The sequence below is a fragment of the Campylobacter suis genome, assembly GCF_905120475.1.
GTDB classification, from domain to species: domain Bacteria; phylum Campylobacterota; class Campylobacteria; order Campylobacterales; family Campylobacteraceae; genus Campylobacter_A; species Campylobacter_A suis.
On record NZ_CAJHOE010000003.1, the window covers coordinates 1 to 57,136 of the forward strand.

Below are 57,136 nucleotides of genomic sequence, written 5' to 3' on the forward strand. Positions count from 1 at the left end.
GAAGGTTTTATAAAGATAAATTAGCGGAGTTTAGCCTAGAGATAGGCTAAATTTGCGCTAGAATTTTTTGGGTTATTTCGCGTGGATTTTGCGCCTTGTATATCGGGCGACCAACCACGATGAAGTCGCTCTTTGCACTCTTTGCGTCATCAAGACTTGCCACTCTGCTTTGATCATTTGTACTCTCGCCAAATGGACGAATCCCGGGCGTTAGCGTTAAAAACTCATCACTCGTCACATCTTTTATAAGCGCACTTTCAAACACAGAGCAGACCATACCATCAAGCCCAGCCCTATGTGCCGATAGGCTAAATTTTCTCACCGCATTTTCGACACTATCGTTATAAACTGCGCTAAACTCATCGGCTTTAAAGCTAGTAAGAGCTGAGACTGCTAGCACGAGTGGTCGCTTGGATAGGGCATTTAGCCTAGACATTACCTCACACATCGCGCGCTCGCCAGCACTTGCGTGAAGCGTGATCATATCGACATCAAGAGCCGCTATGACCTCTGCCGCGTCAGCCATAGTGTTTGGTATGTCGTGTAGCTTTAAATCAAGAAAAATTTTAAACCCGCCAAGACCTTTTAGCTCACTTAAAATTCCAGCCCCATCGCGCAAAAATGAGCGAAGCCCTACCTTTAGCCACACATCAAGCCCAGATAGCTCGCGCACCAGGACTAAATTCTCGTTACGGCTTGGCAGATCAAGCGCTACGCAAAGCTTCACTTGCTAGCCTTTATCGCACCTAAAACACCATTAATAAACCTAGGAGATGTATCACTTGTTAGCTCTTTTGCAAGCTCAACAGCTTCGTTGATGATGACTGCCGTATCTGCTTCTCCCAGCGTCATCTCATAGACACCAAGTCTTAGTATGTTACGCTCAACAACACCTACTTTTTCGATATCGCCATCTTTTAGATACTCTTTTAGTTTGCGATCTATCGCATCTTTTTTGGCTAAAATTTCATTAAATGCGCGAACCACATCCTCTCGGCGTTCATTGCGTATCTTTCTTTCATTTAAAAATTCCTCTAAAAATTCCTCACTAACACCGCTCATTTCATGTGAGTATAGCAGTGATACAACGGCTTGGCGTGCTTGATGTCTTGTTGCCATTTTATGCCTTTAAATTTCTATAAAGACTTAGCATTTCTATAACGCCAGTCATCGCTTCAAAACCCTTGTTTCCAGCCTTACTGCCCGCACGCTCGATAGCTTGCTCGATACTATCGACCGTTAGCACGCCAAATGTTACTGGAAGGCCATATTTTAGCGTTACATTTGCTATGCCTTTTGTGGTTTCTGCTGAAACGTAGTCAAAGTGTGGAGTTGATCCGCGAATCACCGCACCCACACAGCAAACCGCGTCAAATTTACCGCTCTCAAGTGCCTTTTGTAACGCCATTGGTATCTCAAACGCACCAGGTACTAAAATAAGGCTTAAGTTTTTCTCATCGCCACCGTGGCGTAAAAACGCGTCTCTTGCGCCCTCTACCAAACGATCTGTGATGATGTGGTTAAACCTAGCGTTTATGATCGCCACTTTTTCCTTACCCGTTAGGGCTAAATTTCCCTCAATTATGTTCATTTTTTATCCTTTTATTAAATTTTCTATATCCATAGTCTGTTTGACTACTTTGTCAAGCTCATCAAGCGTGAGCATATTTGGCCCATCACATAGTGCCTCGCAAGGATTTATGTGCGTTTCATAAAAAAATCCATCCACGCCAACACTTGCAGCAGCTCTTGCAAGATAAGGCACAAATCTAGCATCCCCGCCACTTTTTTCGCCTAAAGCTGATGGCATTTGCACGCTATGCGTTGCGTCAAAAATGACCGGGGCAAACTCACGCATAAGCACTAAATTTCGCATATCTACGACTAAATTTCCATACCCAAACGTACTTCCTCTCTCACATAGCCAAACGCCGTTTTGCCTAGCCGCTTCATAGCCCTCGCCACTTACGCCACGCGTTTCAAGCACTTTTTTTACGCTGTGTTTCATCGCCGATGCTGCTAAAAACTGCCCTTTTTTGATATTTACAACCGCTTTTGTCTTTGCAGCTGCTACAAGCAAGTCAGTCTGACGGCACAAAAACGCAGGGATTTGCACCACATCAGCCACCTCGCCCACGGGCGTGGCTTGATAGCTTTCGTGAATGTCAGTAACTATCTTAAAGCCAAATTTTTCCTTCACACGGGCTAAAATTTCACAGCCTTTTTCTAACCCAGGGCCGCGAAATGAGCTAATGCTCGTGCGATTTGCCTTATCAAAACTGCTTTTAAAATAAAAATCTATTCTGCTATCTTCATTAAATTTCACTAACCGCTCAGCGACTGCCATCACAAGCTCTTCACTCTCTATCGCGCACGGTCCTGCTATTAGTATCATTATTTTTCCCTTACTACAATTATTCCACTTAAAATAACTAACATTATACCAAAAAATGCCGCTAAATTTGGCAAACTATCGCCCAATAAAACTCCAATTATTATCGTAAAAACGACATCCAGATAGCTTACAGTTGCTACTATGCCAGCCTTTTTTGCCACAGCATAAGACTTGGTAAGATAAATTTGAAAATAATACCCGGCAATGCCCATACAAGCTATCAAAATCCAGGATTTAAGGCTCGGAGCTATAAATTTTGAAAGCAAAAAATCAAGTGGCTCATACTGTACAAACTCAGCCATTATCATAAACAAAACAGGCAGTGCCGACCCCCACGCCATAAAGCTAAGCACGATGGTTTTTGCATCATAACTTCGGTTTAGCTCCCTTACGCTTGTGTAAGCAAGTGCTGCACCTACACCGCTCCAAATGCCTATGATGTCAGTTTTGCTGATACCTAAATTTGGCTGTATGATAAATAAAATTCCAACAAATCCAAGACATATCGCGCCCCATCCTTTTCGGCTTAAAGCCTCTTTAAACACAAGTGCTGAGATTATAGCTGTAAAAATAGGGCTAGTTTTTGAAAAAGTAAAAGCTGCACCAAGGCTTATGTGAGCGATATTATAAAAAAAGGCAAAAAGCGCCATAGTCCCAATAAACCCACGAAACATTAGCAGCCAAAATTTCCCACCCTTGTTATGTGGCTTGTGTTTTGCAAGTAGGTAAAGAACTAAAAAAAGTCCAATCAAATTTCTAAAAAACACCACCTCAATACTTGGCATATAGGCACTTAAAACCTTCGCAAATGCCCCAGTTGTCGCAAATAAAATCGAAGCGATAACCATATAGTAAATACCCAAGTGGCGTAAAATAAATCGTCGAAGTTGCAAATTTAACCTTTGTTTTAAAGGGTAATTTTACTAAAAAAAGTCTTAATAAAAGTGAAATTTGAAAAAGCGGGGCAGGGCGCCCCACATTTTATAGTGTTATAGTGTGTGTAAAGTTACCATGCAAGTTACAGCGAGCGATGGCTTTTAGTGTTTTTACATCTTTTAGATTAACTCTTGCACTTAAGAAGCCACGAGAAATTTCAGGCTCAAGTGAAGCTTTGCTGATAAGCTTGTCATCTGCAAAAAGCTCGATCTCATAGATCCAGTGCTTTGCTTCGCTTGGGTGGATAATCTCTTTTTGTCCGACTGTCACTTCAACAAGAGTAAAGCCCTTTGCGTCAGCATCTTTTACCATTATGTCAGGTAGGTGCTTTGCTTCAAATTCTGTTAAATTTTGTGGGTCTTTTGGTGTTATGTCGTTTTTGTTTGTAATGAGCTTCTCATCATACGCACTAACTGAACTAACCGCTACACCAGCAGCAACTATAGCTTTTAACGCATCTCTTCTTTTCATGTTATTCTCCTTTGTGAAAAGTTCGGTATTATTATATTCTAACTTTTTTGATAACTGGCTGAATAAATTTTTGTTTTTGAAAATTTATAAAATTTTGATCCTTTATAAATAAAATAAGCCTTTTAAATGTATAATACGCATAATAACATAAGGAAAAAATGTGCAAAAAGTTATATTAGTTGGAAAACCAAATGTGGGGAAAAGCTCGCTTTTTAACCGCTTGGCTCGTCAGCGTATCGCCATCACAAGCGACATAGCAGGAACTACTCGTGACACAAATAAAGCCGTTGTAAATTTGGACGGACGAGAGTTTTTGCTTATTGATAGTGGCGGGCTTGATGATAGTAGTGAACTTTTTCGTAATGTCAAGGCTAAGACATTAAATGAAGTTAAAAACTCAGACATCATCATCTATATGGTTGATGGCAAGATGTTGCCAGATGATGAGGATAGAGCGCTGTTTTACAAGCTTTTGAAGCTTAAAAAGCCAACCGCTCTTGTTATAAATAAAGTTGATAGCAAAAAAGATGAGCAGCGAGCGTGGGAATTTGCTCAGTTTGGTGCAAAAGTCGTGTTTTCAATCTCTGTAAGTCATGCTACAGGGGTTGATGAGCTGACGCAGTGGATTGAAAAATTTTTACAAGCTCCTAAGATCGTAGCCGATGAGAGTGAGGATTTTGATGAGTTTTTGCAGGAATTTAACGATGAGGGTGAGCTAGATCTTGACAAAAAAGAGATAGATTACGAAAATAAAAATATAAAAGTTGGTATCATCGGACGAGTAAATGTCGGAAAATCAAGCCTTTTAAATGCTCTTGTAAAAGACGCTAGAGCCGTCGTGAGCGATATAGCTGGCACCACGATAGACCCAGTAAATGAAATTTACGAACACGAAGGACGCGTGTATGAGTTTGTCGATACCGCGGGCATTCGCCGTCGTGGCAAGATAGAAGGTATCGAGCGATACGCACTAAATCGGACTGAGAAAATTTTAGAAAATACAGATGTTGCATTGCTTGTGCTTGATAGTTCTGAGCCACTAAACGAGCTTGATGAGCGTATCGGCGGGCTTGCGAGTAAATTTGAGCTGGCTACGATAATCGTGCTAAATAAGTGGGATAAAAGTGAGTGGGAGTTTGACAAGCTAGTTTTTGAGATAAGGGATAGGTTTAAATTCCTAGCTTATGCACCAGTTATAAGTGTGAGCGCACTTGGTGGTAAAAGGGTGCATAAAATTTATAGTCTTATTAATGAAGTCTATGCAAATTTTACTCAAAAGCTACAAACTTCAAAACTAAATGATGTCATTGGCGAAGCGACTAAAATCCACCCGATACCGCGTGACAAGGGCAAGAGCGTTAAAATTTACTACGCCGTGCAGTTTGGCTTTGCACCACCTAAAATCGCCCTTGTGATGAATAAACCAAAGTGCTTGCATTTTAGCTACAAGCGCTACTTAAATAACAAACTTCGCGAAGCATTTAAGCTAGATGGAAGCCCTGTGGTGCTAATCCCTCGCGGGCGAAATTCACAACAGGAGAGCGAAAATGAAGAGTAGCCACAATATCGTACTTATAGGATTTATGGGTGCTGGCAAGGGTAGCGTAGCGCGTGAGCTAGCGCAAAATTTGGATAGGTTTAATGTTGATACTGATGATATGATAGAAAGCTCGCTAAATATGAAGATTAGGGAAATTTTCAGTGAGTTTGGTGAGACGCATTTTAGGGCATTGGAGAAGAATTTGGCCAAATTTTTAGCTAAAAATTTAAAAAATGCTATCATTTCAACTGGCGGTGGCTTTGCGATGGTTAAGGGGTTAAATAAGATCGGTAAAGTCATATATTTAAAGGCGAGCTTTGACTGCATTATAGAGCGCATGAGAAACAGCGAAAATGCTGAGAAAAAATTTGCCAAAAGGCCACTTTTAAACGACTTAGACAAGGCTAGAGAGCTACATAAAAGTCGTGAAAAAATTTATGAAAAAAAGGCCGACATCATCATAAATGTCGAAAATAAAACGATAAAACAAATCGCAAAAGAGATCAAAAAAATATTAAACAAGGAAAAAGATTGAGAGTATTAACAGGGCTTCAGCCAAGCGGGAAATTGCACTTAGGAAACTATTTTGCTTCGATTAAACAGATGGTGGATGCACAAAATGATAGCGAGATGTTTATCTTTATCGCAAACTACCACGCGATGACCTCGGTGAGCGAGGCGAAAATTTTACGCCAAAATACGCTTGAAGCAGCAGCTGCGTTTTTAGCACTAGGAATTGATCCCGAAAAATCGACATTTTGGGTGCAAAGCGATGTCAAAGAGGTGCTTGAGCTTTACTGGGTGCTAAGCCAATACACCCCGATGGGACTACTTGAGCGCGCCCACAGCTACAAGGATAAAACCGCAAAAGGCATAAATGCAAATCACGGGCTTTTTAGCTATCCAGTGCTGATGGCGGCTGATATTTTGCTATTTGGCGCTGATGTTGTGCCTGTCGGCAAGGATCAGATCCAGCACGTTGAGATCGCTCGCGACATTGCGATAAAGTTTAACAACGAGCATGGAGAAATTTTAAACCTACCATCTCACAAGGTCGCTGAAAATGTCGCTACAGTACCCGGAACTGATGGTGCAAAAATGAGTAAAAGCTATGGCAATACGATAGAAATTTTTAGCGATGCAAAGAGCTTAAAAAAGCAAATCTCATCTATCGTAACTGATGCGACACCGCTTGAAGAGCCAAAACAGTGGCAAAACTGCAACGTCTATAACATCGCAAAGCTGTTTTTGGATGAGAGCGGACAAAGGGCGTTGCAAGAGCGATACGAGCGAGGCGGCGAGGGGCATGGACATTTTAAAATGTATCTAAACGAGCTTGTTTGGGAGCATTTTAAGGACGCAAGAGAGAAATTTGAATACTACTGCAATAATCCAAAAGAGGTCGAGCAAATTTTAAGCCAAGGAGCCAAGAAAGCCCAAAAAATCGCCATGCCTATAATTCAAAATGTAAGAACTGCAACTGGGATATACTAAAAAGGAGTAAGGATGATAAACTTAAAACTACTTGAAAGCAATTATGATGAATTTGTCGCAAAACTGCGTGGCAAGAAGATAAATGAAGAAATTTTAGCAAATTTACTAGACACTTTTAACACCTTAAAAAAGGAGCGCCAGGAGCTTGAAACCTTGCAATCAGTGCAAAATGCAAAAAGCAAGGAGCTTGGAATTTTAGCTAGAAGTGGCGGTGATGTAAGCGCGCTAAAAGATGAGCTAAGTGCGAACAAAGAACTTGTAGCAAAGGCTAGCGAGGTGGTGCGAAAGCTAGAAACTAAGCTTGATAACATCGCTTCAAATGTGCCAAATATCACCGATGATGATGTTCCGTTTGGGGCTGATGAAGATGATAATGTCTGCCTTAAAACCGTGCTAGAGCCAGCAAAATTTGACTTTACGCCAAAGGAGCATTTTGAGCTTGGTGAGGCGCTTGGATGGCTTGACTTTGAGCGAGGGGCGAAAATTTCAGGATCGAGATTTACGATTTTACGAGGAGATGGTGCAAGGCTTAGCAGAGCACTTGTGAATTACATGATCGACTTTAACAGTGCGCGTGGCTTTGAGCTTGTGAATGTGCCATTTTTAGTTAGCTCAAACACTCTCTATGGCACTGGACAGCTACCAAAATTTGAAGAGGATCTTTACAAGGTGCGAGATGAAGATCTATATCTCATACCAACAAGCGAAGTGCCAGTAACAAACATCTATAATAACGAGATAATCCCAGCCGAAAACCTACCTATCAAGATGACTTGCTACTCTGCGTGCTTTCGCCAAGAAGCAGGATCTGCAGGACGTGACACGCGCGGTATGATACGCCAGCACCAGTTTGAAAAGGTCGAGCTTGTAAGTATAACAAAGCCAGAGCAAAGCGAGCAAGTTTTAGACGAGATGATAGCGTGCGCGAGCGACTTACTCACATCGCTTGGCTTACCGCACCGCCATATGCTACTTTGTAGTGGCGATCTTGGATTTAGTGCGGCAAAGACGGTCGATCTTGAAGTTTGGCTACCAGGACAGGGCAAATACCGCGAGATAAGCTCTATCTCAAACACGAGAGATTTTCAAGCAAGACGGGCTAAAATTCGCTTCAAAGAGGATAAAAAAAATGCCTTAGTGCATACTCTAAATGGCTCAAGTCTAGCTGTTGGAAGAACCCTTATCGCTATTATGGAAAACTACCAGCAAAAAGATGGCTCTATAGCAATCCCAGAAGTGCTTAAAAGGTATATGTAGTGGCTGAAAATAACGAAGAAGAGGTCTTAGTTCTTCGTCCTCCTGGTGAGGCGCTAGATGATGATGGTGCAAAGTCTGAAGAGATAGTATCGTTAGATGAGCTTACTGCACAACAAGAAGAGCAACCTGAAGATCAGGTCGTTATCGAGCCACCCAAAAAGGGACTTGATAAGAAAAAAATTATGATTTTTGGCGGCATAGGCTTGCTTGTGCTTTTGATTATCGTCATTTTACTTGTGGTTTTACTAAAAAAAGATAAGTCAAAAGATGGCGTTGGTGAGCTTATACAGCGCATTGAAGAGCGTCCAAAAACACAAGACTTTGGAGCTTCAAAGATAGATGATATGATAAATAAGGCAAATTTGCTTTATGAAAAGGGCGATAAATTTGAAGCACTAAAAATTTATGAAAGTATCGCAGCTTATAATCAAGCTCTTTCAAACTACAATCTTGGCGTATCTCAGATGAAGCAAGAAAATTTCAAAGATGCTGTAGGCTCGTTTGCCAAAGCAATAGCTAATCGCGAAAATACAAGTGTTAGCGCTATAAATGCCGCTGTTTGCTCGCTAGAGCTAGGCGATGAACAGCAGTTTGACTACTACATAGACCTTGCGCACTCATTTTTGCAAAACGAGACATCATCCCCGCTTTATCACTACTATTACGCGCTTATTCACTACTATAAAGGCAACTATATAGAGGCTTTGCATGCTTTAGAGCACCCTAGTAGTGAGTATTACAAAGATAGATATGACTATCTTGCAGCAAAAATTTTAACCGCTCTTGGTAGAAATGAAGATGCGATAAAGCGTCTTGAAAAGCAAGATAGCCTAAACTCAAATATCACTCTAGCACAGCTTTATGCAAATGAGGCGAAATTTGACAAGGCTAGGGATTATCTGGCAAAGGCTGTTAAAAACACAACTCAGCCAGATCTTATCAAGATGACAGCAGCGATAATAGACCTAAAAACCGGCTTTTACGCTGATGCTGCAAATTTTATAGGAGAGGTTAAGGATGTAAATGCAAGCCTGCCAAGCTCGATTTATAAGATAAAAGCCAGACTAAGCCCAGAGCTTTTTGATGTAAATATGGCACAAGCACACTTTAAAGATGATATGTTTTTTAATAAAACTCGCCGATACGAGACGCTGTTTTATTTTGCGCCTTATAAGGTTTTTGACGCTAAACAGACTATGAATCAGATACGAAAGGGTGGAGTGAGTCTCTTTTTAGATGATACAAATGGAGCGAGCGGATATTTACAAAACAGCCTAAATGTCTCAGAAGTAAATTCAAAACTTTCAAGTGCTATAGCAAAAGCCCTAAATTACGAGCTAAAAGCAGCAAATGCTGAGTTTAGTATCTTGGCTCAAACCTACCCAGAGCACTCTATACTTCAGTATAATCTAGCTCTTACTTATGCCCAGCTTGGAAACTTTAGTCTTGCCGCAAAGCACTTTTTAACAAGCTATCATCTGGATCAAAACAACTACTTAGCAGGCATCTTTCATATCATCTCAACCGATGTAACTAACTCGCTAAATCCAAAATTTATAGAAGCCATAAGTGAAAATTTAGAGTCTCAAAATAATATCCCGAATGAAAATTTGTATGCCGCGCTTTTAGCTTTAGTAAATTCAAACCAAGCTTCGATGATACGATATTTAGAGGAGCAAAAAGAGGACACTACGCTAAATTTAGCTTTTGATATTATCATTGCTAAGATAGCTGGATTTGATGATATAATGCAGCAAAAAACGGCAAAGCTCACTCAAATTTTACCAAAAGATATGGTTGCTCATATTTTAAATTTTATCGCAAACAACAAAGATAATGGCGACATAAAGTCCTATGCACAGGCTATACAGCTATATTTTAAGGGTAGAGAGCTTGATGAGAGCGCGTTTTATCATGGGGTTAGTATTATTAAAAAGCAATACATAAACTTACTGCAAATTTCAGGCTTGCTTTTTTATGAGCGCGATAAGATAAAAGAGCGATTAAAAAGTGCTCCTATGAATGCAAATTTGCTCACAACGCTTGCTTATTTACAAATTTTTACTAACGAATTTGATGAGAGTTTTAAAATTTATAATAGACTGATTGATGAATTTAAGCAAGATGACGCGGCAACTTTATTTCTAGCTTCGGTCGCGGCAACTGGTGCAAATAGCCCAAATAACGCTATTGCACTATTAGAACTTACAAATTTAACCGATCCAAGCGCGATAGAAAACCGTGTAGCACTTGGCTTTTTATATCAGCAGATAAACAACTTAGATGCTGCTATCATACAGTATAAAAAGGTCGGTAACACAAGCCATAAGAACGAATTTTATGATTTTGAGATTATAAATGAGCCTAGATGATGTTTCTAGGCTCATATGTTTTAGCTTGCTAGGCTTTGTGCTTTGGCGATAAAGTCATCATTTACGATAAAATTTGTATCATAGATGTATGTTTGCTCGCTCTTTTTTATCTTTATGACAAGGCGTTTGGTGTTTTGTTCATTGCTTTCTTTTTGACTTAGTAAATAAAGTTGTGTGATGATGTCACGACTAAGTGTTTCAAGGTTTAAAACAAGCTCTAAGACCGTATATTCACTAATAGCTTTTTTGGCTACTTCTTGCTGTTTTTTCTCAAATTTTGAGTAGTTTCTTTGTTTTATCTCTTTTGCTTTAAAGTCAGCGCCTGCTGCCTCTTCAAGGCTCATAAATGAACGCAGGCTAATGTTTGAAAACTGATCATCTCGGCGTAAATTTACGATAAAAGCATAAGGAAGTTCGCGTTTTGCACTATCTTTAAAGATTTCTTCAACTCCGTCTAGTTCGTTTGAAAAGACCGCTATCTCGATATTGCCATGAAAGTCAAGCAAATTTATAGTCCCCATCTTTTTGCCGCTTTTTGTAATGCGAGTACTAAAATCCTCTATCTTACCAACAACCATGATTTCAGAGCTTTGAGCAAGATTTTCAAACTCTGAACTTTGTGTGTAGTTTATCTTTGAAATTTGCTCTTTATAATCATCAAGTGGATGCCCAGAAAGATAGATACCAACGCTCTCTTGCTCAAATTTTAGTATCTCTTTTTTGCTAAACTCAGCAGTGGTTGGTATCAGATTTACCTTTACATCGCTCATGTTTTCATCTTCGCCAAATAGGCTTTCCTTTGCATTTTTGCGAAGCGTGGATGCGTTTTTGCAAGCCTCTAAGATATTTTCTATGTTGTTTATCAGGCTCATTCTAGTAAGTTCAAAAACATCAAAGGCGCCTGATTTTATAAGGCTTTCAACCACTTTTTTGTTTACTTTAAATGGATCAACTCTTGATACAAAGTCATCTAAATTTTTAAATGCTCCAGCTGTTTCTCGTTCGCTTCTTATGTTCTCTATCGCAGCGCCACCAACTCCTTTTATAGCTCCAAATCCAAAGACTATCTTGGCTTTGTTATCTATATTAACAACGCTAAATTCTTTTGCTGAGTGATTTATATGAGGGGCTAAAACATCTATTTTAAGGCGCTTGCTTTCATCTATGTAGCGTACGATTTTATCGGTGTTATTTTCTTCGCTAGTTAAAAGAGCTGCCATAAACTCAGCCGGATAGTAAGCTTTTAAAAAAGCTGTTTGAAATGTCACATATGCGTATGCGGCGGAGTGAGATTTGTTAAAGCCATATCCTGCAAATTTTAAGATAAGGTCAAAAAGATCGCCCGCCTTTTGTGCATTAAAGCCCATTTTTACTGAACCTTGGACAAATAAATCCTTTTGTTGTTTAAGCAACTCAGGGTCTTTTTTACCCATGGCACGGCGCACAAGATCCGCACCACCAAGGCTAAAACCGCCTATCTTTTGCACTATCTGCATGACTTGCTCTTGATACACTATGACGCCGTAAGTTGGACTAAGGATGGGCTCAAGCTCCGCAAATGCGTATGTTATCGGCGCTCGTCCATGTTTTCTGGCGACAAAGTCATCAAGCATACCGCTCTCCATAGGTCCTGGGCGATAAAGTGCTAACATCGCGACAATATCTTCAAAACAGTCTGGCTTTAGGCTAGTTCCTAGCTTTCGCATGCCTTCACTTTCTATCTGAAATATACCGATAGCATCGCCACTTTGTATCATCTTATATACTCCAGTATCGTTTTTATCGATATTTTCCCAGACTATTTCTTTTCCTGTGCGAGCTTTGATAAGCTTTATAGCATTATCGATAACAGTTAGTGTTTTTAGCCCCAAAAAGTCAAATTTTATCAGATCAACATCTTCAAGATATTTTAAACTATACTGTGTTACATAGTGATCTTCTGGGCTGTTTGGCTGGCGAAATAGAGGTGTTTTATACCATAACTCTTCATTTGAGATAACCACTCCAGCTGCGTGCTGACCAGCATTACGGTTAAGTCCTTCAAGATCAAGCGCAAATTTCCAAACTCTAGCAGCATTTGAGTCGCGTGATATAAGTTCGTTTATCTTTGGCTCTTTTTCAAAAGCATCTTTTAGCGTTATGCCAAGCTCATCTGGTATTAGTTTTGCCATAGCATCGGCCTCAGCATAAGGCATGCCACAAACCCTTGCAACATCTCTTATAACACCTTTTGCTAGCAATTTACCAAAGGTTATAACACCCGCGACATTAAATTTTCCATATTTTTCGGTAACATAGTCGATTATCTCGCCTCGTCTAGTCTGGCAAAAATCAACATCAATATCTGGCATGCTTACGCGCTCTGGATTTAGAAATCTCTCAAAAAGTAGGTTATAAGGTATGGGATCTAAGTCTGTTATTCTAAGCGAGTAGGCAACAAGAGAGCCAGCTGCAGAGCCTCTGCCCGGACCCACTGGTACGCCGCGTTTTTTAGCTTCATTGATAAAGTCCCAAACGATTATCATATAGCCTGGGAAATTCATCTTATTTATGATCTTTATCTCGGTTTCAAGGCGTTTTTTGTACTCATCGTGATGTTGTTCAGGGACAAATTTTAGTCGCTCTTCAAGACCTTTTTTGCATTCAAATTCAAAAAATGCAGCATCGTTTTTAAAGCTGTATCGATTATTTGGCTCGGGAAGCTCAAGTCCACGCTCTTTTGCGTATTCGATAGTAAATTTAAAATTTGGTGGAGTAGGGTTGCCAAGCTTGAGCGTTAGATTGCACTTATTTGCAATCTCTTGAGTATTTTCTATAGCTTCTGGTATATCTAAAAACAGCTTGTTCATCTGCTCTTTTGTCTTGACATAAAACTCATGAACGCTGTGCTTAAGCCTGTTTGGGTCATCAAGGTTGTTGTTCATCGCGATACACATAAAAACTTCGTGTGCATCGGCTCTCTCTTTAAAAGTATAGTGCGTATCGTTTGTTGCGATGACTTTAATGCCAGTCTCTTTTGCTATGCGAAGTATATCATCATCTATATTTCGCTGATCTCCTATGCCGTGACGCATGATCTCAAGATAGAAGTCATCGCCAAAAATTTCTTTATACTCAAGCGCAACTTCAAGTGCTTTTGCATAGCCACCAGCGCCTTCTTTTTTCACTTTTTGCTTTGTTTTTCTATCAAATCTGGTCAAATTTAGATGCCAGCTCACTTCGCCTTGTAAGCATGCAGCCGTGCAAACTATGCCTTCACTATGCTCTTTTAGTAGTTTTTTGTTTATGCGAGGATAGTAGTAAAAGCCGTCGATATAGCTTTGTGAGCTTAAAAACATTAAATTTTTATAGCCAACCTCATTTTTGGCAAGAAGTATAAGGTGAAAGCGTTGTTTTGTGCTTTTATCGCCTATCTCGTCGCCGTTATGGATATATGCTTCGATACCAATGATGGGCTTTATACCCTCTTTTTTCATCGTTTGATAAAAGTCAATAGCTCCAAACATATTTCCATGATCAGTTATCGCAACACTTTTTACATCTTGAGCTTTTAGCGTTTTTGCAAGCTCTTTTATTTTGTTTGCACCATCTAGCAAAGAGTACTCTGTGTGTAGATGCAGATGTGTAAATTCGCTCATTTTATTCCTTTTTTAATGACAAAATTTTAGCAAATTTTCTCTTTTAAGGTGCTTTATTTTTTATGCTAGCTTTTTCTTGCCTTTAAAAATGAGCCTATTTCGCTTACTAAAACTCCAAGCAAGATAAAGCCAGCACCCAAAATTTGATAGCCGCTTAGATGTTCTGCTCCGACAAAATACCCCATAACTCCAGCCGTAACTGGCTCAAGGGTAAAAAATATCGCTGTTTTTACAGGGGTTGTAAATTTTTGCATTAAAGCTTGTGCAAAAAATGCAAATGCCGTACCTAAAACACCAACTATAAGCATACAAATGATAAAGTTTTTATCTATATTTGGCACAAAATTTTCCCCATCAAAAAAGCCTATGGCAACCGCGCAAAGAAAAACTAGTGTTAAAATTTCAAAATATACCATGTTTACGAGATTGCAGTTTTGTACGAAGCGATTTGTAAGCACGATGTGAAAAGAGTAGGCCGTCGCACACACAAGTGCAAGCACTTCGCCAAGCCCAAAGCCTACTTGCGTGTTACCGATAAGATAAAGACCGATGATGGCAAGCACGATCCCGATATAGGCGTAGGAGTAAATTTTATGCTTAAAAAGCGCACTTGCTATAAATGGCACGAGAGCTACATTAAGTCCTATGATAAAGGCTACTGAAGAGCTTGCGGCGTGCCTAAATGCAAATGTTTGGCTTACAAAACCAACAAATAAAAATAGCCCTAAAATAACGCCAAATTTAATATCATCTACGCTTGCGGTTTTTAGTGTTTTTAAAAATATTACTCCAGCTATCAGTGCTGCTAGTAAAAAACGCCAAAAAAGTACCGAAAATACTCCATTTGTAGCTATCGCCCACGATGTTGGTAGGTAGCCAAGCCCAAAGGCGATGGCAACAAATATCATGCCTATGTCTGCTCTATTTTCACTTATTTTCATTTTTTTTGCCTTATATTTATTAAAAGGCGGTATTATATAAATTTTTTCTGATTTTAGACTAAAGTGCGTGAAATGCGCATTACAAAAGATTAAAATTTATCACAAATTCGTTTAGTAGGTTTTCCAAACTGCTGGCACAGGTTTGTTTTAGGCCAAGACTTTTTGCTGCAAGTAGATAGTAGGGTTGTGGCTTTTGGCATAAATTTATAGCTGGTGCGCCGTGACTTTTTGAGAGCTTTTTGCTATTTTGACTAATTAACTCATGGTGTATGAAATTCGCATTTACAAAGGCTAAATTTAGCCTTTTTGCTATATAAAGCTGTGCATTAGAGCACTCTTTTAGATCGGCACCACGAACGAGTAAATTTACACCTAAAAGCTCATCATCAACGACACTGGCAAAATTATATGAAGGTGTGTTGTCTTTTTTCCAAAGTATAAGATCGCCCATCTGGCTTGCCACCACTGCGCCAAGCTCGCTTGTCTCATCTATGCAAATTCTAATAGCTGTTTTATCTTTTGCAAAGTTTAAATTTTTGTCTTTGCAAATTTTTGTGTATATGCCGTTTTTATAGGCATTTGTGGTGTTTCTTGAGCACTGGCAAGCGTAGGTTTCATGGTTTAGTTTTAGGCTTTTTAGCGCTATTTTGTAGCTTTGCATACGATGAGTAAAGCTAAATTTTTGCCAAAATTCACTCACACTCTTTGCTCCAAAGTCATAGTTTATCCCTAAAAACTCGAGCGTATCAAAGATATTTTGTATATACTCATCTTTACATCTTTGTGCGTCATAATCATCAATACGAAGGTGTAAAGTGCCATTTTGTGCTTTTGTGTATAGATAAGTTAGTATGAAATTTAGGGCATTTCCAGTGTGCAAGTAGCCACTTGGGGTAGGAGCTATCCTTGAAATAACTTTGGAGTTTTGTTTTATCATAAAAAGCCTAAAATACAAAAAAGAAAAAGGAGAAATTTCTCAGATAAGCCTTTAGAAGTTATCAAAAACTTATCTCAAAAAAAAAGCAAAGCCGTCCTAAGACGGCAGGGAATTAGTCTCTTGGGCGAGCCTCATTTACTCTTAGAGCGCGACCGCCAACATCTTGACCATTTAACGCATCTATGGCTTTTTGAGCCGCTGCGTCATCGTCCATCTCAACAAAACCAAAGCCTTTTGAGCGGTTTGTTTCACGATCCATAACAATCTTAGCGCGTTTTACCTCACCAAATGGCACAAACGCCTCCCTAAGTTCTGCGTCTGTCATGCGATATGACAAATTCCCAACATAAATATTCACAAGAAATCCTTAAAAAATTTTCCGAAAAATCGGTTGCCTTAATGATAGCTAAATTTTCGTAAAAAAAAGCAAAATTTTAGATAAATTCTTAAATTTTTTAAAAATTGCCCAGATTTAGCGCTTTTGTCAGTTTAAATTTTTAAGATATTTATTGAAAAATTTTGAAAAAATATGCATAACTGAAGTGGCTAGCCGTTTTGTTAAAGATACAAAACGGCTTGTGTGGTTAAATTATTTTGTAAGTAGGTCAAGTGCCTCTTGATATTTTGCGGCTGTTTTTGCAATGATTTCATCTGGGATTTTTGGTGCTGGAGCTTGCTTGTTCCATCCACTAGCCTCAAGCCAGTCGCGGATAAATTGCTTATCAAATGATGGAGGATTGACTCCTACTTCATATGTGCTAACAGACCAAAAACGACTAGAGTCAGGCGTTAAAACCTCATCCATTAGTGTTAGTGTGCCATTTTCATCAAGACCAAACTCAAATTTTGTATCACAGATAATTATATCACGACTTAGTGCGTACTGCGCGGCTTCTTTATATAGCTCAAGAGATACTTCACGCACTTTTGCTGCCATATCAGCGCCTATAAGCTTCTCGCACTGTGCATAAGTGATATTTTCATCATGCTCTCCGACCTCTGCCTTACTTGATGGCGTAAATATCGGCTCAGGCAGTTTGCTAGCTTCAACAAGTCCATCTTCTAACTTAATGCCACAGACCATACCAGTTTTTTTATAATCTTTTAATCCACTGCCAGTTAGGTAACCACGCACGATAGACTCGATTTTTAGTGGTGTTAGGCGTTTTACGACTACAGCTCTATCTTTTATGGCGTCTGCTTGCTCTTTTGGCAACACATCATATACGCTTTCACCAGTGAAGTGGTTTGGCATTATATGTGATAGTTTTTTAAACCAAAAATTTGAAATTTGCGTTAAGATCTCGCCCTTTTTTGGGATCGGATCATCAAGGATAACATCAAATGCTGACAAGCGATCGCTTGCTACCATTAACATACGCTTTTCATCGATCTCGTAAAGATCTCGAACCTTTCCTGAATAAATTTTTTTAAGAGCAAATTGCATCGTTTTATCCCCTTTTTGCGTGATTTTGTAGGCTGATTATAGCATTTATTTGCTTAGTTTTTAAAAAGTAAGTCACTTTTTAGACTCTTAAACTTCTCATCACCACAAAGCTCTTTTACTAAAAATAGAGCAAATTCCATAGCCGTAGCTGGCCCGCAAGATGTGATAATGTTGGCTTCTTTTATGACATTTGTCTCAGCTGTATAGCTTGTATTTTCGCATTTTATGTTGCTTTCAAAGCCAGGATAGCAAGTAAATTTTGTCTTTAAAACTCCTGCTTCTGCTAAGACCATAGGTGCGGCACAGATAGCTGCTATCATCTTATTAGCTTTATCAAATTCTCTTAAAATTTCAAGTAATTTTTTGTTTTTAGCTAGATTAAAAGCACCAGGAAGCCCACCAGGAAGGATGATAGCATCAAATTCGTTTGGCTTAAACTGGCTAAAACTTAACTCACTTTTAACATAAATATCATGTGCCCCGCGCACTAGTTCGCTATCATCAAGCGATACGCAAACTATGGAAATTTCGGCTCTACGCAAAATATCAACGACACTTAAAGCCTCGATCTCTTCAAAACCATCAGCTAAAAATAGCGCAACTTTTTTCATCATCGCTCCTTTTGTAGATTTGTTCTAGTATTATAGAATTATTTATTAAATTTTGGATAAAATATACCTGCTATAAAAGCAGAAAGGATGCAAGATGCAAGTAAAAATCACTTACTGCAACTCTTGAAACTATCGTCCTGTAGCTTCTCGGGTAGAAGATGAACTTGTTAAAAATTTCGATGGTGTCAAGGTTGAGAAGGTCATTGGTGACGGCGGAAATTTCATCGTTGAGGTTGATGGAGAGGTTGTCTTCTCTAAAAAAGATCTTATAGGAACCAGTGAGCCTCGTTTCCCACATGGCGACGAGATAACTCGCCTTATTAAGGCAAAAGTCGCTTAATAAGCTTATTTTGGGGCATTTGCCCCAAATTTAAACTCTATCTTTAAAAACTCATCTTTTAACTTCTCGTGTCTTAGTTTTAGCTCTTTTATCTCTTTTAGTTTTTGCTTGCAAATATCGTGGTATTGGTCTTGTAGCTCGGCTAAAGCCCTGTTTAAAAAAGAGCTTTGAGAGAGCATCTCATTTTCAAACTCATACAAATTTAATGATGTCAAAACTCGCTCATAAGTCTCATTTGCACTCGGGATAAAAAGAGCAAAATGCAAAGGGTCTTTTTCATGCGAGATACGCGCATTTTCTATCTTATCCTTGAAAAAATAGACGGTTATTTTTATCGCATTTTCATAATTTGCGACGACTTTTAGATTCAACTTTTCAAAAAACATTGATAGTTTTTGGATTTTGGCTATCTTTGCAAGCTCAAACTCACGCAAATATAGCTCATAAACTTGCCCAGACTGCGTTCTAAGTGTCGCAAATTCTATATCTGAGTATATGCTAGCACTTTTTCTGATATTTTCAAACTCAGACTTATACACCATAAATTCATACGAAAGCTTATCGTATAGCTCATCTATTTTTTTCTTTAACTCTGCTTCAAGCAATGCGATTTCACGCTTATAGCTTCGTAAAAATTTAGTAAATTTCACATCATTATAGATCAGTTTTGAGAAAATTTCATCACTATCAAGAGTTAAAACTTCATATGTAAGAGGGGTTATTTTTTTGGAGTTTAGTAGAGTTTTTTGGCTTTGAAACCGTGTCATGGTTTTTGGTTTTAGACTTGATAGAATTTCGTCTGAAACCTCTTTTGCAACCTCTTTTATCTCTTTAAAAGCAAGCTCTACCTTTGGCAAAAACTCACCCTTTATGTTTTGAAGGTTTGCTTTTAAGTTTTCATCAAATTTATTTAAAATTTGTGCTGCTTTGTCATGTATGTTTGCTATCTCGTCGTGCTGGCTAGCACAAAGCGTGGTTAGCTCTTGACATTTTTTAAGGATAAAATTTTGCTTTAGTTCATCATTTTGAAAATTTATCTTTATTTGTTTTAAAACTTCATTGAAATTTGAGTGCTCTAAAAGTGCTTGATCGTTTGATAAGATGGCGCTTATAGCTTGCTTTGCTGAAAGTGGGATAATGGCGCTAAAGCTGTTGTTGTAAGTTGTTTTTGCGTGTGATAAAGCACGATTGATCTCGGTCTTGTTGAGTTTATCCATCTGATTTAGCACGCAAATTGCGCTTTTATCCTTTAAAAGTCTTAGCTCATCTAACTCGCTTGCCCTTGCGGCATTATCGATAAGGCTTAGCCAAATGACCGCACAAACATTATTTAAAATACCTTTTGTAGCTTCTGTATCATCTTTTGAAAGCGAGTTTAATCCAGGAGTGTCTATAAAATTTACATGCTTTAAAATCTCGCTTGGTGCATAGATACAAAGCTCGTTTATATCCGCGTTAAATACACGCTGATCGACAAAATTTGCTATCTCACTTATATCATTTAGCGTTTGGCTTCCGTTTTTATAGTGAACTCTTAAAATAGGCTGCGTGCCATATCTTATGTGCGTTATTTTTGCTGTAACTGGTGTTGCGCCAGTTGGCAAAATTTCTGCTCCAAGAAGGGCGTTTATAAAAGTTGATTTTCCACTTGAAAACTGTCCTATGATGGCTATACTCACTTGATCTTGTATAAAAGCATCAAGGCGCTTTAACTCACTTTTAAGCTCAGAACTGGGGTGAAATTTAGGCTCTAAAAGAGCGTTTTCAAAGCGCTTAAATTGACCATAAAAGTCATTAGAAAATAGCTTAAAATACTCTCTTTTATAAGCATCTACAAAGTCTTTAAGCATCTTTTAACTCCTTTAAAATTTCGCTAAATTTTACCTTTTTTGCATTTAGCTCATCGCTTAATTGTAAAATTTTATTATTTTGTCTAGCAAGTAAGCTTGAGTACTCATTTAGTTCATGAAGCTTTTGCCTTTGTCTGGCAAGCTCTTCGTCTAGTTTTGCGGTTAAATTTGCTCTAAATTTCTCTTTTTCAAAATTTGCTAGATTTGATACAAAATGACTTAGCTTTTCATCTTCTAAAAATTCACTTAATGCCGCATTTAGTGCACTTTCAAGCTCATTTGTGTTTATGGTTTTTGCTATTTTTTCAAACAACTTTGCGTAATTAAGCTTGATGTTTTGTGATGTCATATATTCGCCTATGTTAAAAATGACGCTTTGGTTTTGTAAATTTAGTTCGGTAAAATTTAACATCAGAGTTTGAGTGCATGAGTTTATGAGAGCTAGTATCTCGTTGCGTTTTTGACGAGCAAGAGCTAAAATGCCATCATTTAGAGCAGTTTGTAGTATGTAGTTTGCTCTTTTTATATCCATCTTGCCACTTTTTTTAGCATAGGCAACTTCATTTAAAAGTCTATCTTTAGTATTTGTACCAAGCTGTGTTAAAGCAGTCTTAAAACTAGCGTCAAGTGCGTTAATGTCAAGCTTTGCAAGCTCTGTTTTTGCTAGTTCATCTATTTTTTTACTATGGGTTTCAAGCTGGTTTAAAAGTTTACTTGAACGCAGAATTTTCTCTTTTACTTCGTTACTTGAACTAAGCAAGATGAGCAGTTTTTCCTCGATCTTAGCTAGCTCAAATGCACAAATTTGGCTTAATTCGTTTTGATATACTTTTATCGCCAGGCTTGCTTTTTGGTTATCTTCTCCAAAAAATGTCTCATATAAAAATGCTTTAAATTCTTGCACGCCACTATTATTTTTACCTTCTTCAAATCTTTTTGAGCTCACAACAAAGATGTTTAAACTCTTTGAAATTTCCTCAAGATTAGCTTCTTTTAGTGCATTATGAATACTTTTTAAAGTATAATTTGCCACTTCGCTTAGCTCTTTTTCTGCAAGCATATCAGAGTGGGTTAGGACTATGCAAAGGTGAGCGATGTGAGAATTTTTGATAGAGTGCAATAAAAATTCGATATCCTTTTTGCTTGCGCTTTGGCTTGCATTCATAAGATGTACCATCATATCACACTCGCTCATATATTCACGCACGAGCTGCTCTCTTAAAAATACAGCATCATCAATGCCGGGCGTATCAACGATACAGATGTTATCTCGCACAAGATCAAGATCTTCGTATAAGGTTACGCATTTTACAAGCTCGCTTAGATCATTTTTGGCTGAAGTATAGTTTTTTAACTCGTTGGTATCAATGCAAATTTCAGCTTGTTTGTGGCTAATTTTTGGGATTATACCAAGCTCATTTAGCTCGCTCTCGCTCCAAAAACTGACTTTAGCAAATGGCTTATGTGAGTGCGTTAGAATGGTTAAATTTACAGTTTCTGGAACATTTGAAGTGCCTAGTATCTTTTTGCCCAAAAGAGCATTTAGTAGGCTTGATTTACCAGCGTTTATGACCCCAGTAACCACGACTGTAAATTTTAACTCATCTATCTTTTGCTTTTGCTCTTTTAGCCTTTCTTGGCAATGACTCGCACTGTTTAGCAGCTGTTCATAAAGGACATTTAGTCTCTCTTTTTTATCGTGAAAAAAGTCTGTATTTTTTGTATCTTGCGTGCTGGTTTTTTCGTTTTGGTCTGAAATTTGCATTATAAGCTCTTTTAGATATAAAAAATCCTCACTCTTTAAAATAAGCTCTTTTTCTAAAATTTCAAGCGATTTTATAATTTTTGTTGTAGAAATTTTGCCTTGCTTTAAATAGTTTAAAGACGATATTTGTGCACTTTGCACACTAAAAGTATCAGCCCTTAGTTTAAGCATTTGTAAAATTTGCCTAAATTCTTTTAGTGTTATAAATCTATCAAAATTTTCTTCATTTGTTGCTAATACAACAGCTAAAAGCTCTTCATCAAAACTTAAAGACTTATTTTTGTCTAAAACCAACCTTGAATGCTGCCAAAACCTATCTAAAAACTCACGCATTTCTCACTCTTAACTTTAATTTAGCTTCGATTTTACAGCATTTTGGCTTAAAAAGTACACATAAAACGGAAATATTATTAAATTATCAAAAATTATGTAAAAAATCAAAAATCATGTGATATAATGCAATTTACAAAAAATTATAAGATTAACTTTTATATCTTAGAAATTTTTAATATTTTTCTCAAAGGAGTTTTAATGAAACTAGGTAAACTTAGTTTGGTTGCTGCTTTTGCTCTCGGGGGTTTGAGTACAGTAAATGCGGCAGATACACTTGCAGAGGCTTTTACAAATGGCAAACTTGCTGGAACAGTTCAAGCACATTATACTGACTATACGGATGAAAGACCACAAGGTCACCCTGGCTTTCCAAATGAAAATATCTTTGGACTTGGCATAGAACTTGGCTATGTAACCGATCCGCTTTATGGATTTAGATTGGGCTTAAGCGGACAAGGCTGGGGCAGTATAAGTCCTAGCAATGAGGTAAAAACTTGGTCAAATAAAGAGTGGTATGCAAACGGCTTTGTTTTGAGCGAGGCTTATCTTGGCTATACTCTAGGCAAGACTGATATAAAAGCTGGTCGTCAGTATGTAGGCAGTCCAGTTGTCGCTGGAAATCCAACAAGGGCTTTTAAAGAGGCATTTGAGGGTGTTAGTGTGAAAAATACTGATATAGCAAATACTGAACTCTTTGCTGGTTGGTTTTATAAATTTCAAGGAAGAAGTAAAGTTGCAACTGGCTCAAACGATACTGGTGCACCGCTATTTAGAGATAGGGTGATACTTGGTGGTCTTGGACCGGTGGCATTTGAGTTTGATAACATCTTTACAGCAGCAGTTACAAACAAGTCTATCGAAGGACTAAAGCTTACAGCTGCTTATGGCTTGGTAACAGATGTTGATCCGACAAAGGGTATGCTACGAGCAAAGGCTTTTGCTAATCATGGAAAAAGCGATGTAAATTTAATCTTTGCGGAAGCTAGCTATACTGTGCCTGTATCAAATTTCAAGCTCGGATTTGATGTAAATTATAAGGGCTCAAGAGTTGATGGCTGGATGGATAAGGCAAATTTAGATGGCGATATGTTAGGTCTTCGCGTAAGACTTGCAGATCTTTATGGATTTAGTGCATCTTATGCCTATACAAGAATGGGTAATGACGACTTAGTTTTTGGTGCAGGAAATGGGGCAGCATCTTATACTATGCTACCTATTTTTGGACCGTATCAATGGACCGGATATGCTAAGATGGATACGCATAAAATTCAACTTGGCTATGACTTTGGTGCTGTTGGCGTAAAAGGTCTTAACGCTGGAGTTCATCTAGTTAAAGGCGAGCAAGGCACTCAAAGTAAAACTACCTACAACACAATATCAGCGGGAGACCATATGGATGTTAAAGGATACTCTTTAACACTTGGGTATAATGCAAGTGAATTTGTTAAAGGTTTAAGCACAAATGTAACTTACACATCTTTAACAAGAGAGAAATTTGATGCAGCAGGTGCAAAGACTGAGCAAGACACTGAAGAGCTATGGATAAAAGTAGCTTATAAGTTTAACCTACTTAACTAATACAAATTCCTAGAGAGACTACGGTCTCTCTGCTTATAAAAACTCAAATTTATTATCTAAAATAGTCTTTAAGTTAGGTAAAAAGAGGTAAAAAAGGAAGGCGAACCTCCCTTTTTAGGCTATTTTTGTGCAGCCATTTTTCTACGCATATATGCTATGCGACTTTGAAGTGGTAGGTGCTTAGGACAGTTATCCTCACAAGCTAGCAAGCTCATACAACCAAACACACCATCATCATCGCCTATAAGCTCGTAAAAGTCCTCATCTGTTCTCTTATCAAGTGCATCTATCTTAAACCTAGCTACACGGTTAAGTCCGACAGCACCTATAAAGTCAGGTCTCATTATCGCTGTTCCACATGCTGCTACGCAAATTCCACACTCAATGCAGCGATCAAGCTCAAAGACCTCTTGTGCCACTTCTGGCTCAACTTTTTCTTCAAGTTTTGCTATCTCAGGCTCATGATCTGTGTGTATCCAGCTTTCTACACGCTTACTCATGGCATTCATCCAGTTTCCAGTATCAACACTTAAATCTTTAAGTAGTTTAAATACAGGAAGTGGCATAAGTTCGATAACACCACTATCATAATCCTTCGTAAGCGTTCTACACGCTAACTTTGGCGTACCATTTACTAGCATACCACAGCTACCACAAATCCCTGCACGACAAACAAAGTCAAAGCTCAGATCTGGATCAAATTTCTCTCTTATCATGTTTAATGCGATAAAAAGCGACATCCCCGGTGTTTCTTCAAGCTCATAAGTGGCAAAATGTGGCTTTGAAATTTTACTGAGCGGATTGTATTTAAACGCTCTAATTGTTATTTTTCTACTCATATCCTATACCTGCTCTTTCGTTTGGTGCTTTGTATTTTTCTTGAAGCTCGTAAGGCATAAGGGCATTTTGGATCTCATATCTGCCTTTACCCTCGGCTTCCATTTTTGCACGAATTTCATCAACTTGTGCTTGGCGAACAGCACTATCTGGGTGCTCTATGATATTGCCTTTTGCACCATATCCACGAAATGCTGGTGGAATTTCCATCTTCATTATATCAAGTGGCTCATAGGTGATAGTAGGCATAGTATCGCCATCTTTCCAGCTTGTAAGCGTTCTGTTTAGCCAGTTTAAATCATCGCGTTTTGTATAATCCTCGCGGTAGTGTGCCCCGCGGCTTTCTGTCCTATCAAGCGCACCTTTTGCGATACAAAGTGCTAGTTTTAGCATTTTTGGCACACGATATGCCTCTTCAAGCTCTGGATTGCCAAATAGTGTTTTGTTTGTGATTTTAACATCAAGCGAGTGTTTATATAGCTCTTCAAGCTCTCTAACAGCGGTTGCCAGACCTTCGCCAGTTCTAAATATCGCAACATGCTCCCACATAATATCTTTCATCTTATTTTTTATCTCAAAGACATTAAATTTGCCATCTTTATTTACTAGCTCGCTCATATAATCAAGCTCTTTATCGACAAATTTTTTGATACTATCAGTTTTTATCTCAACCTCGTGAGTAGCACAATACTCAGCAAAATAATCCCCCACAATCATACCCGCAACAACGGTTTCAGAAACAGAGTTTCCGCCAAGACGGTTAAATCCATGCATATCCCAGCACGCTGCTTCACCAGCACTGAAAAGTCCAGCAAGCGTTGGGCTTTCGCCGTTTGGTTTAGTTTTTATACCACCCATTGAATAGTGTTGCATAGGAAGTATCGGCGCCCAGCCTTTTGGACCTTCATCTGCTGGATCGATACCATTAAAAATTTGACAAATTTCTTGAACATCACGTAGGTTTTTTTCGATATGCTCTCTACCAAGGATCGAAATATCAAGCCAAACGTGCTCGCCATAAGGGCTTTTTACACCTTTGCCATTTCTTATATGCTCCATTATACGGCGACTTACGACATCGCGGCTTGCAAGCTCTTTTTTCTCAGGCTCATAATCAGGCATAAAGCGATAACCATCGACATCACGAAGTATCCCGCCATCTCCACGACATCCTTCTGTTAGTAAAATTCCGCTTGGAACGATAGGCGTTGGGTGAAACTGCACTGCTTCCATATTGCCAAGCTGAGCTATACCGGTTTCAAGTGCGATCGCTGCACCAATACCCTCGCAAACAACAGCATTTGTAGTATGTTTATACACCCTACCATATCCGCCAGTGGCTATTAGCGTTCCTTTTGATACATAGGCTGTTATCTCGCCATTTACTAAATCACGCACGATGGCACCATAACAGCGGTTGTTTTCATGAATAAGTGCAATAGCTTCTTTGCGGTCGTGAATTTCAACATTATGCTTTAACGCTTCGTTTGCCACAGCAAAAAGCATAGTGTGTCCAGTAGCGTCAGCTGTATAGCAAGTTCTCCATTTTTTAGTGCCACCAAAGTCACGCGAGTGGATAAGTCCATGCACCTCTTCTTTTTCAACAATAGTTGTTTTTTGTGCGTTTATGATAGCACTTCTCTCGCCTTTTGTTATACGCGTCCAAGGCACACCCCAAGCCGCAAGCTCGCGGATAGCTTTTGGTGCAGTTTGGCAAAACATCCTAGCAACTTCTTGATCGCAACCCCAGTCGCTACCTTTTACAGTATCTGCAAAATGCACATCTTCATTATCGCCCTCGCTCATCTTTGAGTTACCCAAAGAGGCTTGCATACCGCCTTGTGCGGCTGCTGAGTGGCTTCTTTTTACTGGTATCAGACTTAAAACGATAGTGCTTAGACCCTTTTCGCCAGCAGCAACTGCCGCCCTAAGCCCAGCAAGACCGCCTCCAATAACCAATGCATCACAATATTTTACATTCATCTTTTAGCTCCTATCCATCAATGACTAAGGCCGATCCAGACGAAATCAGCTATTAATGCGATTACAGCTAGCGTCCCAAATACGGCAAAAATTATAAATTTTACTTTTTTTCTCTTCTCAAACATCTCATGCTTGCTTATGCCATCGATACTTATCCATTTTACATACAAACGATACATACCTATGCCAGCATGAACTACCATAAATACAAGTAATGCAAGGTAGAAAATTTCAAGCGTAGCAAAATTTGCAGCTGAGCTATCAGCCGTAATATGCCCGCCAAAAACTATATCAACAAGGTGAGCACTTGCGCTGAAAAATAGTGCAAAACCAGTTAAAAACTGAAACCACCAAAGCGTTGTATCAGCGTGCTTCATGCGATCTTTATGGCCTTTAAACATCTTGTATTGTCTATAATTTGCAGGGAATTTTCTCATCGCCAAAAACGCATGCGTGATGAAAATAACAAATATAACAGCAGCTATGACATTAGTGATCCACCATGTAGCTTCGCCAAATAAAAATTTCGCCTCAGCAAAACCGACAACGGCGTTAAATGTGTCCTTGCCAAGTAGTATAGTTGAAGTAAAAACCATATGGCACAAGATAAAACAGGCTAAAATTAAACCCGTGATACTCTGCCATCTGTCCCAAAGTGCAGGCAGGCGACTCTTTTTCGTGTCGACTCTCTTGCCTAAAAAGCCTTCTATAAGCTCACTCATGAGCCCTCCTTAGTAGATTTGTTTAGACAAAACTTATTTATACATTAAGTTAAAAATCTAAATTTGTAAAGTAATTTTACATCAGATATACTTTAATAACAATTAAACACGCTTTTTTAATGTAATATAAACAAAAGCCCCCATTAAAAACATCAAAATGGATAAAATTTGCCCCATAGAAAGGTTAAAAAATATAAATCCAAGCCCAAAGTCAGGCTCTCTGTAAAACTCGCACACAAAGCGAGCTAGCGTATAAAGCATCGCATAAAGGCAGATAAGCTCACCATCAAATTTTTTAAATTTTCGGTAAAAAAATAGCACCAAAAATACCACTGCTCCTTCAAGTATCGCCTCATAAAGCTGGCTTGGATGCCTCATAACGCCAAGCACCTTTATCCCCCAAGGCACATCTGTAACGCGACCAAAAAGCTCTTGGTTTAAGAAATTTCCAATGCGACCAAAAAAGTATCCTAGTGGGATAGAAAGAGCACAAAGATCAAGTAGTTTCCATAGGCTCACACCCTCTTTTTGCGCGGTTTGATTTGTGTTTTTTTGTGCTAAAATTTTAGTTTTATTTACAGGCGGGTAACGCTTGCAAAATGCCAGTGTCGCAACTAAAAATCCTACAACCGCACCGTGATAGCTCATACCGCGAATGCCCACAAACTCGCCGTTATGAAATGGGTTAAAAATCTCCCAAGGTCTAGCTAGATACCACATCGCCTCTCCTGAATATATCAGCACCCAGCCAAGCCTAGCTCCTAAAATCACCCCTATCTCAACCCAAAAAAAGTAGTTATCAAGCAGTTTGTCGCTGATACACATCTTATCTTTTTTTACAAAAAATTTAGCCGCCGCAAGTGCCACAAGTAACGCCAAAACATACATTATCCCATACCAATGCACATTAAAACCAGCTATACTAAACGCAACTGGATCAAAATTTGCATATAGGTTATTCCACTTTTCCATGATACCTTCTGTGATTTAAATTTTTGGATTTTACATAAATATGGCTTAAATTTTTATCTATTATAATGTTTGATAAGATTATGCTTTTAACACCAAAAAATATTTTTTATTATTGTTTAAAATATGTTTATAAATATATTATAATATCGCGAAAAATTACAATAAAATCAAGGAGAGATAATGAAAATTTCTAAGATAGCCTGTATGGCTATATTGGTTTCATCGATAAATGTAGGTGCTTTTGCAAGTGTTGGAAATTTAATGAATATATATAGAGAATTGACATCTTTAAAAGCCCATGATTATCAAGGAAGATTAAAAGTTGTAGATAAATATTTAAAAGAGATAGCAAATTCTAGCCCAGAAGATTTGCAACATAGTTATGTTTCTAAAAATGTTAGCGAAATCTTATCTACCAATCTTGAACTTAATTATAAGCGTTTAATGGAAGATACTACAATATCAAAAGAGGAAAAAGAGCGTTTGTCTAAAAATTTAATTAATAATGTTAATAGTTTTATGGAAAGTGGAAAAGCACTTAGTAATCATACTAATAAAATAAAATCAAATCTGGAAAATACAGAAAATAAAGCTAGTGAGCTTGGTTTTCACGAAAAAAAGAGCGATACTCCCACACAACTTGATGAAAAACTAACACCTGGCAATCAAGATAATAACACAAATCCAACCACACCTGAAAAACCATCTGAAGATAAAAAGACAGAAGATCCAAAAAATACAAGCTCAAATAAATTTTACAATGCTATGTCAAAAGTAAAAGGAAATGAGTATGTGGATGCTATTATGGCATTGCCAGAAGCAAAAAGAATGAGCGTCGTGTCTGAGATAGAAAGATCTGTATCTAGCACAGCTACAATGCTTTCACGCCCACTAAATATCGATATCATACGCTTTAGCTCAACGCTCAATACAAATACTCGCCTAGCAAAACTAAGCAACCCTTATAATGATGAGTTTGCCCTAACTTACGCTGTATCAAACCTAAGCAGTGAGAAATTTGCAGATGGTGGCGATACTTTGTCTGGAGTTGTAAAAGCATATACGGATAGATTTAACACTGATAACAACCTATGGGCAAATGTGATCGGAGCAAAAGGTAAGATAAAAAATGAAGCAGACGCAAAGCTATATGGCTTTAGTATAGGATATGATAAAGCATTTGATGATAGTATTTTGGGCGCATTTGCAACATACGCAAAGTCAAAAAGTGACGCCACAAATGTAGAGCTAAAGTCTGATAATTATGAGTTTGGCGTTTATGCTAGAAAGTATATCGGCGCAAATGAGATAGATACTAAAATCGCCGTAGGAACAGTTAGGAACAAGCTTGATAGAGCATCAAACAAGTCAAAATTTGACAGCAAATTTGCTGATATTTCGCTTGATTATGGTTATGTGTTTGATATAAGCAATGATATGTTTTAAAACCTATCGTTGGACTAAACTACACCTATATCAAAAACGATAGCTTTAGTGAAAACGGCGCTTTGCCACTTAGATTTGATGGTGCAAAAACAAAAGCACTTAGCGCAAATTTGGCGTTAGAGTTTAGAAAATATACTCAAAACGGAAGCTACTTTTATATCACTCCTGGTGTGTCACGCGAACTTTATAAAAACTCAGATGATACAAATGTGAGATTTGTAGGCGTTAGCGATACGATAGCGCTAAATACTGATGATAAAAAGAAAACTTACGCTACGATAAATACAGGTGCTGACTTTAAGCTTAGTGAAGCACTTAAATTAAATGTAAATTTTGGTGCAAAAGCTAAATCAAAAGAGAACTATTATAACGGAACTATTGGACTTAGATACAGCTTCTAAAAATATACAAAGACCGAGAAATCGGTCTTTGATTTTATTTATCCAAAATATCTTTAGCAAAAATCGGCATTGCTAAAAACTGCATTCCTGAAATTTCTAAATTATGCGCAAACTCATAAAATTTTAAAAACTCATCTTTGTTAAATTTTGCTTGCCAGATGGCTCCGTTTTCATTAAATTCTCTTAAAAACTCATTTAAATTTTCACTGCTAAAATAGTGCTCAAAACGGCTCATAAGCGAAAATGGAGTAAAAAATACACACTCATCCTTGATCTCAAATTTTATTAAATTTGCCTCATTTATAGCTAGATTTACTGCACCGCCATAAGCCCTTACAAGACCGCCAGTGCCAAGCTTTATGCCGCCAAAATATCGCACGATAAAAACGCCAACATTTATAAGCTCTGCCCCACGCAAAGCAGCAAGACTTGGCTGTCCACTTGTGCCTTTTGGCTCGCCATCATCGCTTTGGTTTTCAACGATTTGAGAGTATTTATTAAGCTCTCTATAAGCCCAAACTATATGAACAGCTTTTGGATGTTCGCTCTTTAAGCGTTCATGAAGCACTTTAAAATCGTTAATCGGGCATAAAAATGCCAAAAAATTTGACTTTTTTATCTCGGTTTGAATTTTATAAATTTTATCTATCGTTTTCAAAAAATACCTTAAATTTTCTGTAATTGTAGCAAATTTTTAGAAAAGACAATGTATAATTAAGTTTTAATCGAAAATTTAAGGAGAAAAAATGGACAAAAAACTAAAAGTAATGGTCATACAAGGTCCAAATATAAATATGCTAGGCACAAGGGAAGTTCAAATTTATGGTGCCATGAGCATGGAAGATATTCATAAGCAAATGAAGCTAGTGGCTGATCAAAACGATGTTGAGATCGAGTTTTTTCAAAGTAACTTTGAGGGCGAGATAGTTGATAAAATTCAAGAGTGCCTAGGCGATGCAGATGGCATCATTATCAACCCAGCTGCTTATACACACACATCTATTGCTATCCGTGACGCATTAACAGCTGTTGCTTTGCCAAGCATTGAAGTGCATATTAGCAACATTCATCGTCGCGAAGAGTTTCGTCAAAAAAGCCTTATAGCCCCTGTGGTTCAGGGTCAAATAGTTGGTTTTGGACCATTTGGATACCATCTTGCGATGATTTCTATGTTGCAAAATTTTGAGCAGATAAAAGCATACAAAGCTGCGCAGGCACAAGGACAAAATGACTAATTATATCCTAAGGGGCGAAAATGCACTCTATTTTGAGTGCGGATATAGTTGTGATAATGCGATATTTTTGTCTATAAATGGTAAGAAATTTTTCTTAACTGATGCACGCTATGCTTTAGAGGCAAAAGAGTGCGTTTATGCTGATGTGAGCGTTATAGAGCTATCTCGCTCACTGGTGGCTGAGACTAGGCTTTTGCTTAGAAAGTTAAAGCCAAAAAGCCTAGTTTATGACCCTTATGATTTTAGCGTGGCAACATTTGATATGCTAAGCCAAAAACTTGGTCTAATTTTTAAGCCAAAAGCAAATTTTTCGCAACTAAAACGAATCATAAAAAGCCCTGAAGAGATTAAAATTTTAAAACAGGCAAGCGAGTTTGGAGCTGCTTGTTTTGATGAATTTGCTGATTTTGTGAGGCAAAAGGGCGAAGGCATGAGTGAGAGAGAGTTGCATTATAATGCAGAGCTCATTTTTAGACAAAAAAATAGGCTAGGACTTAGCTTTAGTCCTATCGTAGCCATAAACGAAAATGCAGCAAAGGTTCATGCTTTACCTAGTGAAAAGAGACTAAAAAAGGGAGATTTATTACTTTTGGATGCTGGCGTAAGATATAAAAATTATTGCTCAGATAGAACAAGAACGGCTTGTTTTAATGAGAGTTTTAATTTTTTAAAAGAGCAAAATTTTACAAACTCTCGCCAACAAGAAATTTATGAAGTCGTCTTAAATGCACAAAAAGCAGCACTTAATGCCATAAAACCTGGCATAATGGCATGTGAAGTAGATAAGGCCGCAAGAGATGTGATAAAAAAATCTGGCTATGAAAAAGAGTTTATCCACTCAACTGGTCATGGTGTAGGCATAGATATACATGAACTTCCAGTTATAAACTCAAAGAGCAAGACTATCTTGAAAGAAGGTATGGTTTTTAGTGTTGAGCCGGGTATTTATATCCCAAATGAGTTTGGGGTACGCATAGAGGATGTTGTTGTTGTAAGGGAAAAAGGGGCTGAAATTTTATGAAGCTAGTTGGGGCAAGAAGGCTTATAAGAAGTAAGCTTTGTCCTAGTTTTTTTGGTTTTAAAAATGAGTTTAAAAACTTAGCCATCATAGGGCTTGGTGGCAATATAGGAGATAGTGCAGCTAGGTTTGATAGATTTTTAAGAGCGCTAAAAAAAGATAGGCGAATTTGGCTTGTTGAAAGCTCGCCGATACTTATAAATGTGGCGTTTGGATACGAAGAGCAAGATGATTTTAGCAACGCTGTTATAAGCTTGCAAACTAGCATGGGTGCTAGTGAGCTTTTAAGAGTATTGCAGTATTATGAGATAAAGTTTAAGCGTGAGCGTAGCTTTAAAAATGCTCCTAGAACGCTTGATCTTGATATTTTGTATATGGATAAAAAGGTGCGAAGGAGCAAGCGACTTTGTGTTCCGCATAGCGGAGTAAGCAAGCGACTTAGCGTGATAGTTCCGATGGGGCTTTTAAGGAGTATTGGCTGATGGCAACAAAGATGTATGCATTTACTGGCGAGAGCGCTATGGAAGCGCTTAAAAAAGCGCGTGAGCAGTGTGGAGAGCGAGCTACACTTGTAACGACAAAGCAAATTCAAGCAAGAAGCATAAATAAAAAGCCGATATTTGAAATTTTAGTTAGTGTTGATGAGCCTGATGAGGCACCAAAGCCTACTCCAAACCCAAAAATACGCGAGTATGAAACATATTCAAAGTCAAAGCAGAAAAAATTTAACATCACAGAAGCACCAGCAAAAAGCCAAAAAGATGAAAATGAAGATGTGCTTTTAAATTTCTCAAAAGCTGCAAAGCAGATGAGCGAAATTTCAACCACTCAAGTTGTTGCCGAGCCAAAAACAAGCGAGCAAACAGCAGGGGTAAATCGCAAGATAGATGATGTTGCAAAGCAGGTAAATGCGCTAAATGACAAGCTTAGCCTTATAACGGATATGATGTGGGACGAAAGAGCAAGTAGCCGTAACAACCTAGCCATACCGCCTGAGTTTGCAAGTATCTATAAGGCCGCAGCTGCTAGTGGCATGAAAAGCGAACATCTTGAAGCTATTATGACAACTACTATGCAAAATTTACCTGCAGCCATGAAGGCAAATCCAAGTGCGGTAAAGCGATATTTTTACTCACTTTTGCGAAATATGCTGCCTTGCAGAAAAGAACAAGATGGCAGAAAACAACGCATTATGATGCTCGTGGGTCCTACTGGTGTTGGCAAGACGACCACACTTGCAAAGCTTGCTGCACGCTTTGCATATAGTGGTGAAAAGCGCTATAAAGTAGGTATCATAACGCTTGATACTTATCGTATAGGTGCGGTTGAGCAACTATTTCAATACGCAAAGATGATGAAGCTACCTATACTTGATGTTATAGAGGTTGATGAGTTTAAAAATGCGATAAAAACATTAAGCCACTGCGACATCATACTTGTTGATACGACGGGAAATTCACAATACGATAAAGAAAAACTAAATAGACTTGATGGCTTTTTGCGTAATAGCGGAGCTCAGATAGATGTAAATTTAGTCCTTTCGGCTGGCTCAAAAGTTGAAGATCTGATAGAAATTTATAATGGATTTAGCTTTCTTGATATAGACACTCTAATCATAACAAAATTTGATGAAACTAAAATTTTTGGCAATGTATTTTCTTTGATCTATGAGACCAATACTCCAGTTAGCTATTTTTGCGTAGGGCAAGAGGTACCTGATGACTTGGTTGAGGCAAAGAGTGAATTTTTAGTAGAATGCGTGCTTGATGGCTATAAAAGGGGCGAGCGATGATAACGCAAGCTAGCAAACTTAAAAATCTGGTCACAAACGCTCATGGGCAAAAGCATACCCATTTTATCGCTATTACGAGTGGAAAAGGTGGTGTTGGCAAAAGTACTATAAGCGCAAATTTGGCAAATTTACTAGCAAAAGATGGTTATAAGGTCGCGCTTCTTGATGCTGATATCGGGCTTGCGAATTTAGATGTTATATTAAATGTAAAAATGGGCAAAAACTTACTTCATGTCTTAAAGGGCGAGTGTGCGTTAAAGGATATTTTGATAGAAGTTGGTCAGAATTTAACGCTTATACCTGGCGAAAGTGGAGATGAGATACTAAAGTTTAATAATCAATTTTTATATGAGCGTTTTTTGCAAGAGGCTAGTACGCTTGATGAGCTTGACTTTATGATAATAGACACAGGCGCTGGTATAGGCGGCAGTACGCAGATGTTTTTAGAGGCTGCTGATGAGGTTGTAGTGGTTACCGTGCCAGATCCAGCGAGTATAACTGATGCTTACGCTGTCATAAAGATAGTTTCTAGATTTAAGCAAAATCCTCTAATGCTTTTTAATATGGTAAAAAATGGCGCAGAAGCAACTAGAATTTTTGAAAATATCAAGCGTGTTGCCGCCGCAAATATTGGCGGTGGGTTAAGCCTTGAGATGATAGGCTATTTAAGCGCAACGACGGCTATTCAAAAAAGTATAAAACAAAGAACTTTATTTACAAATGACGCGCCATACAGCACTCAAACAAATGAACTTAGAGAGATTGCTTCTAGTTTGCTGTATAGATTGGAACGAAAAGTGCTTACAAATAATCACAATGGCAGTTTTACTGGATTTTTCAAGCGATTGATTGAGAATTTTTAGGTAATTGGAGAAATTTTGAGAGCAGAAAACTATATCGCATTTTTCACTGTTTGCGGCTTTTTCGTAGGGCTTGTATTTACCGTGCTTAGGGCGCATGATCCTATTGATATGATGCTTTATACTATACTTATAACATTTTTCTTCTACCTTGTGATTCATATTATTATAATGAATTATGTTGATATTCGTCAGCATATCAAGCTATTTTTTGATAAGGACAGGCACGAGGATGTGGCTGATTATCTCTTAACAGAGCTTGCTATACGAGAAAAGCGCATGGAAAATTTAATTATCAAAGCGACTGAGAAAAAGTCCGAAAAGTCAGGTAAAGATGCACGAGTTAAAGCAAAAGCAGCTTAACGCCTACCAAAGTGCGATAAAAAAAGAGCAAGATGATGTCGTAGTGGCTTATCTGCCAGCTGTTCGCGCTATGGCTTATAGGTTAAAAGAGCGCTTGCCATCTTCTGTTGATGCAAATGACCTTATAGGGTGTGGCGTTGAAGAGATGATAAAATTGTCTAGGAAATACGACAAAGAGCAAAATGACTCATTTTGGGGCTATGCAAATAAAAGAGTTTACGGTGCGATGCTTGATTTTTTACGCTCTCTTGATGTTATGAGTAGGGCAAATAGAACGCTGATAAAAAATATAAATTCTGAGATAGATATCTATTTTAACGAATTTGAAGAAGAGCCAGAAGATGAGTATCTAGCAGAAAAGCTCGGCGAGGATGTGGATAAAATTCGTGATGCAAGAAGTGCTGGTGCCATTATAAATGTCTTACCGCTTGATGATCAGATGGCAGCATATGAAGATGAAAGCACAGAAGATAAGATAGAGCAAGAGGATCTGCTGGATAAGATAGAGGAAATTTTACAAAATTTTGAAAAGCGTGACCAGCTCGTGATACAGTTATATTATTATGAAGAGTTAAGTTTGAAAGAGATAAGCGAGATAATGCAAATTAGTGAGAGTAGGATTTCTCAAATTCATAAGCGTCTTTTGGGTCGTCTTCGAGATAGGTTAGGTGCTTAATGGCAGATATTTTATCGCAAGAAGAGATAGACGCGCTACTTGAGGTTGTAGATGAAGGCAGTGATGCTGATGACATAAGCTTGCCTGAGCGCGAACAAAAGGATGAGCGCCAGATAATAATCTATGACTTTAAGCGCCCAAACCGCGTTAGCAAAGAGCAGCTTCGTGCTATAAAAGGCATACATGATAAGCTTGCGCGAAACCTTGCCTCTCAAATTTCGAGCGTTATGAGAAGTATCGTTGAAATTCGCTTACATTCAGTCGATCAGATGACTTATGGCGAGTTTTTGATGAGCCTTCCAAGCCCAACTAGCTTTAATGTCTTTTCTATAAAACCACTCGATGGAAACTGTGTTTTGGAGATAAACCCAAGTATCGCATTTCCCATGATAGATCGTTTGCTTGGTGGAACGGGTGAAAATTTTGAGACAAGCAGAGAGCTAACCGACATTGAGGTAAATTTGCTTGATGCTGTGCTTAGGATGATAATGCAGCGTCTAAAAGATAGCTGGAACACAGTAACTGATATGTATCCAAATGTCGAAGCCAAAGAGAGCAGCCCAAATGTCGTTCAGATAGTTAGCCAAAACGAGATAGTTATAATGGTTGTTATGGAGATTATCGTTGGCAATTCAAGCGGCATGATAAATATTTGTTACCCAGTTATCTATCTTGAGCCGATTTTAAGCCGTCTTGCAAACCGAGACATAATGCTTGGCGAAACGAGCGCAAAAAAGAGCCGAAATAAAGAGCTAAAAACACTTATCGGTAGAGCTGAAATTTTATATGAAGCCATACTTGGCAAGGCTGTTATAAGTGTCGATGAGTTTTTAAATTTAAAAGAGGGCGATATATTAAGGCTTGATAGAGGGGCTGATGATAAAGCCATCGTCTCCATAGATAAAAAAGAGGTATTTTTAGCTGAGGTCGGACTTCACAGATTTAGAAAATCTATAAAAATAGAACAGCTCATTAAGTCTGATAAAGATGAGATAAAACACATACTAGAGCGCTACGAAGAGGAGCGTAAGGCAAAACTCGTAGCCTATGAGCATGAAGAACAAATGCAAGAAGAGAGTGATGAATATGATGAATAATTTTTTTAATATCTTTGTTAGCGAGCTTAAAGCTACTATCGAGGGTCTTACGGGTAGAGCTCCTGAAGTTAGCGAACGAAACGACTATGAGGCTGGCGCACAAGAGGGCATAAAACCACCAGTTGTTGTGGCAAATGTCGCTATAAAAGGTGATGTGAATGCAAAGGCACTGCTTGTTGTTACCCCTGTTTTAGTAAGTGCGGTTAGTGAATGGATGATGGGCGAAGAGGAAATTTCGCATAATGAAAATTTGGGTGCTGATGAGCTTGATGCGGCAAAGGAGATATTTTCAAATTTACTTGGTGCTTTTAATACATCTTTAGGCGCACAAAAAGAGCTACCAAAAATGAGCTTTGAAGTGGTTGGTGTGAGCTTTCTTGATGCTGACTCTTCGCTAGATCTTAGCTCGTATGAGAAGCTATTTTTATTTAATGTCTCTCTTGATAGCATTAGTGAAAGTATCGCATTCGTGGCTGAGAGGACTTTTCTTTCCGCTTTTGAGCCAAAACAAGAGGGCTTAGACTCATCAAAAGAGAGTGTGCAAACTAGTTCAAAGAGTGAATTTAGTGCTGAAGAGATGCGAAATATAAATCTCATAATGGATGTCAGGCTGCCTATACGCGTTCGTATCGGTTCAAAAAGAATGCTTTTAAAAGATGTTTTGACTATGGACATAGGATCTGTTATCGAGCTAAACCAGCTTGCAAACGATCCACTTGAAATTTTAATCGGCGATAAGGTTATAGCCGTTGGCGAAGTGGTCATCGTTGATGGAAATTTTGGTATACAAATAACTCAGATCGGCTCAAAAAGAGAGCGATTAGAGCAGTTAAAGGGCTAAAATTTGCAGTTTTTGGAGGAATTTAGAAGTTTTAGGCAGGCTGCAAATTTTGAAAATAAAGCTGTAACACTTTTTGGCTCAGCTAGGCTTGAGTTTGATAGTTTTCACTGCCAAAAGGCTCGTGAAGTTGCAAAAAAGCTTAGCGAAAACGGCATAGCGGTGCTTACTGGCGGAGGAGATGGTGTAATGGGTGCGGCAAATATGGGCGCAAGCGAAGGCGGTGCACCAAGTGTGGCTTTTAACATACGGCTACCATTTGAGCAAGCCACAAATCCTTATGCGACTCACTCGTTTTTATTTACAAATTTTTCTCCTCGAAAATTTGCACTTATAGAGCGTTCAGTGGCTTTTGTTGTTTTTGCTGGAGGTTTTGGGACTCTTGATGAGCTTTTTGAGGTACTAGTACTTGTGCAAACCGGCATGAAAGATGCAAAAATTTTTCTTGTTGGCGAGCAGTTTTGGAAGCCATTGGATGAGTTTATAAAAACTACTTTAATAGATGAAAAATTGATCAGCAAAGATGATGTGAAATTTTATACTATCACCGATGATGTCGAGCTTATAGTGAGTGAAATTTTGCGTATTTAAAATTTAAAGATATAATTTGTCCTTTTTTTACGAAGGATTTACGATGAAGATAATGGTAGCATTAAGTGGTGGTGTTGATAGCACTATGACCGCAAAAATTTTACAAGAGCAAGGGCATGAGATAGAGGGTTGCTATATGAAGCTACACTCAAAGCCTGGTTATCACGAAGAGAATATACGCAAAGTAAAAAAGGTTGGCGAATATCTTGGGATAAAAGTTCATATCCTTGATTTGCAAGATAAATTTAATGAATTTGTATATGACCCATTTGTAAAATTTTATAAAGAGGGTATCACTCCAAACCCATGTGCGCTTTGCAACCGATTTATAAAGCTTGGAGCACTCTTAAATTTTGCCAAAGAGCAGGGTTGTCAAAAGCTTGCTACTGGACACTATGTACAAATAATCGATGGTTTTATAACATCTGCTGTTGACCCCAGTAAAGATCAAAGCTACTTTTTAGCACAGGTTCCAAAAGATGTCTTAAATGATATGATATTTCCGCTTGGCGATAAATTTAAAAAAGACATTAAAGAGATGGCAAAGGCTATACCTGTGCTAAGCGAGTTTGGTACCCAGGCTGAAAGTAGCGAAATTTGCTTTGTTGAAGATACTTATATACAAGTTTTACAAAAGCATTATGATACAAATTTGCCAGGAAATGTTGTAGATAAAAACGGTAATGTTATAGGGCGTCATCAAGGATATATGCACTACACTATAGGCAAACGCCGTGGTTTTGAAGTTTTTGGAGCACACGATCCGCACTTTGTTTTAAAGATAGACGCAGCAAAAAATGAGATCGTAGTGGGCTCAAAAGATGACTTGAGTCAGCGTGAAGTTAAATTAAAAGATGTAAATATGTTCATAGATGATATCCAGTTTGAATGCGAGGCTAAAATTCGCTACCGAAGCCCAAAAACTGGCGCTATTGTAAAAGTTAATAAGTCGGATAATACAGCGGTTTTAACACTTTATACAGCAGTTTTTGGTGTTGCGGCAGGTCAAATGTGTGTGATGTATGATGGCGATCGAGTGATAGCCAGCGGATTTATAGTATAGCTTAAGCTTAAAATTTTTATAAAATCGCTAAAATGCTTTAAATTTTAAGGAGTAAAGCGATGAGATGGCAAGATAGCAGACGAAGCTCAAATATTGAAGATAGGCGTGCTGGTGGGGGATTTGGCTCAAGGTCTGGTCGTATCGGCTCACTTTTGCCAATCATCCGTTTTTTGCTAGGCTCAAATATCGGTCGTGTCGTACTTGGTTTGGGTGTAGTAGCGTATTTTATGGGGTATAACCCGCTTGCTCTTTTAAACCTTGATACCTCACACCCCACAGCCAATATTCAGGCTACCCAAAATGAACAAGAAAAGGAAAATTTTGCCTTTGTGTCCGCGGTCTTAGCTCAAACAGAAGATGTGTGGGGTAAAATTTTTCAAGAGCACGGAGCAACTTATTCGCAGCCAAATTTGGTTGTTTTTAGGGATCAAGTTAGAAGTGCTTGTGGATTTGCAAGCTCTCAGAGTGGACCATTTTATTGTCCAGCAGATCATAAAGTATATCTAGATCTTGGTTTTTTTGATGAGCTTGCCAAGGTGCATAAGGCTGATGGCGACTTTGCACAAGCTTATGTCATCGCTCATGAGATAGGTCATCATGTGCAAAATTTAAGCGGTACTTTGGATAGGATTAATAAACTTAAAGCACGCTCTAATAACGCTATCGAGCAAAATGCTCTTCAGGTTCGTGTTGAGCTTCAGGCTGATTGCTATGCTGGAATTTGGGCTAAGCATGTAAATTCTCGGCTTGAGGATGGCGATATTAATGAGGCTTTAAATGCCGCAAGTGCCATAGGCGATGATACTTTACAACGAAAATTCCAAGGTCATGTAGTGCCTGACTCTTTTACTCATGGTAGTTCAAAACAACGTATGGAGTGGTTTAAAAAGGGCTTTTTAAGCGGTAAAATCGAGGCTTGTGCGTTTTAAGATGTTTAACATTTTACTCGTTGAAGATGATGAAATTTTAAGCACGATGATACACGATAAACTACGTCTTGAAGGCTTTAATGTAAGTGTCGCAAACAACGGCAAAAAAGCACTTAACGCACTTGAAAGCTCTCATTTTGATCTAGTCATAACTGATGTGATGATGCCACAAATGGATGGCTTTGAGCTTAGCCGTGAGATACGAAAATATGAAAAAAATAAGCCGATTTTAATGATTACCGCAAAAAGCGAGATAGAGGACATGCAAACGGGCTTTGGTAGCGGCGCTGATGATTACATGAGTAAACCTATAAATTTAAAAGAGCTGGTTTTGCGGGTAAATGCCTTGCTAAGAAGGGCAAAAATCGCAAATGAAAAAGAGCTTGTGATGGGCAGCACGAAGCTTGACTTTAACGCACTTAGCGTGAGCGAAAACGGCGTAAAAATCGAGCTTGCACCAAAGGAGTTTTATCTTTTATTTTTACTGCTTTCAAACGAGGGTAAAATTTTCACTCGCTTTGAGATAATGCAAGAAATTTGGGGATTTGAAAGTGACAGCGATGAGCGAGTAGTCGATACTCACATCAAAAAACTTCGCGCAAAATTTGAAAAAAACAGCGACTTTGAGATAGCAACGGTGCGTGGGCTTGGCTATAAAGCGGTAAAAAAGAGGCGTGATGAGAAAGTATTATGTGAGCTTAAAAACCTATGTAGCGGCGTTTAGCTCGCTTGCTTTTGGCTTTTTTAGTGTGATCTCGTGCCTTATAATTTGGGGGATTTTTTATCATATTTTTGGCAAGGATTTGAGCTTTTATAGCGCACTTTTGCTTAGCGTTTTAAGCTGTATTTTGGCGGTTGGGCTAAATTTTACTCTGCTTTATTTTGGTATGAAATTTCTAATCAGACCCATAAAACGCATAAAAGACACGATAGATGCCGTGGCAAACGGCGATTTTAGCGCAAGGGCTGAGCGAAAAGTGCATAAAAATCTAAGCAACTATGTCTATATGCACGAGCTAGACGAGGTCATCGTAAATTTAAACAAGATGGCACAGCACCTAGAGCTTAATCAAAACTTACAAAAAGAGTTCATCTCAAATGTCTCGCACGAGATCAAAACGCCGATTTTCAGTATCGCTGGACTTAGTGAGCTAATGCTTGAAAACCCCGCACAAAACGCCCACTACGCCGCTCTTATAAACAAAGAAGCAAACCGATTAAACCGCCTTTGCGAGGACTTGCTAAAACTAGCAAGGCTTGATAACTCCAGCATCGTAAAGCTCGATGAGGCGGTGCAAGTCGATGAACAGCTAAGATCTAGCGTGATACTTCTCACGCAAAAGTATCCAAACCGTGAGTTCGTGCTAAGCTTAAACAAGGCAAACACGCTAAGCAACACTCCACTTTTAGCGCAAATTTGGCAAAATTTGATAGAAAACGCCATAAAATACTCACCTGAAGATAAGCTCATAGAGATCTCTTGTAGGGCAGAAAAAAACGAGATAGAGGTTATCATAAAAGATCACGGTATCGACATAGAGGCTGATAAAATCGATAAAATTTTTGATAGATTTTATCAATGCGAGGAGTCACACTCAGATCTTGGCAGCGGACTAGGGCTTAGCATAGTGGCTAAAATTTCACAGCTTTTAGGCGTAAAAATAGATGTAAAAAGTGAGCAAAAACTTGGCACTCAGTTTATTTTGAAAATACCAAAAAAGACACATTCAGGACACAAAAGCTAGATATAATTTGCCTATCAAACGATAAAGGATGGCAAGTGCAAACTAAAATTTCTCACACACTTTTTGGCATAATGGCCCTTTTGTGGGGCTGTTTGGCAACTGCGATTTTATTTTAATTTTTAAAAATCATACTAAAAGGATAAAAAATGAACACACTTCTTATTGTGCTATTTGTTAGCTATCTTGTCACTTGGCTAAGCGGTATATGGATGTCAAGGCAAAAGAGCATGGAGCATAAAAAAGCAAGGGCGATACATTTTAGTTGCACGCTAGTTACTTGTGTGCTTTTGACAACTTACGTTGTTAGCGTATTATTTTAGGAGAGAAAAATGAGTATTTATGACATAAATGTTTTGACAAATAAGGGCGAATGCAAGAGTCTTGGCGAGTACCGCGGTAAGGTACTTTTGGTGGCAAATACTGCTAGTAAATGTGGTTTTACCGATCAGTACTCACAGCTTGAAGGGCTAAATCAAGAGTTTAAAGACGCTGGGCTTTGTGTGCTTGGCTTTCCGAGCGATAACTTTGCGGGGCAAGAGCCAGATGATGATGAAAATATCGCTAAAAACTGCCAGTTAAATTTTGGTGTGACATTTGAGCTGTTTAAAAAGGGCGATGTTAGGGGCGAAAATTCCATAGAGCTTTTTAAATATTTGACACAAAAGCAAGGATTTAAGGGCTTTGATGAGACTCATCCGCTCTCGCAAAAGCTTAAAACCGCTCTAGCTGAAAATTTCCCAGAAATCTTACAAGGCGATGGCGTGAAGTGGAACTTTACGAAATTTATCGTAGATAGAAACGGCGAAGTTGTGGCTAGATTTGAGCCGACGGCTGAGTTTGCAAAGATTAAAGAGTGTATAAAAAGCTTGATTTGATAAATTTAAAGGGTATGTGATGATGGGTGAGGGTTTTGATTTTCCGGATTTTGTTAAAAAAGTAAAAGGCGTGGATTACGGCATAGATGGGCTTTTTGTGCATAGGGAGCATACGCCAAGCGGAACGATTTATTTTGTTAAAGCGCAAAAAGAGGTGAAATTTCCTCGCCATAGTCATAAAGCACAATTTACAAGTGTTTTGTCAGGCTCTTGCACACTTGAGATAAATGGCGAGTGCAAAACCTATAAAAAGGGCGATACATACATAATCCCGGCTGATACACTTCATCAGATCACACTTCACGCGGGATATGCAAAGATGATTATGTAAAGATCTAAATGACGGCGAGTATTAAAGAGAGAGAATGAATTTAGTAGAGGCTATGCAAAAACGCACAAGTTTGCGTGATTTTACAGATTATGTGCCAAGTAAGGCGGAGATTGACGCGATTTTGGAGGCAATTTATCATGCTCCAGTCGTGTTTATGAGCAAAAATACCCACATTGGCGTTATTACCGATAAAGCGGTCTTAAAACAGCTTGATGAGCTTGGCGTTAGCAGATACGGAAAACCGCTAAATATCAGCAGTGTTTTATACAACGCACCCGTTTATATCGTGATCTCAGCACCGCTTGTAAGCGAAGTGCCAGAGGCGTTTAAGGAGGCGATCGATCTTGATTTTTGCAACCGAAGCTTAGCTTGGACGATAGGCACGATGGTGCAAAATATCCAGCTTAGAGCGACTGATCTTGGACTTGCGAGTTGCCCTGTAAATGGCACTGTTGCGGGGCTTATACACGATAAAGAACTATCGCAAAAGATAGGCATACCAGATGGCTACACGCCGCTAACATCTGTGGTGATCGGCAAGAGCAAGACGCCATATAAAGTGCGTGAAGGGCAAAAAGATAACTATCTAGTAAGCTTTGTTTAAGCATAAATTTATCCTTAAGATAGGGCGTGATGGTTGTGGTGATAAGTTAAAATTTTAAGTAAAGCAAAATTTAAATTACACTATAATGCTAGAAATTTAAAAGGAGAGAAAATGAAGCTACTTGAAGCTATGCAAAAACGCCAAAGTATGCGTAAATTTAGCGATGAAATGCCAAGCTCTGAGGAGATAGAGGCGGTTTTGGAGGCTGGATATCTTGCACCTGCACTTTTTACGACAAAGGACGCACACATCAGTGTCATTACTGATAAAAAGCTTTTGGCTGAGCTTGACGCGGCGGCATCGCGAAAATTTGGTGCTACGCTTGATATGCTTGGTGTGAAAAACACGCTTTATGACGCACCCGTTTATATACTAATCTCTGGGAAATTGGTAGATGAGTTGCCAAAGGGATTTGAGTTTTTAAAGCTTGAAAATATACATAGAAATGTATATTGGGCGATGGGCTCTGTCATGCAAAATATGCAGCTTCGTGCCGCGTCTTTGGGTCTTAGCTCGTGCCTTATAAACACAGTTGTTGTTACGCTTTTTGATGAGCCAGAACTTGCTAAAAAGGCTGGTATCCCTGATGGCTACTCGCCACTTTGCTCTATCGTGCTTGGCAAGAGCGACGCTGAGTTTTGCCCACGCACACCTAAAAAAGAGCATTATCAAATAAGCTATATTTAGCTAAAACAAGGCGTGTAAAACTCACGCCTTTTGTTAAATTTTAGTTCTTAAAGCTATGTATCGGGGCTGGGATCTGTCCGCCACGAGCGATGAAGTCATCAGATGAGTTTTTATTTACACTCATTACAGGTGCCGTGCCTAAAAGTCCGCCAAACTCGATCATATCGCCCTCTTTACCAAGCGGGATGATTCGCACGGCGGTTGTTTTTTGATTTATCACGCCAATTGCCGCTTCATCAGCTATCATTGCCGAAATCGTCGCTTCTGGCGTATCGGCTGGTATGGCGATCATATCAAGTCCAACTGAGCAAATCGCAGTCATAGCCTCTAGCTTTTCTAAATTTAACGATCCACTTTGCACCGCGGCTATCATGCCCTCGTCCTCAGACACCGGTATAAACGCCCCGCTTAGACCGCCGACTTGATTACACGCCATCACGCCACCCTTTTTGACCGCGTCATTTAGCAGTGCGAGTGCAGCCGTTGTGCCGTGAGTGCCGACTGTTTCAAGCCCCATCTCCTCAAGCACCCTTGCCACCGAGTCGCCCACGGCTGGAGTTGGCGCTAGGCTAAGATCGACTATGCCAAATTTCACCCCAAGTCGCTCGCTAGCCATTTGCCCCACGAGCTGACCGATACGAGTTATCTTAAACGCCGTTTTTTTCACCGTTTCAGCCACGACATCAAAGCTCTCGCCCCGCACCTTCTCAAGTGCACGTTTTACCACTCCGGGTCCTGAAACACCGACATTTATCACCACATCAGCCTCGCCTACGCCGTGAAAGGCACCTGCCATGAAAGGATTATCCTCGACTGCATTTGCAAACACCACAAGCTTTGCCGCCCCTAGTTTGGACGCTGTCGCTGTTTGCTTGATCACCCGTCCCATATCACGCACAGCCGTCATATTTATGCCGGTTTTTGTGGAGCCCACATTTACCGAGGCGCAGACTTTGCTCGTTTGGGCTAGGGCGTCTGGGATAGAGTTTATCAAAATTTCATCGCCCTTTGTGTAGCCTTTTTGTACCAAAGCCGAAAAGCCACCGATGAAATCAACTCCCACATCGTGTGCTGCTCTATCAAGCGTTTTGGCAAATTTTATGTAGTCTTTCTCATCGGTTGCCGCGGCGATGATGGCGATAGGAGTTACGGATATGCGTTTATTTACGATGGGTATGCCAAGCTCTGCTGAGATCTCGTTGCCGACACGGACTAGATTTGCCGCACTGCTGGTGATTTTGGCGTAAATTTTTTCACATGCCTTGTCGCTGTCGCTATCGATACAATCAAGTAGCGAGATACCCATCGTGATTGTTCGCACATCAAAATTTTGTTCCTCGATCATTGCTATCGTTTCAGTCACTTGTTTAATGTCCATTTTAGCCCCTTAAATGTTGTGCATAGCATCGAAAATGGCAGCACTTTGGATATTTATCTTTACATTTAAATTTGCTCCGTGTGTTTCAAGTTCACTGCGAAGCGCCGTAAAGTCGAGCTGTTTCTCAGATGAAACCACTGCCATCATTGTAAAATATCCATCAAGAACAGTCTGGCTAATATCATCGATATTTAGTTCTAGCTCGGCTAGTTTTGTAGCCACTCCTGCTACTATACCTGTGGCATCTTTGCCTATGACAGTTACGATTGCTTTCATGTTTACTCCTATTGTAAATTTTAAGGATTGTATCATAGTTTTGTTTAAGGGAGTTTGTGTTGTTAAGAAATTTAGAAAAATAGGGGCTTTAGCCCCTTAAATTTATGCAAAAATTGGTTTTATCTGCTCTATCCAGTTTGTTATGCGCTCTTCTGTCTTTTCGCTTTCATTGTCTGCATCAAGCGCAAGACCTACAAATTTGCCGTCTCTTACGCTATCTGAGCTATCAAAGTTGTAACCATCAGTTGAAACACTGCCAACTACTTTTGCTCCAGCTTTTATGACTGCATCATATAGTTTTGCCATACCATTGCAATACTCGTCAGAGTAGCTTTGGCTATCACCCATGCCAAAAACCGCAACCGTTTTGCCACTTAAATTTAGTGCCTCAAAGTCAAAAGCATCCCAATCATCTTGCAAGTCTCCACTGCCCCAGGTTGATGTGCCAAGGATTAGCTTGTCGTAGCTATTGATTTTTGCTGGGTTTACATCGCAAACATTTAAAACTTCATTTTCTAGACCTAAATTTTCGCCTAAAAACTGAGCAGCCTCTTCAGTGTTTCCCATACTGCTGCCAAAGATAATACCTATCATTTTTATCCTTTTAATATTATATTATTAATCGTATAAGGCACAAGTTTTATGCACTTTTCGCATTGACTATGCCTAACCTCGATATGTCTGCAAAACTCGCTATGGCGGGGTAATACAACATATAAACTCTCACATTCGCTACTTTGTAAAAAGCTGGCTGCACGAGAAATTTCAGGTGCTAGCTTTTGGCTATTTTCAGGGCTAAATTCTTTAAAACTAGGCAACACGCTAAGGTGTTTTTTGCCGTTGCTTTCGATAGTTATTATGCCATCTTGAAAATAGAGATTTTTATCAAAATGCTTCCGAGCAATTTTACCATAAACAAACTGAGAAAACATAAAATCAGCATCAAAAATTAGCTCAAATTCACCATTTTTGTATAGCATTTGGATAAATTTTGCAGCTGGATGTTTTGGATTGGAAACTATTTTATTTATATTTGTGAAATTTTTACTTTTGTAGCACTCAATTAGCGCATTTGAAGCCAAACAAAGAGTGGTCGGTTTTGTATTTTTGAGTAAATTTATCTCTAAAAGCTGATTTAATCTAGTTAAAAAAGCACTTTTTATAGAGCCAAATTTTGAAAAAGAGAGCGAAATTTGCACGCTCTCATCAACGCAACTGTTGTATAAAACCAAAAAGTTGTAAGTTTTTTTAACTGGACTAAGTTTTTTGAAAATATTTGGAGTTATTTCGCCAATATCTAATGAGTGTCCATAGTTCATCGGTTAAGCTTTGCATCCAAATTCCTTGTCTAGCCCAAAGACTTTACAATACTCGCAAAATACGCAGCTAACACTTCTTTTCGCACAAACGATAGGTATGTTGCGCTTTTTGGCTTGTGTTTTTATGGTTTTCATAGTGTTGTGGTTAAGAAAGCTTGTTAGCATCACAACACACCCTGTATCTTGTGGGATAGGCTTGCGATTTACACGGTTTTCGTTTCGTGCATCCCAGTGCTCTATCTTTTGCGCCCCTAAATCGTGCAAAACCGCTTTTATCGGTGTTATCTCGTCCGCACCAATGACTAATACTGACATCTTGTTCTCCTGATTGTGTTTATTATTTTGATATTTGTTATTATAAAATAATAAAGCTAAATTTTTACTTAGTTATGATAGTTATTATCATAAAAATAAAATTTTTGTGTATTATTTTTATTAAACTTTTTAAAAATGCATAGCAAAACTAGCCAAAAATTTGGCTAGTTAATTTAATTTAAATGTGATAGGGATTTTTACTCTTATATCGTTTGGAAGTTTTGGAAAGTCGGCTGATGCACGCTTTACAGTCTGCATGGCTGACTCATCAAGTATTTGTGTGCCAGATGAGTTTATAACCTCTATATTTGTAACATCTCCACTTGATTTAAGCACAAAACGCACTTCACAAATGCCTTGTTTTCGCATTTTTATAGCATTTTTAGGATACTTGTGATGTTTTATAAGAGCACGACGGATTTGTTCAAAATTTTTATCTCCAGCAGAGCTTTGCATATTGTATTCGCCTATCGTTGGTGCAGCTGCTACCTTTGTGGCGACAGTAGGATTAGTGGATGTCGCGGTTGGTGCTGGTGGTATAGGAGCTGGCGGTGTTTGAACTACTTTTTCTGGTTCAGCTGGTTTTGGTTTTGGTGCAGGCTTAGGCTTTTGTTTGGGTTTAGGTTTAGGTTCTGGCTTAGGCATAGGAGGTGGCGTAGGCTCTGGTGGTTTTACTACTGGAGGCTCTGGCGGGGTTGGTTCTGGTGGAGGCGGAGCTGGCGGTGCAATGGCCGGCTCTGGCGCAAAAATTGGTGCTGTGATGGGCTTAAATGTGTTTAAATTTATCTTTAAAATTTTATCATCCGATGGCTTTATCTCTAAAAATGGAGGCGCATAAAATAGTGCCACCAAAAGTCCAGAGTGCAACAAAAATGAAACTATAAAGCCGCTACTATTTGATACTTTAGTCAGTGACTGTTGTGATCGCAAAATTTTCATGTCCTTTTTCTTTGAGAATATCTATAACTTTGACAAAACTTTGAAATTTACTCTCTTTATCACTCTTAAGTTCTATAAGTGTTGTTTTGTCGATATTTAAAAGTTGTGTTTTTAGTTCTTCATCTGCTACGATAGCATCATCGATAAAAATTTTATTATCTTTATCAATGATAATTACGACTTTTTTCTCATCTTTTTGCTCTTTTGAAGCGGAGTCGGCACTTGGCAGATCGACTTGAATTTTGCCCTGTGCGATAAAGGTAGAGATAGATAGGACTATCGCTAGCAAAACAAGCATAATGTCGATAAAAGGAACGACATTTAGTCCATCTTTTTTATCAACTTTCATGAGTAGCCTTGTATCTGTTTAAAAGCACCTCTGCCTTTCTTGAGAGTCCGTTGTATATCATTAGGGTTGGGATAGCAACAAGAAGACCAAAAGCTGTTGCTTTAAGCGCAAGCGATAAGCCAAGCATGATACTTTTTGTATCTATACCACCACTCATACCCATGTCATAAAATGTTATCATAATGCCAGCAACTGTGCCTAAAAGTCCGATATATGGGGCATTTGAGTATATTATGTATAGAGTTGTCAAATTTTTAGTGAGTGCCTCGTGTAAGGATTCGATATTTTTAAATGCGTTTATATCGACTTTTGAGTAGTATATAGCTCGCTCTATCGCATACCAAACAACCAAAAAACTCATAAGTCCAAGAATGGCTATGATGATGTAGTCAACATTATGTTTAAGAAATTCCATAAATATCCTTAGAATTTTAAAATTTTGCGCCATTATATCTTATAATGATAATAGAAGTCAATAAAATATTTGTAAAATTTCTAAGAATATTAAAAATTTGTTAAAATTTAACAATTTAAGATGAAAATAATAATCAAATAGATATAATTCATCCCTTATTTAATAATAATTTTCATTTTAAGGAGTTCAAGTGGGTTTTAAGACTATTAAAATTTCACTCATCGCTACACTTTTTACAAGTGTTGCTTTTGGTGCGAACGATGTTTCGCTAGATAGTATAGAAGTGAGTACAACTGGTGCTAGTGATGTAAATGATATCAAGATCACTACAAGAAACGCAGGACTTGTAAAAGATGTCATGCGTGATGTACCGGGCGTTTATGTCGGTGGCACAAACGGAATGAATCAAAAAATTTATATGCGTGGCGTGAGTGATCGTGGTCTAAATATCACGATAGATGGTGCTAAACAAAACGGCAATACTTTTCACCACAATGCTGACTTGTTAATCGATCCTGATCTTATCAAAGCAGTCGAAATGGAAGTAGGTGCAAAATCAGTCGTAAATGGTTCTGGCGCACTTGGTGGCTCTGTAGCGTTTAAGACTGTTGATGCGAGTGACTTACTTGAAGACGGACAAGATATCGGCGCTAAGCTAAAGATGGGCTACACTAGCAACAACGAAGGCTTTTCTCAATCAGCTATGATCTACGGTCGTGCATTTGATAGTCTGGATCTACTTGCAGCATTTAAACACTACGGATATGATTTTGGTAAATCAGGCAATAATAAAGTAATAGGCGGAAATGGCAATGATATAAATTACCTTTTCAAAGTTGGATATAGTTTTTTAGATGCTCATAAAATTTCACTTTCTACTGAGCATATGCAATACAAAGGAACATACCCACTTAAAGCCGAATTTGGATACGATCCAACAGTGGACCCAAAAAGAGGTGTAGTAAATGGATATGATAATAGAAAGTATGAACGTGATACCCATACTATAAAATACACCTACACTCCAAGTGAAAATTTCGAACTAGATAGCACCATATATCACACAAAACATCAGCGTATCGGCTCAACTAATACTGGTATAAAATGGGGCGTTGAAACAACTGGTGCTAAAATAGGCGCAAAGTCAAAATTTGAAACTGGCGACTTTGCCCATACTCTAAGATACGGCTTTGATTACTATCATAGTGAAAACTTTGTAAAACCTGGTAATATAACACCTGAAAAAGCAAATAACTACTCACTATACCTTGAAGATGCCATAAAATATAGCAACCTAACTATAACACCTGGCGTAAGATACGAAAGACATGAGCTAAAAACATACAATGGACAAGCTGGGAATTTAAGCGGATACAAATACAAATTTGATGAGGTTAGTCCAGCTCTTGCGCTTGATTATAACATAGGCTGGGGCTTTAGCGCATTTGCTAGTTACGCAAGGGTATTTAGAGGACCTGATGTTATGGAGAGTATGATGGCGGCTGGACAAGTTAAGCGCGGTAATAAAATTACTGTTTATAACTGGCTTGCAAATGAAAATTTAAAAGCAACTACCGGCAATGCTTATGAGATAGGTGGTAGATATAAAACCGAATTTTCAGAAAACTCATCACTTAGCTTAGTAGCAAAATACTTTAACACAAAATATAAAAACTTAATAGTTGATAATAATGCAAAAGCTGGAGTAGTTGGATGCCCTAATGGTTTGACTGATACTCTTTGCAGGATAAATGCTGGTAGCGCTACGATAGATGGCGTAGAGCTTTTTGCTAGACTATATGTTGATGATCTAAGCCTTGCAGCTGGATATACTCATCAAAAAGTAAAATACCATGATAGAACTAAAAATGGAAATAACTATCTAACATCAAATATCATAGGTTACCGCGATCAGGGTGATAAATATACATTTAACGCCGAATACACCATACCACAAGCTGATTTACTTTTAGGATATAGTTTGCTATTTTTTAAATCTAAAAATACAACCTCAGCTGATGATGTAACAGGTAAAAATATAAAAATACCAAGCTATGCAGTAAGTGATATTTACGCTACATATATGCCAACCTCCGGTCGCTTTAAAGGGCTTGAGATAAATGCTGGTGTTTATAATATCTTTGATAAAGCTTACGCTTCACACTCACAAAGAACAGCACAATACACAGGAGATACTACAAGTATCGACTGGGAAGCTGGTAGAAACTTCAAAGTAAATGTTTCTTATAAATTTTAATTCTTAGGGCGTATTTTACGCCCTATCACTCTAGCTCGCTAAGCAAATTTTGCAAGCTTATAGAGCTTAGATGAGCAAAAAGGGCATTTGAAGCACTGTCAAAATGCTCTCTTAAAAGCCCCTCTATCTGAGCACCTAGCGGACATGCGGGGGGCGAGTTTTCGTGAATTTTAAACAAATTTTCACTACCATTTACAGCCTTAAAAATATCTAGCAAAGAGATCTTGCTCGCACTTCTAGCCAGGCTTATGCCGCCCACGCCAGCTCGAGTGATGATAAGACCGGATGATTTTAAAAGTGCGATGATTTGGCGCACTATCACGGGATTTGTCCCCACGGTATCAGCTAAAAACTCACTCGTATTTTTCTCATCTTTAAAATACTGCGCGCTCAAAAGTATATGAACGGCTATGCTAAATTTCTGTCCGACTTGCATTATTTTCCTAGTTTTAAATTACAACCAGCTTGGTTTTACTTCATCTATTATACCATCACTCATTGTAAATTGCTCTAAACTGCCAGCTTTTGCCTGAACGCAAAGAAATTTTATACCATCATTTGATGCCTTAAAGCACCTTTGCCCTTTCGGATCTATACGCACTACATCGCCCTTTTTTAGCTCTATCTCATCGCCATCTATATAAAGCAGACCGCTTCCTTCAAGCACGACATAAACCTCTTCATTTTGCTTGTGTGAATGCACAAACGGCACGCTAGCGTTTGCTACTAGCTCATTTATAGAAATTTCACAGCCACTTAGTCCAAGGAGCTCTTTTAGCTCCACTCTTGGCTGGTTTTTGATATTTACCATCTTGTAGTTTGACATTTTTTCTCCTTATTTTGAATTTACACTAAAACGCTTTTGTATAAATTTCTCATTTTTTATCTCATCTATCATGGCTATCGCGTAGTCTGCATAGCTTATCACGCTCTCTCCGCGCGAGTTTAGGCTAAATACCTCACCGCCAAGCACGTACTCTCCCGTGCGAGGCAGATCAGGCTCAAACTCAGCCGCTGGAGATAGATAGCTCCACTTCACATCGCTTCTCTTTCTAAGCTCGCTAAGTCCCTTTGCCATAGCACTTGCCGTTGGCTTATACTCATCTGGGAACTCAGGAGTATCAATAAGCTGTGTCGTAAGGCTCTCATCAGTGTATAAGCTACCCGCACCACCCACGACTAAAAGGCGAGTAGGTGTGTCACTTAGCAAGTCTGCAAGGTGCAAAAGGGCGTCAGTGTGAAGGTGTCTAGTCTCCTCGCTCCAAGTGCCAAATGCCGTGATAACAGCGTCAAATTTTGCCACATCATCCTTTTGCAAGCTCATAATGTCCTTATAAAGCACTTCAGTTTTGTCGTTTTTATACTTTTTGTTTCGCACGATAGCTGTTACTTTGTATCCTTGAAGCAGCGCCTCATCTACGAGCTTGCTACCTGCGTTGCCGTTTGCGCCGATTATCGCTATGTTTTTCATCTTTGTTCCTTTGGGATAAATTTAGTTGTAAATATTTTCATTACAACTTATGAGCGAAGTATAACAAATTTTAGTTGTAATGTCAAGCCTTACAACTAAAATTTGACTTTTATTCTTGTGAAATGTAAAATACAGCTCCAAAATAAGGATAAAAATGCAAAATCAAACATTTAAAACACTCAAACTAATCGCAAGTCAAAATTTAAAAAAATTATCACTCACATTTAGCTTAGTTATGGCCGAAAATGGGCTGTTTCTAGTCTATCCCATCATCGCTGGTATCGCCATAGATGCTATCACTAAGGGGCAAACAATGCTTGCGATGATATACGCCCTTATCGTCTTTGTGGGCTGGGGCATAGGGGCGATGAGAAGGCGTGTGGATACGCAGGTATTTACAAGGATTTATGCTGATTTAGCCGTGAAGGTCATAATGAACGAAAAAGCCATTAAAAAGGACAACTCAACCATCATCGCACGTGCTAGTTTATCAAGGGAGCTTGTAAATTTCTTTGAAAACCACTTCCCTGTGCTTTTTACTTCTGTTATCTCGATATTTGGCTCGGCTGTTATGCTTTTGTTTGTCGAGTTTTACGTGGGTTTGGCGGCATTAGTATTGCTTGTTATTCTTGCACTGCTTTTACCAAAATATGTATCAAAAAACGATCATCTATACTTAAAGCTAAATAATCAAATCGAAAAAGAAGCGAGTCGCATAACAAACAGCGATGAGATCACGCTAAAAAGGCACTACGGGCTACTTTCGATGATAAGGGTTAAAATTTCAAATCGTGAAGCAACTAGCTTTTTCATTATCGGCATTGTGGGAGCGTTGCTGTTTGGCCTAGCCATCATCACTCTATCGCTTCAAAACGCTAGTGCCGGACATATCTACTCGGTTTTGACATATCTTTGGACCTTGCTTATAAGCCTTGATGACGCACCAAGATTGGTTGAGGAGTTTAGCAAACTAAAAGACATCACAAAACGCGTTAATGTCGAGATCGGCAGTGATACTTTATGAGTATTAATTAGATTTTAAATGAAATTTAGGCAATATTTAGCACTAAAAATTTAAATCAAAGTAAAACTAAGTATGAAAAACATAAGAAATTTTAGCATTATCGCTCACATCGATCACGGCAAAAGTACGCTCGCAGATAGGCTTATACAAGAGTGCGGAGCTGTGTCAGACAGAGAGATGAGCTCGCAGATCATGGATACGATGGATATCGAAAAAGAGCGTGGTATCACGATAAAAGCTCAAAGCGTGAGGCTAAACTATACAAATGGTGGCGAGAATTATGTATTAAATTTAATCGACACACCGGGGCATGTGGATTTTAGCTACGAAGTATCTCGCTCGCTTGCAAGTTGCGAGGGGGCTTTGCTAGTCGTGGATGCTAGCCAAGGGGTGGAAGCACAGACCATCGCGAATGTCTATATAGCACTTGAAAACAACCTAGAAATAATCCCCGTCATAAATAAAATCGACCTACCAGCAGCAGACCCGCAGCGTGTAAAAGATGAGATAGAGCATATCATCGGACTTGATTGTGCAAATGCTTTGGAAGTTAGTGCAAAAAGTGGTATCGGCATAAAAGAGCTTTTAGAAGCCATAACACAGCGTATCCCAGCCCCAGTATCGCAAGAAAATGCCCCGACAAAAGCACTCATTTATGATAGCTGGTTTGACAACTATTTAGGTGCTTTGGCTCTTGTGCGCGTCTATGATGGTAAAATTTCAAAAAATGATGAAATTCTGGTCATGGGAACGGGCAAAAAACATACAGTTTTAGACCTTATGTATCCAAACCCGATAGCTCCGATAAAAACACCAGTTATAAATGCTGGGGAGGTTGGCGTAGTCGTGCTTGGACTTAAAAATGTAAGTGATGTTCAAGTGGGCGACACCATAACCCTAGCAAAATCTCCAACAAAAGAGCCAGTGGGTGGCTTTGAGCGGGCAAAGCCGTTTGTTTTTGCGGGACTTTACCCGATAGAAACGGATAAATTTGAAGATTTACGCGACGCACTTGATAAGCTAAAACTAAATGACAGCTCGATAAGCTATGAGCCAGAGACTTCGATCGCACTTGGATTTGGCTTTCGCGTTGGCTTTTTGGGACTACTTCATATGGAGGTTGTAAAGGAGCGTTTGGAGCGTGAGTTTGACCTTGATCTCATCGCCACTGCACCGACCGTAACATATGAAGTAGTGCTAACCGATGGTAAAATTTTACGCATACAAAACCCAAGCGAACTGCCAGCCGTAAATAAAATAGAGCATATCAAAGAGCCTTATGTGAAATCAACAATCATAACTCCAAGTGAGTTTTTAGGTAACATCATAACGCTTTTAAATAATAGACGCGGTGTTCAAACAAAGATGGACTACATCACGCCCGAGCGAGTTTTACTAGAATATGACATACCGATGAATGAGATAGTTATGGACTTTTATGATAAGCTAAAATCAGCCACAAAAGGCTATGCGAGCTTTGACTATGAGCCAAGTGAGTATCGCATAGGAGACCTTGTGAAGCTTGATGTTAGGGTGGCTGGCGAGATAGTCGATGCCCTTTCTATCATAGTGCCAGAGAGCAAAGCCACGACAAAAGGTAGGGATTTTGTCAAGGCGATGAAAGAGATAGTGCCAAGACAGCTTTTTGAAGTGGCGATACAAGCTAGTATAGGAAATAAAGTCATAGCGCGCGAAACGGTTAAATCAATGGGTAAAAATGTAACTGCAAAATGCTATGGTGGCGATATAACAAGAAAGCGAAAACTGCTTGAAAAGCAAAAAGAGGGCAAAAAACGCATGAAGGCCATCGGCAAGGTAAATTTACCGCAAGAGGCGTTTTTGTCGGTGCTTAAGATTGATTAATGGGTCTTAAAGGAAGCTTATGCCTTATATAAATATCAGAGTCACAAAAGAAAACGGCGAGCCAACACAAGAGCAAAAAGAGCAGCTTGCAAGTGGAGTTACCGAGCTTTTTGAACGAGTTTTAGGTCGCAGTGGCAAAAATGCGGTTGTAATTATTGATGAGATAAATCCAGATGATTATGCTATTGGCGGAAAAAGCGTGGCTAAAATCCGTACAAAAACTTTAAAAAAGGACTAAAATTTAGCTTGAAATTTTAAATTTTAGGCTAGAATTTGGTTTTTATAAGCGGTTTTAAAAGGAGATTTATGAAGATTAAAATTTTACTTTTATCTATTGTTATGATGGCATTTGTTGGTTGCTCAAGCATAAAGAGTATGTTTTGTGATGCATGCGGAGATGAAGGTATGCGAGTAGATGCTCATAATAAAATACTTTTTACTCATGTTATTGAGGTAGAAAATGACTGCTCGCTTTGTTCAAAAGATGGTAGTAAAGTCTTTATAAATGGCGCTGGCTACGGTCAAAATGGTGCACTAAAATGCTGTCTTGAAAAAAACAT

61 protein-coding genes and 1 pseudogene (1 of these 62 cut by a window edge) are annotated in these 57,136 nt (G+C 38.7%); 32 read left to right on the forward strand and 30 right to left on the reverse strand.

Annotated elements, in window-relative coordinates; translation table 11 throughout:
• Positions 1-46: 46 nt before the first annotated feature.
• The 6 genes from pyrF to LQV35_RS06250 all read right to left on the reverse strand — a co-directional run bounded on the left by pyrF (position 47) and on the right by LQV35_RS06250 (position 3,802).
• Positions 47-727 carry an orotidine-5'-phosphate decarboxylase gene (pyrF, locus tag LQV35_RS06225; RefSeq protein WP_230057014.1) on the reverse strand — a complete coding sequence of 227 codons (681 nt, stop codon included), beginning with the start codon at positions 725-727 and terminating at the stop codon, positions 47-49.
• Positions 724-1,119: a transcription antitermination factor NusB gene (nusB, locus tag LQV35_RS06230; protein ID WP_230057015.1), complete on the reverse strand. Its 396-nt coding sequence runs from the start codon at positions 1,117-1,119 to the stop codon at positions 724-726. The genes pyrF and nusB overlap by 4 nt, the downstream gene beginning before the upstream one ends.
• 1 nt (position 1,120) lies before the next feature.
• The gene (ribH, locus tag LQV35_RS06235) at positions 1,121-1,591 is read right to left on the reverse strand and encodes a 6,7-dimethyl-8-ribityllumazine synthase (RefSeq protein WP_230057016.1); all 471 of its coding nucleotides are present in this window, start codon (positions 1,589-1,591) and stop codon (positions 1,121-1,123) included.
• 3 nt (positions 1,592-1,594) lie between these two features.
• Positions 1,595-2,395 (reverse strand): 3-deoxy-8-phosphooctulonate synthase, encoded by an 801-nt coding sequence (gene kdsA / locus LQV35_RS06240; RefSeq protein ID WP_230057017.1) that lies wholly within the window; start codon positions 2,393-2,395, stop codon positions 1,595-1,597.
• Positions 2,395-3,288, reverse strand: a complete 894-nt coding sequence (locus LQV35_RS06245) for a DMT family transporter (protein ID WP_268250094.1) — start codon at positions 3,286-3,288, stop codon at positions 2,395-2,397. The genes kdsA and LQV35_RS06245 overlap by 1 nt, the downstream gene beginning before the upstream one ends.
• 88 nt (positions 3,289-3,376) lie before the next feature.
• Complete coding sequence (locus tag LQV35_RS06250) at positions 3,377-3,802, reverse strand: desulfoferrodoxin family protein (protein ID WP_230057018.1); 426 nt, start codon at positions 3,800-3,802, stop codon at positions 3,377-3,379.
• A 160-nt stretch (positions 3,803-3,962) separates the two neighbouring features.
• Between LQV35_RS06250 and der the strand changes: the two genes are divergently transcribed.
• From der to LQV35_RS06275, 5 genes are read left to right on the forward strand one after another with little or no spacing between them, the layout of a single operon-like run.
• Positions 3,963-5,360, forward strand: coding sequence for a ribosome biogenesis GTPase Der (gene der / locus LQV35_RS06255; RefSeq protein WP_230057019.1), 1,398 nt, complete (start codon positions 3,963-3,965; stop codon positions 5,358-5,360).
• Complete coding sequence (locus tag LQV35_RS06260; RefSeq protein ID WP_230057020.1) at positions 5,350-5,877, forward strand: shikimate kinase; 528 nt, start codon at positions 5,350-5,352, stop codon at positions 5,875-5,877. Before der ends, LQV35_RS06260 begins: the two co-directional genes overlap by 11 nt.
• The gene (gene trpS / locus LQV35_RS06265) at positions 5,874-6,836 is read left to right on the forward strand and encodes a tryptophan--tRNA ligase (protein ID WP_230057021.1); all 963 of its coding nucleotides are present in this window, start codon (positions 5,874-5,876) and stop codon (positions 6,834-6,836) included. Before LQV35_RS06260 ends, trpS begins: the two co-directional genes overlap by 4 nt.
• 12 nt (positions 6,837-6,848) lie before the next feature.
• On the forward strand, positions 6,849-8,093 hold the full coding sequence (gene serS, locus LQV35_RS06270) for a serine--tRNA ligase (RefSeq protein ID WP_230057022.1): 1,245 nt from the start codon (positions 6,849-6,851) through the stop codon (positions 8,091-8,093).
• Positions 8,093-10,465: a tetratricopeptide repeat protein gene (locus LQV35_RS06275; RefSeq protein WP_230057023.1), complete on the forward strand. Its 2,373-nt coding sequence runs from the start codon at positions 8,093-8,095 to the stop codon at positions 10,463-10,465. Before serS ends, LQV35_RS06275 begins: the two co-directional genes overlap by 1 nt.
• A 20-nt stretch (positions 10,466-10,485) precedes the next feature.
• On the opposite strand, the gene dnaE is transcribed toward LQV35_RS06275, so the two are convergent.
• From dnaE to LQV35_RS06305, 6 genes are all read right to left on the reverse strand, one after another.
• Positions 10,486-14,103: a DNA polymerase III subunit alpha gene (dnaE, locus tag LQV35_RS06280; protein WP_230057024.1), complete on the reverse strand. Its 3,618-nt coding sequence runs from the start codon at positions 14,101-14,103 to the stop codon at positions 10,486-10,488.
• A 65-nt stretch (positions 14,104-14,168) separates the two neighbouring features.
• On the reverse strand, positions 14,169-15,044 hold the full coding sequence (locus LQV35_RS06285) for a DMT family transporter (protein WP_230057025.1): 876 nt from the start codon (positions 15,042-15,044) through the stop codon (positions 14,169-14,171).
• 79 nt (positions 15,045-15,123) lie between these two features.
• Complete coding sequence (locus LQV35_RS06290; protein ID WP_230057026.1) at positions 15,124-15,981, reverse strand: glutamate--tRNA ligase family protein; 858 nt, start codon at positions 15,979-15,981, stop codon at positions 15,124-15,126.
• Positions 15,982-16,093: 112 nt separating this feature from the next.
• A complete protein-coding gene (locus tag LQV35_RS06295; RefSeq protein WP_230057027.1) occupies positions 16,094-16,339 on the reverse strand; it encodes an RNA recognition motif domain-containing protein in 246 nt (81 codons plus the stop codon).
• A 231-nt stretch (positions 16,340-16,570) separates the two neighbouring features.
• Positions 16,571-17,428 carry a phosphoribosylaminoimidazolesuccinocarboxamide synthase gene (locus tag LQV35_RS06300; protein ID WP_230057028.1) on the reverse strand — a complete coding sequence of 286 codons (858 nt, stop codon included), beginning with the start codon at positions 17,426-17,428 and terminating at the stop codon, positions 16,571-16,573.
• A 53-nt stretch (positions 17,429-17,481) separates the two neighbouring features.
• Entirely contained in the window at positions 17,482-18,039 is a 558-nt protein-coding gene (locus LQV35_RS06305) for a DJ-1 family glyoxalase III (protein WP_230057029.1), read from the reverse strand.
• Between the two features lie 94 nt (positions 18,040-18,133).
• Between LQV35_RS06305 and LQV35_RS09100 the strand changes: the two genes are divergently transcribed.
• The gene (locus LQV35_RS09100; protein ID WP_268250095.1) at positions 18,134-18,379 is read left to right on the forward strand and encodes a SelT/SelW/SelH family (seleno)protein; all 246 of its coding nucleotides are present in this window, start codon (positions 18,134-18,136) and stop codon (positions 18,377-18,379) included.
• 5 nt (positions 18,380-18,384) lie between these two features.
• Here LQV35_RS09100 and LQV35_RS06310 read toward each other — a convergent pair whose 3' ends face one another.
• Together LQV35_RS06310 and LQV35_RS06315 are read right to left on the reverse strand one after the other, a co-directional pair.
• On the reverse strand, positions 18,385-20,229 hold the full coding sequence (locus LQV35_RS06310; protein ID WP_230057030.1) for a dynamin family protein: 1,845 nt from the start codon (positions 20,227-20,229) through the stop codon (positions 18,385-18,387).
• Positions 20,222-22,327 (reverse strand): dynamin family protein, encoded by a 2,106-nt coding sequence (locus LQV35_RS06315; protein WP_230057031.1) that lies wholly within the window; start codon positions 22,325-22,327, stop codon positions 20,222-20,224. The genes LQV35_RS06310 and LQV35_RS06315 overlap by 8 nt, the downstream gene beginning before the upstream one ends.
• A 198-nt stretch (positions 22,328-22,525) precedes the next feature.
• Here LQV35_RS06315 and LQV35_RS06320 point away from each other — a divergent pair, with 198 nt between their 5' ends.
• A complete protein-coding gene (locus LQV35_RS06320; protein WP_230057032.1) occupies positions 22,526-23,905 on the forward strand; it encodes an OprD family outer membrane porin in 1,380 nt (459 codons plus the stop codon).
• A gap of 119 nt (positions 23,906-24,024) precedes the next feature.
• Here LQV35_RS06320 and LQV35_RS06325 read toward each other — a convergent pair whose 3' ends face one another.
• The 4 genes from LQV35_RS06325 to lgt form a co-directional block, all read right to left on the reverse strand.
• Complete coding sequence (locus tag LQV35_RS06325; RefSeq protein WP_230057033.1) at positions 24,025-24,744, reverse strand: fumarate reductase iron-sulfur subunit; 720 nt, start codon at positions 24,742-24,744, stop codon at positions 24,025-24,027.
• Positions 24,737-26,725: a fumarate reductase flavoprotein subunit gene (locus LQV35_RS06330; protein WP_230057034.1), complete on the reverse strand. Its 1,989-nt coding sequence runs from the start codon at positions 26,723-26,725 to the stop codon at positions 24,737-24,739. Before LQV35_RS06330 ends, LQV35_RS06325 begins: the two co-directional genes overlap by 8 nt.
• A 17-nt stretch (positions 26,726-26,742) precedes the next feature.
• Entirely contained in the window at positions 26,743-27,447 is a 705-nt protein-coding gene (locus LQV35_RS06335) for a fumarate reductase cytochrome b subunit (protein ID WP_230057035.1), read from the reverse strand.
• Between the two features lie 102 nt (positions 27,448-27,549).
• Entirely contained in the window at positions 27,550-28,419 is an 870-nt protein-coding gene (gene lgt / locus LQV35_RS06340; RefSeq protein WP_230057036.1) for a prolipoprotein diacylglyceryl transferase, read from the reverse strand.
• Between the two features lie 876 nt (positions 28,420-29,295).
• Here lgt and LQV35_RS09130 point away from each other — a divergent pair.
• Positions 29,296-30,266: pseudogene (locus LQV35_RS09130) on the forward strand (autotransporter outer membrane beta-barrel domain-containing protein).
• Between the two features lie 34 nt (positions 30,267-30,300).
• Here the strand turns inward: LQV35_RS09130 and LQV35_RS06350 are convergent.
• Positions 30,301-30,924, reverse strand: coding sequence for an IMPACT family protein (locus tag LQV35_RS06350; RefSeq protein ID WP_230057037.1), 624 nt, complete (start codon positions 30,922-30,924; stop codon positions 30,301-30,303).
• Between the two features lie 88 nt (positions 30,925-31,012).
• On the opposite strand from LQV35_RS06350, the gene aroQ reads away from it, so the two are divergent.
• The 19 genes from aroQ (at position 31,013) to LQV35_RS06445 (ending at position 44,970) form a co-directional block, all read left to right on the forward strand.
• Positions 31,013-31,501: a type II 3-dehydroquinate dehydratase gene (gene aroQ / locus LQV35_RS06355; RefSeq protein ID WP_230057038.1), complete on the forward strand. Its 489-nt coding sequence runs from the start codon at positions 31,013-31,015 to the stop codon at positions 31,499-31,501.
• Positions 31,494-32,522: a M24 family metallopeptidase gene (locus LQV35_RS06360; RefSeq protein WP_230057039.1), complete on the forward strand. Its 1,029-nt coding sequence runs from the start codon at positions 31,494-31,496 to the stop codon at positions 32,520-32,522. Before aroQ ends, LQV35_RS06360 begins: the two co-directional genes overlap by 8 nt.
• Positions 32,519-33,001, forward strand: coding sequence for a 2-amino-4-hydroxy-6-hydroxymethyldihydropteridine diphosphokinase (gene folK, locus LQV35_RS06365; RefSeq protein WP_230057040.1), 483 nt, complete (start codon positions 32,519-32,521; stop codon positions 32,999-33,001). Before LQV35_RS06360 ends, folK begins: the two co-directional genes overlap by 4 nt.
• Complete coding sequence (gene flhF / locus LQV35_RS06370; protein WP_230057041.1) at positions 33,001-34,311, forward strand: flagellar biosynthesis protein FlhF; 1,311 nt, start codon at positions 33,001-33,003, stop codon at positions 34,309-34,311. The genes folK and flhF overlap by 1 nt, the downstream gene beginning before the upstream one ends.
• Entirely contained in the window at positions 34,308-35,174 is an 867-nt protein-coding gene (locus tag LQV35_RS06375; RefSeq protein WP_230057042.1) for a P-loop NTPase, read from the forward strand. The genes flhF and LQV35_RS06375 overlap by 4 nt, the downstream gene beginning before the upstream one ends.
• A 15-nt stretch (positions 35,175-35,189) precedes the next feature.
• Positions 35,190-35,534 carry a hypothetical protein gene (locus LQV35_RS06380; RefSeq protein ID WP_230057043.1) on the forward strand — a complete coding sequence of 115 codons (345 nt, stop codon included), beginning with the start codon at positions 35,190-35,192 and terminating at the stop codon, positions 35,532-35,534.
• Positions 35,506-36,210, forward strand: a complete 705-nt coding sequence (locus tag LQV35_RS06385; RefSeq protein WP_230057044.1) for an RNA polymerase sigma factor FliA — start codon at positions 35,506-35,508, stop codon at positions 36,208-36,210. The genes LQV35_RS06380 and LQV35_RS06385 overlap by 29 nt, the downstream gene beginning before the upstream one ends.
• Positions 36,210-37,307 carry a flagellar motor switch protein FliM gene (fliM, locus tag LQV35_RS06390; RefSeq protein WP_230057045.1) on the forward strand — a complete coding sequence of 366 codons (1,098 nt, stop codon included), beginning with the start codon at positions 36,210-36,212 and terminating at the stop codon, positions 37,305-37,307. Before LQV35_RS06385 ends, fliM begins: the two co-directional genes overlap by 1 nt.
• Positions 37,297-38,148, forward strand: a complete 852-nt coding sequence (gene fliY / locus LQV35_RS06395; RefSeq protein WP_230057046.1) for a flagellar motor switch protein FliY — start codon at positions 37,297-37,299, stop codon at positions 38,146-38,148. The genes fliM and fliY overlap by 11 nt, the downstream gene beginning before the upstream one ends.
• Before the next feature lie 3 nt (positions 38,149-38,151).
• On the forward strand, positions 38,152-38,736 hold the full coding sequence (locus LQV35_RS06400; protein WP_230057047.1) for an LOG family protein: 585 nt from the start codon (positions 38,152-38,154) through the stop codon (positions 38,734-38,736).
• 43 nt (positions 38,737-38,779) lie between these two features.
• Positions 38,780-39,799, forward strand: a complete 1,020-nt coding sequence (gene mnmA / locus LQV35_RS06405; RefSeq protein ID WP_230057048.1) for a tRNA 2-thiouridine(34) synthase MnmA — start codon at positions 38,780-38,782, stop codon at positions 39,797-39,799.
• A 59-nt stretch (positions 39,800-39,858) separates the two neighbouring features.
• Complete coding sequence (gene ypfJ / locus LQV35_RS06410; protein ID WP_230057049.1) at positions 39,859-40,728, forward strand: KPN_02809 family neutral zinc metallopeptidase; 870 nt, start codon at positions 39,859-39,861, stop codon at positions 40,726-40,728.
• A 1-nt stretch (position 40,729) separates the two neighbouring features.
• Positions 40,730-41,452 (forward strand): response regulator transcription factor, encoded by a 723-nt coding sequence (locus LQV35_RS06415; protein WP_230057050.1) that lies wholly within the window; start codon positions 40,730-40,732, stop codon positions 41,450-41,452.
• On the forward strand, positions 41,406-42,473 hold the full coding sequence (locus tag LQV35_RS06420; protein WP_230057051.1) for a HAMP domain-containing sensor histidine kinase: 1,068 nt from the start codon (positions 41,406-41,408) through the stop codon (positions 42,471-42,473). Before LQV35_RS06415 ends, LQV35_RS06420 begins: the two co-directional genes overlap by 47 nt.
• Before the next feature lie 146 nt (positions 42,474-42,619).
• On the forward strand, positions 42,620-42,793 hold the full coding sequence (locus LQV35_RS06425) for a hypothetical protein (protein WP_230057052.1): 174 nt from the start codon (positions 42,620-42,622) through the stop codon (positions 42,791-42,793).
• Between the two features lie 9 nt (positions 42,794-42,802).
• The gene (locus tag LQV35_RS06430) at positions 42,803-43,348 is read left to right on the forward strand and encodes a glutathione peroxidase (RefSeq protein ID WP_230057053.1); all 546 of its coding nucleotides are present in this window, start codon (positions 42,803-42,805) and stop codon (positions 43,346-43,348) included.
• Between the two features lie 19 nt (positions 43,349-43,367).
• A complete protein-coding gene (locus LQV35_RS06435; RefSeq protein WP_230057054.1) occupies positions 43,368-43,679 on the forward strand; it encodes a cupin domain-containing protein in 312 nt (103 codons plus the stop codon).
• 34 nt (positions 43,680-43,713) lie between these two features.
• Positions 43,714-44,283: a nitroreductase family protein gene (locus tag LQV35_RS06440; protein ID WP_230057055.1), complete on the forward strand. Its 570-nt coding sequence runs from the start codon at positions 43,714-43,716 to the stop codon at positions 44,281-44,283.
• 111 nt (positions 44,284-44,394) lie between these two features.
• A complete protein-coding gene (locus tag LQV35_RS06445; RefSeq protein ID WP_230057056.1) occupies positions 44,395-44,970 on the forward strand; it encodes a nitroreductase family protein in 576 nt (191 codons plus the stop codon).
• A 40-nt stretch (positions 44,971-45,010) separates the two neighbouring features.
• On the opposite strand, the gene LQV35_RS06450 is transcribed toward LQV35_RS06445, so the two are convergent.
• The 8 genes from LQV35_RS06450 to exbB all read right to left on the reverse strand — a co-directional run bounded on the left by LQV35_RS06450 (position 45,011) and on the right by exbB (position 49,961).
• Positions 45,011-46,348: a PFL family protein gene (locus LQV35_RS06450; RefSeq protein ID WP_230057057.1), complete on the reverse strand. Its 1,338-nt coding sequence runs from the start codon at positions 46,346-46,348 to the stop codon at positions 45,011-45,013.
• Positions 46,349-46,357: 9 nt separating this feature from the next.
• Positions 46,358-46,624 carry an ACT domain-containing protein gene (locus LQV35_RS06455; RefSeq protein WP_230057058.1) on the reverse strand — a complete coding sequence of 89 codons (267 nt, stop codon included), beginning with the start codon at positions 46,622-46,624 and terminating at the stop codon, positions 46,358-46,360.
• Positions 46,625-46,726: 102 nt separating this feature from the next.
• The gene (gene fldA / locus LQV35_RS06460) at positions 46,727-47,218 is read right to left on the reverse strand and encodes a flavodoxin FldA (protein WP_230057059.1); all 492 of its coding nucleotides are present in this window, start codon (positions 47,216-47,218) and stop codon (positions 46,727-46,729) included.
• 2 nt (positions 47,219-47,220) lie between these two features.
• Positions 47,221-47,943: a hypothetical protein gene (locus tag LQV35_RS06465; RefSeq protein WP_230057060.1), complete on the reverse strand. Its 723-nt coding sequence runs from the start codon at positions 47,941-47,943 to the stop codon at positions 47,221-47,223.
• Between the two features lie 3 nt (positions 47,944-47,946).
• Positions 47,947-48,258 (reverse strand): DUF2325 domain-containing protein, encoded by a 312-nt coding sequence (locus LQV35_RS06470; protein ID WP_230057061.1) that lies wholly within the window; start codon positions 48,256-48,258, stop codon positions 47,947-47,949.
• Positions 48,259-48,426: 168 nt separating this feature from the next.
• Complete coding sequence (locus tag LQV35_RS06475) at positions 48,427-49,197, reverse strand: energy transducer TonB (protein ID WP_230057062.1); 771 nt, start codon at positions 49,195-49,197, stop codon at positions 48,427-48,429.
• Positions 49,163-49,546, reverse strand: a complete 384-nt coding sequence (gene exbD, locus LQV35_RS06480) for a TonB system transport protein ExbD (RefSeq protein WP_230057063.1) — start codon at positions 49,544-49,546, stop codon at positions 49,163-49,165. The genes LQV35_RS06475 and exbD overlap by 35 nt, the downstream gene beginning before the upstream one ends.
• The gene (gene exbB / locus LQV35_RS06485) at positions 49,536-49,961 is read right to left on the reverse strand and encodes a TonB-system energizer ExbB (RefSeq protein WP_230057064.1); all 426 of its coding nucleotides are present in this window, start codon (positions 49,959-49,961) and stop codon (positions 49,536-49,538) included. The genes exbD and exbB overlap by 11 nt, the downstream gene beginning before the upstream one ends.
• A gap of 190 nt (positions 49,962-50,151) precedes the next feature.
• On the opposite strand from exbB, the gene LQV35_RS06490 reads away from it, so the two are divergent.
• A complete protein-coding gene (locus LQV35_RS06490; RefSeq protein WP_230057065.1) occupies positions 50,152-52,218 on the forward strand; it encodes a TonB-dependent receptor domain-containing protein in 2,067 nt (688 codons plus the stop codon).
• A 25-nt stretch (positions 52,219-52,243) separates the two neighbouring features.
• Here LQV35_RS06490 and LQV35_RS06495 read toward each other — a convergent pair whose 3' ends face one another.
• From LQV35_RS06495 to LQV35_RS06505, 3 genes are read right to left on the reverse strand one after another with little or no spacing between them, the layout of a single operon-like run.
• Positions 52,244-52,654 (reverse strand): Rrf2 family transcriptional regulator, encoded by a 411-nt coding sequence (locus LQV35_RS06495; protein WP_230057066.1) that lies wholly within the window; start codon positions 52,652-52,654, stop codon positions 52,244-52,246.
• Positions 52,655-52,672: 18 nt separating this feature from the next.
• Complete coding sequence (locus LQV35_RS06500) at positions 52,673-53,044, reverse strand: cupin domain-containing protein (protein ID WP_230057067.1); 372 nt, start codon at positions 53,042-53,044, stop codon at positions 52,673-52,675.
• Positions 53,045-53,053: 9 nt separating this feature from the next.
• The gene (locus LQV35_RS06505) at positions 53,054-53,689 is read right to left on the reverse strand and encodes an NAD(P)-dependent oxidoreductase (RefSeq protein WP_230057068.1); all 636 of its coding nucleotides are present in this window, start codon (positions 53,687-53,689) and stop codon (positions 53,054-53,056) included.
• Positions 53,690-53,843: 154 nt separating this feature from the next.
• On the opposite strand from LQV35_RS06505, the gene LQV35_RS06510 reads away from it, so the two are divergent.
• From LQV35_RS06510 to LQV35_RS06525, 4 genes are all read left to right on the forward strand, one after another.
• Positions 53,844-54,713, forward strand: a complete 870-nt coding sequence (locus LQV35_RS06510; protein ID WP_230057069.1) for an ABC transporter six-transmembrane domain-containing protein — start codon at positions 53,844-53,846, stop codon at positions 54,711-54,713.
• A gap of 72 nt (positions 54,714-54,785) precedes the next feature.
• Positions 54,786-56,576 carry a translation elongation factor 4 gene (lepA, locus tag LQV35_RS06515; protein WP_230057070.1) on the forward strand — a complete coding sequence of 597 codons (1,791 nt, stop codon included), beginning with the start codon at positions 54,786-54,788 and terminating at the stop codon, positions 56,574-56,576.
• A gap of 19 nt (positions 56,577-56,595) precedes the next feature.
• Positions 56,596-56,814, forward strand: coding sequence for a tautomerase family protein (locus LQV35_RS06520; RefSeq protein ID WP_230057071.1), 219 nt, complete (start codon positions 56,596-56,598; stop codon positions 56,812-56,814).
• A gap of 68 nt (positions 56,815-56,882) precedes the next feature.
• Positions 56,883-57,136, forward strand: partial view of a hypothetical protein gene (locus LQV35_RS06525; protein WP_230057072.1) — the 5' end (the start) only. 460 nt of this gene lie beyond the right edge of the window; only the first 254 of its 714 coding nucleotides appear in the window; the start codon lies at positions 56,883-56,885; the stop codon falls past the right edge of the window.

Coding starts and splice junctions, on each gene's coding strand:
- nusB (WP_230057015.1), bottom strand. CDS start 1,119: ATGGCAACAAGACATCAAGCACGCCAAGCCGTTGTATCACTGCTATAC.
- ribH (WP_230057016.1), bottom strand. CDS start 1,591: ATGAACATAATTGAGGGAAATTTAGCCCTAACGGGTAAGGAAAAAGTG.
- kdsA (WP_230057017.1), bottom strand. CDS start 2,395: ATGATACTAATAGCAGGACCGTGCGCGATAGAGAGTGAAGAGCTTGTG.
- LQV35_RS06250 (WP_230057018.1), bottom strand. CDS start 3,802: ATGAAAAGAAGAGATGCGTTAAAAGCTATAGTTGCTGCTGGTGTAGCG.
- LQV35_RS06260 (WP_230057020.1), top strand. CDS start 5,350: ATGAAGAGTAGCCACAATATCGTACTTATAGGATTTATGGGTGCTGGC.
- serS (WP_230057022.1), top strand. CDS start 6,849: ATGATAAACTTAAAACTACTTGAAAGCAATTATGATGAATTTGTCGCA.
- dnaE (WP_230057024.1), bottom strand. CDS start 14,103: ATGAGCGAATTTACACATCTGCATCTACACACAGAGTACTCTTTGCTA.
- LQV35_RS06285 (WP_230057025.1), bottom strand. CDS start 15,044: ATGAAAATAAGTGAAAATAGAGCAGACATAGGCATGATATTTGTTGCC.
- LQV35_RS06290 (WP_230057026.1), bottom strand. CDS start 15,981: ATGATAAAACAAAACTCCAAAGTTATTTCAAGGATAGCTCCTACCCCA.
- LQV35_RS06300 (WP_230057028.1), bottom strand. CDS start 17,428: ATGCAATTTGCTCTTAAAAAAATTTATTCAGGAAAGGTTCGAGATCTT.
- LQV35_RS06305 (WP_230057029.1), bottom strand. CDS start 18,039: ATGAAAAAAGTTGCGCTATTTTTAGCTGATGGTTTTGAAGAGATCGAG.
- LQV35_RS06310 (WP_230057030.1), bottom strand. CDS start 20,229: ATGCTTAAAGACTTTGTAGATGCTTATAAAAGAGAGTATTTTAAGCTA.
- LQV35_RS06315 (WP_230057031.1), bottom strand. CDS start 22,327: ATGCGTGAGTTTTTAGATAGGTTTTGGCAGCATTCAAGGTTGGTTTTA.
- LQV35_RS06320 (WP_230057032.1), top strand. CDS start 22,526: ATGAAACTAGGTAAACTTAGTTTGGTTGCTGCTTTTGCTCTCGGGGGT.
- LQV35_RS06325 (WP_230057033.1), bottom strand. CDS start 24,744: ATGAGTAGAAAAATAACAATTAGAGCGTTTAAATACAATCCGCTCAGT.
- LQV35_RS06330 (WP_230057034.1), bottom strand. CDS start 26,725: ATGAATGTAAAATATTGTGATGCATTGGTTATTGGAGGCGGTCTTGCT.
- LQV35_RS06335 (WP_230057035.1), bottom strand. CDS start 27,447: ATGAGTGAGCTTATAGAAGGCTTTTTAGGCAAGAGAGTCGACACGAAA.
- lgt (WP_230057036.1), bottom strand. CDS start 28,419: ATGGAAAAGTGGAATAACCTATATGCAAATTTTGATCCAGTTGCGTTT.
- aroQ (WP_230057038.1), top strand. CDS start 31,013: ATGGACAAAAAACTAAAAGTAATGGTCATACAAGGTCCAAATATAAAT.
- LQV35_RS06360 (WP_230057039.1), top strand. CDS start 31,494: ATGACTAATTATATCCTAAGGGGCGAAAATGCACTCTATTTTGAGTGC.
- folK (WP_230057040.1), top strand. CDS start 32,519: ATGAAGCTAGTTGGGGCAAGAAGGCTTATAAGAAGTAAGCTTTGTCCT.
- flhF (WP_230057041.1), top strand. CDS start 33,001: ATGGCAACAAAGATGTATGCATTTACTGGCGAGAGCGCTATGGAAGCG.
- LQV35_RS06375 (WP_230057042.1), top strand. CDS start 34,308: ATGATAACGCAAGCTAGCAAACTTAAAAATCTGGTCACAAACGCTCAT.
- LQV35_RS06385 (WP_230057044.1), top strand. CDS start 35,506: ATGCACGAGTTAAAGCAAAAGCAGCTTAACGCCTACCAAAGTGCGATA.
- fliM (WP_230057045.1), top strand. CDS start 36,210: ATGGCAGATATTTTATCGCAAGAAGAGATAGACGCGCTACTTGAGGTT.
- fliY (WP_230057046.1), top strand. CDS start 37,297: ATGATGAATAATTTTTTTAATATCTTTGTTAGCGAGCTTAAAGCTACT.
- mnmA (WP_230057048.1), top strand. CDS start 38,780: ATGAAGATAATGGTAGCATTAAGTGGTGGTGTTGATAGCACTATGACC.
- ypfJ (WP_230057049.1), top strand. CDS start 39,859: ATGAGATGGCAAGATAGCAGACGAAGCTCAAATATTGAAGATAGGCGT.
- LQV35_RS06415 (WP_230057050.1), top strand. CDS start 40,730: ATGTTTAACATTTTACTCGTTGAAGATGATGAAATTTTAAGCACGATG.
- LQV35_RS06420 (WP_230057051.1), top strand. CDS start 41,406: ATGAGAAAGTATTATGTGAGCTTAAAAACCTATGTAGCGGCGTTTAGC.
- LQV35_RS06425 (WP_230057052.1), top strand. CDS start 42,620: ATGAACACACTTCTTATTGTGCTATTTGTTAGCTATCTTGTCACTTGG.
- LQV35_RS06430 (WP_230057053.1), top strand. CDS start 42,803: ATGAGTATTTATGACATAAATGTTTTGACAAATAAGGGCGAATGCAAG.
- LQV35_RS06435 (WP_230057054.1), top strand. CDS start 43,368: ATGATGGGTGAGGGTTTTGATTTTCCGGATTTTGTTAAAAAAGTAAAA.
- LQV35_RS06440 (WP_230057055.1), top strand. CDS start 43,714: ATGAATTTAGTAGAGGCTATGCAAAAACGCACAAGTTTGCGTGATTTT.
- LQV35_RS06445 (WP_230057056.1), top strand. CDS start 44,395: ATGAAGCTACTTGAAGCTATGCAAAAACGCCAAAGTATGCGTAAATTT.
- LQV35_RS06450 (WP_230057057.1), bottom strand. CDS start 46,348: ATGGACATTAAACAAGTGACTGAAACGATAGCAATGATCGAGGAACAA.
- LQV35_RS06455 (WP_230057058.1), bottom strand. CDS start 46,624: ATGAAAGCAATCGTAACTGTCATAGGCAAAGATGCCACAGGTATAGTA.
- fldA (WP_230057059.1), bottom strand. CDS start 47,218: ATGATAGGTATTATCTTTGGCAGCAGTATGGGAAACACTGAAGAGGCT.
- LQV35_RS06465 (WP_230057060.1), bottom strand. CDS start 47,943: ATGAACTATGGACACTCATTAGATATTGGCGAAATAACTCCAAATATT.
- LQV35_RS06470 (WP_230057061.1), bottom strand. CDS start 48,258: ATGTCAGTATTAGTCATTGGTGCGGACGAGATAACACCGATAAAAGCG.
- LQV35_RS06475 (WP_230057062.1), bottom strand. CDS start 49,197: ATGAAAATTTTGCGATCACAACAGTCACTGACTAAAGTATCAAATAGT.
- exbD (WP_230057063.1), bottom strand. CDS start 49,546: ATGAAAGTTGATAAAAAAGATGGACTAAATGTCGTTCCTTTTATCGAC.
- exbB (WP_230057064.1), bottom strand. CDS start 49,961: ATGGAATTTCTTAAACATAATGTTGACTACATCATCATAGCCATTCTT.
- LQV35_RS06495 (WP_230057066.1), bottom strand. CDS start 52,654: ATGCAAGTCGGACAGAAATTTAGCATAGCCGTTCATATACTTTTGAGC.
- LQV35_RS06500 (WP_230057067.1), bottom strand. CDS start 53,044: ATGTCAAACTACAAGATGGTAAATATCAAAAACCAGCCAAGAGTGGAG.
- LQV35_RS06505 (WP_230057068.1), bottom strand. CDS start 53,689: ATGAAAAACATAGCGATAATCGGCGCAAACGGCAACGCAGGTAGCAAG.
- LQV35_RS06510 (WP_230057069.1), top strand. CDS start 53,844: ATGCAAAATCAAACATTTAAAACACTCAAACTAATCGCAAGTCAAAAT.
- lepA (WP_230057070.1), top strand. CDS start 54,786: ATGAAAAACATAAGAAATTTTAGCATTATCGCTCACATCGATCACGGC.
- LQV35_RS06520 (WP_230057071.1), top strand. CDS start 56,596: ATGCCTTATATAAATATCAGAGTCACAAAAGAAAACGGCGAGCCAACA.